Source organism: Nocardia sp. NPDC049737 (assembly GCF_040674755.1).
In the GTDB taxonomy this organism is placed as follows: Bacteria; Actinomycetota; Actinomycetes; order Mycobacteriales; family Mycobacteriaceae; genus Nocardia.
In genome coordinates this window covers 1-57,671 of sequence record NZ_JBFANH010000030.1, presented here as the reverse complement: position 1 = coordinate 57,671, position 57,671 = coordinate 1, and the positions used below count along the sequence as shown (strand labels likewise).

At 65.2% G+C, this 57,671-nt stretch carries 52 protein-coding genes, 2 tRNA genes and 1 pseudogene (1 of these 55 running past the window's edge); 39 read left to right on the top strand and 16 right to left on the bottom strand.

Annotated features, from left to right (window positions below):
• Positions 1-237: the beginning of a DUF899 family protein gene (locus tag AB0J47_RS32985; protein ID WP_364355139.1), read on the bottom strand. It extends 447 nt beyond the left edge of the window; only the first 237 of its 684 coding nucleotides appear in the window; it begins with the start codon at positions 235-237; its stop codon lies beyond the left edge, outside the window.
• Between the two features lie 272 nt (positions 238-509).
• On the opposite strand from AB0J47_RS32985, the gene AB0J47_RS32980 reads away from it, so the two are divergent.
• Together AB0J47_RS32980 and AB0J47_RS32975 are read left to right on the top strand one after the other, a co-directional pair.
• Positions 510-872, top strand: a complete 363-nt coding sequence (locus AB0J47_RS32980; protein WP_062982690.1) for a hypothetical protein — start codon at positions 510-512, stop codon at positions 870-872.
• Positions 873-942: 70 nt separating this feature from the next.
• Positions 943-1,662, top strand: coding sequence for an HNH endonuclease family protein (locus tag AB0J47_RS32975; protein ID WP_364355134.1), 720 nt, complete (start codon positions 943-945; stop codon positions 1,660-1,662).
• A gap of 6 nt (positions 1,663-1,668) precedes the next feature.
• Here AB0J47_RS32975 and AB0J47_RS32970 read toward each other — a convergent pair whose 3' ends face one another.
• Positions 1,669-2,475: a sulfurtransferase gene (locus AB0J47_RS32970; protein ID WP_364355342.1), complete on the bottom strand. Its 807-nt coding sequence runs from the start codon at positions 2,473-2,475 to the stop codon at positions 1,669-1,671.
• A gap of 260 nt (positions 2,476-2,735) precedes the next feature.
• Here AB0J47_RS32970 and AB0J47_RS32965 point away from each other — a divergent pair, with 260 nt between their 5' ends.
• Genes AB0J47_RS32965 through AB0J47_RS32945 form a run of 5 tightly spaced genes read left to right on the top strand, consistent with a single transcriptional unit; the run spans position 2,736 to position 8,827 of the window.
• On the top strand, positions 2,736-3,953 hold the full coding sequence (locus AB0J47_RS32965) for a benzoate/H(+) symporter BenE family transporter (RefSeq protein ID WP_364355131.1): 1,218 nt from the start codon (positions 2,736-2,738) through the stop codon (positions 3,951-3,953).
• 34 nt (positions 3,954-3,987) lie between these two features.
• Positions 3,988-4,395, top strand: coding sequence for a DUF3224 domain-containing protein (locus AB0J47_RS32960; RefSeq protein WP_364355128.1), 408 nt, complete (start codon positions 3,988-3,990; stop codon positions 4,393-4,395).
• A 56-nt stretch (positions 4,396-4,451) separates the two neighbouring features.
• The gene (locus AB0J47_RS32955) at positions 4,452-7,259 is read left to right on the top strand and encodes a DEAD/DEAH box helicase (RefSeq protein WP_364355125.1); all 2,808 of its coding nucleotides are present in this window, start codon (positions 4,452-4,454) and stop codon (positions 7,257-7,259) included.
• Complete coding sequence (locus tag AB0J47_RS32950) at positions 7,256-8,023, top strand: SWIM zinc finger family protein (protein WP_364355122.1); 768 nt, start codon at positions 7,256-7,258, stop codon at positions 8,021-8,023. Before AB0J47_RS32955 ends, AB0J47_RS32950 begins: the two co-directional genes overlap by 4 nt.
• Before the next feature lie 42 nt (positions 8,024-8,065).
• A complete protein-coding gene (locus AB0J47_RS32945) occupies positions 8,066-8,827 on the top strand; it encodes a helical backbone metal receptor (RefSeq protein ID WP_364355119.1) in 762 nt (253 codons plus the stop codon).
• 122 nt (positions 8,828-8,949) lie between these two features.
• On the opposite strand, the gene AB0J47_RS32940 is transcribed toward AB0J47_RS32945, so the two are convergent.
• Together AB0J47_RS32940 and AB0J47_RS32935 are read right to left on the bottom strand one after the other, a co-directional pair.
• Positions 8,950-10,023, bottom strand: a complete 1,074-nt coding sequence (locus AB0J47_RS32940) for an amidohydrolase family protein (RefSeq protein WP_364355116.1) — start codon at positions 10,021-10,023, stop codon at positions 8,950-8,952.
• A gap of 72 nt (positions 10,024-10,095) precedes the next feature.
• The gene (locus AB0J47_RS32935; RefSeq protein WP_364355113.1) at positions 10,096-10,725 is read right to left on the bottom strand and encodes a TetR/AcrR family transcriptional regulator; all 630 of its coding nucleotides are present in this window, start codon (positions 10,723-10,725) and stop codon (positions 10,096-10,098) included.
• Between the two features lie 101 nt (positions 10,726-10,826).
• On the opposite strand from AB0J47_RS32935, the gene AB0J47_RS32930 reads away from it, so the two are divergent.
• Complete coding sequence (locus tag AB0J47_RS32930) at positions 10,827-11,228, top strand: Dabb family protein (RefSeq protein WP_364355110.1); 402 nt, start codon at positions 10,827-10,829, stop codon at positions 11,226-11,228.
• 14 nt (positions 11,229-11,242) lie between these two features.
• Here AB0J47_RS32930 and icmF read toward each other — a convergent pair whose 3' ends face one another.
• On the bottom strand, positions 11,243-14,461 hold the full coding sequence (gene icmF / locus AB0J47_RS32925; protein WP_364355107.1) for a fused isobutyryl-CoA mutase/GTPase IcmF: 3,219 nt from the start codon (positions 14,459-14,461) through the stop codon (positions 11,243-11,245).
• A 245-nt stretch (positions 14,462-14,706) separates the two neighbouring features.
• On the opposite strand from icmF, the gene AB0J47_RS32920 reads away from it, so the two are divergent.
• The 5 genes from AB0J47_RS32920 to AB0J47_RS32900 are packed head-to-tail and all read left to right on the top strand — an operon-like array spanning position 14,707 to position 20,170.
• Positions 14,707-16,206: a CoA-acylating methylmalonate-semialdehyde dehydrogenase gene (locus tag AB0J47_RS32920; RefSeq protein WP_364355104.1), complete on the top strand. Its 1,500-nt coding sequence runs from the start codon at positions 14,707-14,709 to the stop codon at positions 16,204-16,206.
• Positions 16,207-16,234: 28 nt separating this feature from the next.
• Positions 16,235-17,374: an acyl-CoA dehydrogenase family protein gene (locus AB0J47_RS32915; protein ID WP_364355101.1), complete on the top strand. Its 1,140-nt coding sequence runs from the start codon at positions 16,235-16,237 to the stop codon at positions 17,372-17,374.
• Positions 17,371-18,447 (top strand): enoyl-CoA hydratase/isomerase family protein, encoded by a 1,077-nt coding sequence (locus AB0J47_RS32910; protein ID WP_364355098.1) that lies wholly within the window; start codon positions 17,371-17,373, stop codon positions 18,445-18,447. Before AB0J47_RS32915 ends, AB0J47_RS32910 begins: the two co-directional genes overlap by 4 nt.
• A complete protein-coding gene (gene mmsB, locus AB0J47_RS32905; RefSeq protein ID WP_364355095.1) occupies positions 18,444-19,340 on the top strand; it encodes a 3-hydroxyisobutyrate dehydrogenase in 897 nt (298 codons plus the stop codon). Before AB0J47_RS32910 ends, mmsB begins: the two co-directional genes overlap by 4 nt.
• Positions 19,341-19,342: 2 nt before the next feature.
• Positions 19,343-20,170 (top strand): enoyl-CoA hydratase, encoded by an 828-nt coding sequence (locus AB0J47_RS32900; RefSeq protein WP_364355092.1) that lies wholly within the window; start codon positions 19,343-19,345, stop codon positions 20,168-20,170.
• Positions 20,171-20,306: 136 nt separating this feature from the next.
• Here the strand turns inward: AB0J47_RS32900 and AB0J47_RS32895 are convergent, their stop codons facing one another.
• Together AB0J47_RS32895 and AB0J47_RS32890 are read right to left on the bottom strand one after the other, a co-directional pair.
• Entirely contained in the window at positions 20,307-21,374 is a 1,068-nt protein-coding gene (locus tag AB0J47_RS32895) for an Hsp70 family protein (RefSeq protein WP_364355089.1), read from the bottom strand.
• A 119-nt stretch (positions 21,375-21,493) separates the two neighbouring features.
• Positions 21,494-22,042 (bottom strand): MarR family transcriptional regulator, encoded by a 549-nt coding sequence (locus AB0J47_RS32890; protein WP_364355086.1) that lies wholly within the window; start codon positions 22,040-22,042, stop codon positions 21,494-21,496.
• A gap of 168 nt (positions 22,043-22,210) precedes the next feature.
• Here AB0J47_RS32890 and AB0J47_RS32885 point away from each other — a divergent pair.
• A tRNA-Cys gene (locus AB0J47_RS32885) sits at positions 22,211-22,285 on the top strand.
• 102 nt (positions 22,286-22,387) lie between these two features.
• Here AB0J47_RS32885 and AB0J47_RS32880 read toward each other — a convergent pair.
• From AB0J47_RS32880 to AB0J47_RS32855, 6 genes are all read right to left on the bottom strand, one after another.
• Positions 22,388-23,437, bottom strand: a complete 1,050-nt coding sequence (locus AB0J47_RS32880) for an ABC transporter ATP-binding protein (protein WP_364355083.1) — start codon at positions 23,435-23,437, stop codon at positions 22,388-22,390.
• Positions 23,434-24,987 carry an iron ABC transporter permease gene (locus tag AB0J47_RS32875; RefSeq protein WP_364355080.1) on the bottom strand — a complete coding sequence of 518 codons (1,554 nt, stop codon included), beginning with the start codon at positions 24,985-24,987 and terminating at the stop codon, positions 23,434-23,436. The genes AB0J47_RS32880 and AB0J47_RS32875 overlap by 4 nt, the downstream gene beginning before the upstream one ends.
• A gap of 2 nt (positions 24,988-24,989) precedes the next feature.
• Entirely contained in the window at positions 24,990-26,009 is a 1,020-nt protein-coding gene (locus tag AB0J47_RS32870) for an iron ABC transporter substrate-binding protein (protein ID WP_364355077.1), read from the bottom strand.
• Positions 26,010-26,122: 113 nt separating this feature from the next.
• Positions 26,123-27,523: a metallophosphoesterase gene (locus tag AB0J47_RS32865; protein ID WP_364355074.1), complete on the bottom strand. Its 1,401-nt coding sequence runs from the start codon at positions 27,521-27,523 to the stop codon at positions 26,123-26,125.
• 14 nt (positions 27,524-27,537) lie between these two features.
• Positions 27,538-28,233 (bottom strand): hypothetical protein, encoded by a 696-nt coding sequence (locus AB0J47_RS32860; RefSeq protein WP_364355071.1) that lies wholly within the window; start codon positions 28,231-28,233, stop codon positions 27,538-27,540.
• On the bottom strand, positions 28,230-28,532 hold the full coding sequence (locus AB0J47_RS32855) for an SDR family NAD(P)-dependent oxidoreductase (RefSeq protein ID WP_364355068.1): 303 nt from the start codon (positions 28,530-28,532) through the stop codon (positions 28,230-28,232). Before AB0J47_RS32855 ends, AB0J47_RS32860 begins: the two co-directional genes overlap by 4 nt.
• Before the next feature lie 223 nt (positions 28,533-28,755).
• Between AB0J47_RS32855 and AB0J47_RS32850 the strand changes: the two are divergent.
• Both AB0J47_RS32850 and AB0J47_RS32845 read left to right on the top strand, forming a co-directional pair.
• Positions 28,756-28,884, top strand: a pseudogene (locus AB0J47_RS32850) (transposase); the annotation flags it as partial.
• A 425-nt stretch (positions 28,885-29,309) separates the two neighbouring features.
• On the top strand, positions 29,310-29,837 hold the full coding sequence (locus AB0J47_RS32845) for a hypothetical protein (protein ID WP_364355065.1): 528 nt from the start codon (positions 29,310-29,312) through the stop codon (positions 29,835-29,837).
• Between the two features lie 483 nt (positions 29,838-30,320).
• Here AB0J47_RS32845 and AB0J47_RS32840 read toward each other — a convergent pair.
• The 3 genes from AB0J47_RS32840 to AB0J47_RS32830 all read right to left on the bottom strand — a co-directional run bounded on the left by AB0J47_RS32840 (position 30,321) and on the right by AB0J47_RS32830 (position 32,155).
• Positions 30,321-30,393: transfer RNA gene (locus AB0J47_RS32840), tRNA-Arg, on the bottom strand.
• 128 nt (positions 30,394-30,521) lie between these two features.
• A complete protein-coding gene (locus AB0J47_RS32835; RefSeq protein WP_364355062.1) occupies positions 30,522-31,247 on the bottom strand; it encodes a DUF305 domain-containing protein in 726 nt (241 codons plus the stop codon).
• Positions 31,247-32,155 (bottom strand): DUF3105 domain-containing protein, encoded by a 909-nt coding sequence (locus AB0J47_RS32830; protein WP_364355059.1) that lies wholly within the window; start codon positions 32,153-32,155, stop codon positions 31,247-31,249. Before AB0J47_RS32830 ends, AB0J47_RS32835 begins: the two co-directional genes overlap by 1 nt.
• Positions 32,156-32,267: 112 nt before the next feature.
• On the opposite strand from AB0J47_RS32830, the gene argS reads away from it, so the two are divergent.
• The 23 genes from argS to murA all read left to right on the top strand — a co-directional run bounded on the left by argS (position 32,268) and on the right by murA (position 57,282).
• Positions 32,268-33,926 (top strand): arginine--tRNA ligase, encoded by a 1,659-nt coding sequence (gene argS, locus AB0J47_RS32825; protein ID WP_364355056.1) that lies wholly within the window; start codon positions 32,268-32,270, stop codon positions 33,924-33,926.
• Positions 33,927-34,005: 79 nt separating this feature from the next.
• The gene (gene lysA, locus AB0J47_RS32820; RefSeq protein ID WP_364355053.1) at positions 34,006-35,424 is read left to right on the top strand and encodes a diaminopimelate decarboxylase; all 1,419 of its coding nucleotides are present in this window, start codon (positions 34,006-34,008) and stop codon (positions 35,422-35,424) included.
• The gene (locus AB0J47_RS32815; protein ID WP_364355050.1) at positions 35,421-36,830 is read left to right on the top strand and encodes a homoserine dehydrogenase; all 1,410 of its coding nucleotides are present in this window, start codon (positions 35,421-35,423) and stop codon (positions 36,828-36,830) included. Before lysA ends, AB0J47_RS32815 begins: the two co-directional genes overlap by 4 nt.
• A 71-nt stretch (positions 36,831-36,901) precedes the next feature.
• On the top strand, positions 36,902-37,963 hold the full coding sequence (thrC, locus tag AB0J47_RS32810) for a threonine synthase (RefSeq protein WP_364355339.1): 1,062 nt from the start codon (positions 36,902-36,904) through the stop codon (positions 37,961-37,963).
• Positions 37,964-37,988: 25 nt separating this feature from the next.
• Positions 37,989-38,933: a homoserine kinase gene (gene thrB / locus AB0J47_RS32805; RefSeq protein WP_364355047.1), complete on the top strand. Its 945-nt coding sequence runs from the start codon at positions 37,989-37,991 to the stop codon at positions 38,931-38,933.
• Between the two features lie 344 nt (positions 38,934-39,277).
• The gene (rho, locus tag AB0J47_RS32800; RefSeq protein WP_364355044.1) at positions 39,278-41,365 is read left to right on the top strand and encodes a transcription termination factor Rho; all 2,088 of its coding nucleotides are present in this window, start codon (positions 39,278-39,280) and stop codon (positions 41,363-41,365) included.
• 772 nt (positions 41,366-42,137) lie between these two features.
• On the top strand, positions 42,138-42,368 hold the full coding sequence (gene rpmE / locus AB0J47_RS32795) for a 50S ribosomal protein L31 (protein ID WP_364355041.1): 231 nt from the start codon (positions 42,138-42,140) through the stop codon (positions 42,366-42,368).
• Positions 42,369-42,452: 84 nt separating this feature from the next.
• Positions 42,453-43,523, top strand: a complete 1,071-nt coding sequence (gene prfA / locus AB0J47_RS32790; RefSeq protein ID WP_364355038.1) for a peptide chain release factor 1 — start codon at positions 42,453-42,455, stop codon at positions 43,521-43,523.
• Positions 43,524-43,684: 161 nt separating this feature from the next.
• The gene (prmC, locus tag AB0J47_RS32785) at positions 43,685-44,557 is read left to right on the top strand and encodes a peptide chain release factor N(5)-glutamine methyltransferase (protein WP_364355035.1); all 873 of its coding nucleotides are present in this window, start codon (positions 43,685-43,687) and stop codon (positions 44,555-44,557) included.
• 176 nt (positions 44,558-44,733) lie between these two features.
• Entirely contained in the window at positions 44,734-45,399 is a 666-nt protein-coding gene (locus AB0J47_RS32780) for an L-threonylcarbamoyladenylate synthase (RefSeq protein ID WP_364355032.1), read from the top strand.
• A gap of 40 nt (positions 45,400-45,439) precedes the next feature.
• Positions 45,440-46,582 (top strand): MraY family glycosyltransferase, encoded by a 1,143-nt coding sequence (locus tag AB0J47_RS32775; protein WP_364355029.1) that lies wholly within the window; start codon positions 45,440-45,442, stop codon positions 46,580-46,582.
• Positions 46,583-46,608: 26 nt separating this feature from the next.
• Positions 46,609-47,064 (top strand): hypothetical protein, encoded by a 456-nt coding sequence (locus AB0J47_RS32770; protein ID WP_364355026.1) that lies wholly within the window; start codon positions 46,609-46,611, stop codon positions 47,062-47,064.
• A gap of 245 nt (positions 47,065-47,309) precedes the next feature.
• Positions 47,310-48,158: a F0F1 ATP synthase subunit A gene (atpB, locus tag AB0J47_RS32765; protein WP_245567032.1), complete on the top strand. Its 849-nt coding sequence runs from the start codon at positions 47,310-47,312 to the stop codon at positions 48,156-48,158.
• Between the two features lie 71 nt (positions 48,159-48,229).
• Entirely contained in the window at positions 48,230-48,478 is a 249-nt protein-coding gene (locus AB0J47_RS32760) for an ATP synthase F0 subunit C (RefSeq protein ID WP_040687112.1), read from the top strand.
• A 7-nt stretch (positions 48,479-48,485) separates the two neighbouring features.
• Entirely contained in the window at positions 48,486-49,046 is a 561-nt protein-coding gene (locus AB0J47_RS32755; protein WP_040687114.1) for a F0F1 ATP synthase subunit B, read from the top strand.
• 19 nt (positions 49,047-49,065) lie between these two features.
• The gene (locus AB0J47_RS32750) at positions 49,066-49,872 is read left to right on the top strand and encodes a F0F1 ATP synthase subunit delta (protein WP_364355020.1); all 807 of its coding nucleotides are present in this window, start codon (positions 49,066-49,068) and stop codon (positions 49,870-49,872) included.
• Between the two features lie 49 nt (positions 49,873-49,921).
• On the top strand, positions 49,922-51,559 hold the full coding sequence (atpA, locus tag AB0J47_RS32745) for a F0F1 ATP synthase subunit alpha (RefSeq protein WP_364355017.1): 1,638 nt from the start codon (positions 49,922-49,924) through the stop codon (positions 51,557-51,559).
• A 131-nt stretch (positions 51,560-51,690) separates the two neighbouring features.
• On the top strand, positions 51,691-52,662 hold the full coding sequence (locus tag AB0J47_RS32740; RefSeq protein ID WP_062982627.1) for a F0F1 ATP synthase subunit gamma: 972 nt from the start codon (positions 51,691-51,693) through the stop codon (positions 52,660-52,662).
• A 96-nt stretch (positions 52,663-52,758) separates the two neighbouring features.
• On the top strand, positions 52,759-54,201 hold the full coding sequence (gene atpD / locus AB0J47_RS32735; protein ID WP_062982624.1) for a F0F1 ATP synthase subunit beta: 1,443 nt from the start codon (positions 52,759-52,761) through the stop codon (positions 54,199-54,201).
• A gap of 6 nt (positions 54,202-54,207) precedes the next feature.
• Entirely contained in the window at positions 54,208-54,582 is a 375-nt protein-coding gene (locus tag AB0J47_RS32730; RefSeq protein ID WP_364355012.1) for a F0F1 ATP synthase subunit epsilon, read from the top strand.
• A gap of 275 nt (positions 54,583-54,857) precedes the next feature.
• Complete coding sequence (locus AB0J47_RS32725) at positions 54,858-55,280, top strand: DUF2550 domain-containing protein (RefSeq protein ID WP_364355009.1); 423 nt, start codon at positions 54,858-54,860, stop codon at positions 55,278-55,280.
• A gap of 9 nt (positions 55,281-55,289) precedes the next feature.
• Positions 55,290-55,871 (top strand): cob(I)yrinic acid a,c-diamide adenosyltransferase, encoded by a 582-nt coding sequence (locus AB0J47_RS32720; RefSeq protein ID WP_364355006.1) that lies wholly within the window; start codon positions 55,290-55,292, stop codon positions 55,869-55,871.
• Between the two features lie 151 nt (positions 55,872-56,022).
• Positions 56,023-57,282 carry a UDP-N-acetylglucosamine 1-carboxyvinyltransferase gene (murA, locus tag AB0J47_RS32715; protein WP_364355003.1) on the top strand — a complete coding sequence of 420 codons (1,260 nt, stop codon included), beginning with the start codon at positions 56,023-56,025 and terminating at the stop codon, positions 57,280-57,282.
• Positions 57,283-57,671 lie beyond the last annotated feature (389 nt).

The following is a 57,671-nucleotide window of genomic DNA, read 5'->3' as shown; positions in this document are numbered from 1 at the left end:
CGGGAACCACATGTGGTTGTAGACGATCAGCTGTGGCTTACCGTCGAAGATCTCCGCCAGCCGGACCGGTCCCTGCTCGCCCACTAGGGTGTATTCAGGCATTTCGACCATCGGTAGGCGGCGCCGCTGGGCGGCGATGGCATCGAGTTCTCGGGTCGCTGCCTTCTCCCGGACGCGCAGCTCATCGAGTTGGTGCTGCCAGGTGTCGGCATCGACGACGGGCGGGAGGGCGTTCATGACTGCGCCTCGCTGTTGTTCGGTTCAGTCATGATCGCCCGAGGCGCTGTATTGATTCTGCGCTCGCTCATGTGGTCCTCCCTGATCGTTTCGGGTTTGCAGATATAGACGCGGCCCGGTCACCGAACTCATCGGGTCGCCAGAAAAATCCCTGAACTCGCCGAGATGGAGCCGTTACTACCCCTTGGCGCCATTTTCGGAACATACTGGTATATCCGCTGGTCATCGCATGAGCACCGTAGTTGGGCGTCAACGGAAGCGGAGGGCAAAGCATGACGATTCTGCTCCAGGTACTCGAGCAGAGCTTCACGCCGACCACGCCGTGGGAACGGCGCAAATTCACGTTTGTCAATGCCGACAAGATCGTCGGCATGCGACTGGACGGGCAGTCCGGCGTCTGGCTGGACCTGTCGCGTCCAGGTGAATCACAGCGCCTGGCCCGAACCCTGGACCCACGTGACGCCGTCACGTTCCTGCTCACCACCTTCGCGAAAATCGCCGAGTGCGAGGAGCGCGGTGGGTCGTGGCTGATCGGACACGACGGCGCGCACACCGAGTCCATCGTGGCCACCAGGTTCCCACCCCGGGCCAGTGAAGTCGCCAATGATGATCTGCTGGCTCGCGCCTGGCTCTGAGTCCTGATCGGCTCTGAGGCGCTCCGGCTGGGTTCTACGAATGTCGGTGCATACGGGTACATCTGGCACCGTGCGTGCCGACATCCGACTATGGCTGCCTGCTCTGATCGCGGCGGCGCTGTTCGCGCTGCCCGGGTGCGCCGAGGTGGGCGGTGAACCGGTCGCACCCGGCGGGGTGGGGGAGCTCAGCCCTACTCGGGTTCAGCTCGAACGTTTGCTCGCCTCGGTGCGGGTCGTTGCGGCGCGGGGTCATCCCGGCGGCTATGAGCGCGGTTGTAAGGAGGGGCAGCGGTGCGTATTCGGACCATTGTGGTCCGACAACTACGACGGCCCCGGCGGGCACGACGGCTGCGATACCCGCAACAATGTGCTGAGCGCACAGCTGACCGAGGTGAGCTTCCGGCCGGGCACCCACAACTGCGTGGTCACCGCGGGTACGCTCGACGACCCGTACACCGGCGGACGGATCACCTTCAGCAAGGCCGATGCGGGCGATATCCAGATCGACCATGTCTATCCGTTGGCCGCGGCCTGGGATATGGGTGCGGCGTCTTGGCCGGCCGAGCGGCGGGTGCGGTTCGCCAACGATATCGATGTGAATCTGCTGGCCACCGAAACGAGCGCCAACCAGGCCAAAGGCGACAGCACACCGTCCGAATGGCTGCCGCCCGCGCGCACGAACCATTGCTCCTATGCGGGCAAATACCTGACGGTCGCGGTCCGGTACGACCTACCGGTGACCGCCGCTGACAATGCCGTGCTGAACGACATCGCCCGTTCCTGCCCGTAGCGTCGCCTATGCCCCGGTGGCGACCGGGCGTTTCGGGTCGTTCGACCATTGCGACCACGAGCCGGGATACAGGGCCGCTTCGATGCCCGCGGCGGCGAGTGCGGCGACCTGGTGAGCCGCGGTCACACCCGATCCGCAATAAACCGCGACCGGCCCGGACGCGAATGCGGCGAAGCGGTCTCGCAAAGCGTCCACACTGCGGAACCGGCCGTCGGCGTCGAGGTTCTCCGCGGTCGGTGCGCTGATCGCGCCCGGAATGTGGCCCGCCTGCGGATCGACCGGCTCCACCTCGCCGCGGTAGCGCTCACCCGCGCGTGCGTCGAGCAGGACGCCGGACCATTTCGCCACTGCATCGGCATCGATCACCGGCAGCTGACCGGGATTCAGTTCGACATCGCCGAATTCGGGATCGGCCTCCGCCCCGCAGGCGATCGCACCGCCCGAACTGGTCCATGCGGGCAAGCCGCCGTCGAGAATCCGCACGTCCGCGATCCCGGCCCAGCGCAGCAGCCACCAGGCCCGTGCCGCCGCCATCCCGCCCGTCGCGTCATAGACGACCACCGGTTCGCCGGTCCGCAGACCCCAGCTGCGCGCGCATTTTTCGAGCTGTGCGGGATCGGGCAGTGGGTGCCGCCCGCGCGCGGGGGATGGTGGTGCGGCCAGTTCGGTTTCCAGATCCACGAAGACCGCGCCCGGAATATGTCCGTCCAGGTAGTGCTGCGGGCCGTCCGGATCACCGAGTGCCCACCGCACATCCAGTAGACGAACTGGCTTGTCCGCCAATACTTCCCGAAGTTCCTCCGCCGAGATCAGTACCGCGCTCAACAAAGCTCTGTTCCGCCTCTCCGAATATCCAGGCCGCACTGGTAAGAGCCACTATGCCTGGGTATAGGTCCTACGTCATGTGCCACATCAATTTTGGGCGTACCCGGTTACCCGTGTACTTATGGCGCGTCCGCGTTCGAAGTGGACGCGGGTTCGGCGTTTCACCCTAGCCGGATTCCGCGCAATTCAGTCCAGTTTCCAGCGACTGGCTGTGACAACTGGACTGATGACCGGGGAAGATTCCAGAAATGTCCAGGCTTTCCTCGTCGCTCGCCGATACCCCGACACCGGTTCCCCCTCAGGCGCGGCTCGCGCAGCCGGTCGGGGCCGGGGTTGTCACCGCGCTGGTCGGCTTCACCAGCTCATTCGCGGTGGTGCTGAGCGGTTTGACGGCAGTCGGGGCCACCTCGGCACAGGCGGCGTCGGGACTGCTCGCGCTGTGCCTCACCCAGGCCATCGGGATGATGCTGCTGAGTTATCGGTATCGATTGCCGATCACACTGGCCTGGTCGACACCCGGTGCGGCACTGCTCGCCAGCACCGGTGCGGTCGTCGGTGGCTGGGCGGCGGCAGTCGGGGCGTTCGCGATTACCGGTGGGCTGATCGTGATTACCGGACTGTGGCGGCGGCTCGGCAATCTCGTTGCCACGATTCCGGTGGAGATCGCGCAGGCCATGCTCGCCGGTGTGCTGCTGCCGCTGTGTCTGGCGCCGGTGAAGGCCGTGCAGGCCAGTCCGGCGGTGGTCGTGCCGGTGGTCGTGGTGTGGCTGGTGCTGCAGCGATTCGCCAAACGCTGGGCGGTGATCGCGGCCTTCGTGACCGCGGCGGTCGGGGCGGGGATCAGTATCGCCGTGCAGCACAAGCAACTCGACTTCGCGGCGATGCGACCGTCGCTCGAACTGACAGTGCCGCATTGGAGTTGGCAGGCCATGATCGGAATCGCCATTCCGCTCTACATCGTCACCATGGCATCGCAGAACATTCCGGGCACGGCCGTGATGAAGTCCTTCGATTACCAAATCCCTTGGCGTGCTTCGATGTCCGTCACCGGTATCGGTACCGTGCTGGGCGCACCGGCAGGTGGGCATGCCATCAATCTGGCCGCGATCAGTGCCGCGCTCTCGGCCGCCCCCGCCGCGCATCCGGATCCGAAGCGCCGCTGGATCGCGGCCTTCACCACGGGTGCCTCCTATCTAGTTCTGGCCTTGGGCTCGGCGGCGCTGGTCACGCTGATCGCGACCGCGCCCAAGGGCACGCTGGAAACCGTTGCGGGCCTTGCCCTGCTGGCGACTCTCGCGGCCGCCCTCGCCGGCGCTTTGAAATCCGAACAGCACCGCGAGGCGGGCATCGTCACCTTCCTGATCGCCGCATCCGGTGTCGGGTTCCTCGGCATCGGTGCGGCCTTCTGGGCACTGGTCGTGGGTCTTGTCGTCCGCAAGGTCCTCGCACACCGCCAAGACGCGTGAGAAGTTGTCGGTACTCGTCGTTACGCTGCGCCGCATGAAAGCAATCGGCACGTTCTCCGTCGCCTCCTTCACCCCGACCGATGTCGTGCCGGATCCGGCCATCACCACCGCGTTGCCGGTCGGCCTCGCACGGATCGAGAAGGAGTTCGCGGGCGAGATCACCGGTCGGTCCGCGACCCTGTTCACCGCCGCCTTCGACCAGGCGACGGGTGCGGGCACGTACGTGGCGATGGAGTCCTTCGATGGTGCGCTGAACGGTCGCGCGGGTAGCTTCAACTTCGCGCATTCGGCGACCACACTCGGCACCGACCGCACGGCCGAGTTCTTCGCCATTGTGCCGACCAGCGGCACCGGTGCGCTGGCAGGTATCACCGGCACCGGTGGTCTCACCGTCGACACCGACGGTGTGCACCACATCTGGTTCGATTACGAACTCGACTGAGCAGCGGGACGAGGATGGCCGCAGGGCCTGTCGGACCCGCCTGATTGGATGGGGTGATGCTGCACGGTCTGTGGTCGCCGGGATCGGGCTTGCTGCTCTGGCAGGAGGCCGCGGTCGCGCTACCCGAACCGTTGGGTGCGGTGCTGGCGGCGTCGAAGTTCCGGCACCGGGCGCAGGTGCTGATCAGCGGGTCGCAGGGAGCGACCGAGCAGGTCAAGGCGCATGCCATGGTGCCCGCGGCGGCCGCGGTCGCGCTGCGACAGCGGCTGCCGGCCGATGCGGTTTCGGGGGATCTGCGGTTTCTCGCGCATGTGGCGCACGGTGTCGAGCGATGGGTGCGGGCCGGGCGGGTGGCCGCCGAGCTGCGCCGCGACGACGGACAGTGGTGGGTGCGCTGGCGGTTGGTCGGCGGCGAGCGCCAGCGCGCCTGGCTGGCGGAGTTGGCGGTGGCGATGCCGCCCGCATTGCGCGTCGCGGGGAAGCCGGCGATGCTGCTCGAGGATATGGTCGCCGAACTCGCCGATCCGATCGTCCGGGAACTGCTGGATCCGCCGCCGTCGGCGCATCCGCTGGTGGCCGCACTCATCGATGACGTCGCCCTGGATGGCGGCAGCCATCAGCTGGCCGAGGTGCTGGAACGGTGGCGGGCGAGTCTGACCGGGGATGAGCCCGAGTTGGTGCTGCGGCTGCTGGAGCCCGAGGGCGATATCGCGCTCGGCGAGGCCGATACCGATGCCGATGATGTGGTGGCGCTGTGGCGACTGCAGGTCTGTCTGCGCACCGATGGTGAAGCGCCGAATCCGGTTCCGCTGCTGGGTGATCCGGTGCTGGTCCGCACGACGATCGAGAAGCTGGGAGAGGCGGCGCGGGCCTATCCGCGGCTGCGCGACCTGCCGAGCGATCCGCAGTCGATGGACCTGCTGTTGCCGACCGAGGTGGTCGCGGATCTGGTCGAACACGGCGCGCATGCGCTGCAGGCGACAGGTGTGCGGTTGTTGCTGCCGCGTGCATGGAATATCAGCGCCCCGACCATGCGGCTACGCGTGGAAAGCGCCGTCCCCGCCGCCGAGAGCACTGTGGGCATGCGCGGACTCGTCTCCTACCGTTGGGAACTCGCGCTCGGCGATGCCGTGCTGACCAAGGCCGAGATGGAACGGCTGGTCCGCTCGAAATCGGATCTGGTGCAGCTGCGCGGCGAATGGGTGCAGGCCGACCACAAGATGTTGGCCGCCGCCGCGCGCTATGTCGCAGCCCATCTCGACGACACCGAAATCACCTTCGCCGATCTGGTCGGTGAACTCGTCACCGGCCATGTCGAGAAGGTTCCGATCACCGAGGTCAGCGCAACCGGTTGGGCCGCAGACCTTTTGGACCAGACCCGCGAACCGGTACCGGTCACCGCGCCGGTCGGTTTGAAGGCGCAGTTGCGGCCCTATCAGGAGCGTGGCTTGGCCTGGCTGGCGACCATGAGCCGCTACGGTATCGGCGGAATACTGGCCGATGACATGGGTCTGGGTAAGACCGTGCAGGTCTTGGCCCTGCTCGTGCACGAGCGAGAGGGCACCGACGGCACTGGACCGACGCTGCTTGTGAGCCCGATGTCGGTCGTCGGCAACTGGCAGCGTGAGGCGCAGCGATTCGCCCCTGATCTGCGGATTTTGGTGCATCACGGTGTCGGCCGCAAGTCGGGCACGGAACTGGACGAGGCCATCGCGGACGCGGATCTGGTGATCACCACCTATTCGCTCTTGGCCAGGGATGCAGCCGAATTGGCGCGGCAGCAGTGGCATCGGGTGGTGCTCGACGAGGCGCAGCACATCAAGAACGCGGGAACCAGGCAGGCGAAGGCGGCGCGGGCGCTGCCTGCCCGACATCGGTTGGCACTCACCGGAACTCCCGTGGAGAATCGTCTTGAAGAATTACGCTCGATTCTGGACTTCACGATGCCGAAAGTGCTCGGCAGCGCACAAACCTTCCGTGCCCGGTTCGCCGTGCCGATCGAACGCGATCGAGACGAGAATGCCATCAGTCGACTGCGCACCGTCACCCAGCCGTTCGTGCTGCGCCGGGTGAAAACCGATCCCGCCGTCATCAGCGATCTGCCGGAGAAACTCGAGATGACGGTGCGCGCCAACCTGACCGTCGAGCAGGCGGCGCTGTATCAGGCGGTCGTCGACGACATGATGGCCAAGCTGAAGGATGCGAAGGGTATGGCGCGCAAGGGCGCGGTACTCGGTGCGCTGACCCGGCTCAAACAGGTCTGCAACCACCCCGCGCATTTCCTCGGCGACGCCTCCGGCGTGCTGCACCGCGGCAGCCACCGCTCCGGCAAGCTCGCCCTGGTGGAAGACGTTCTCGATGCGGTGCTGGCAGATGACGAGAAGGCCTTGCTGTTCACCCAGTTCCGCGAATTCGGCGATCTCATCGCGCCCTATCTGACCGAGCGCTTCGGTACGGCGATCCCGTTCCTGCATGGTGGCGTGCCGAAGAAGCAGCGCGACACCATGGTCGAGCGTTTCCAGGAACCGGCTGGACCGCCGCTGATGTTGTTGTCGCTCAAGGCCGGTGGCACCGGCTTGAACCTCACGGCGGCCAACCATGTTGTGCACCTGGATCGTTGGTGGAATCCGGCGGTCGAGAACCAGGCCACCGACCGCGCCTTCCGAATCGGTCAGCAGCGCAATGTGCAGGTACGCAAACTGATCTGCGTCGACACCATCGAGGAGAAGATCGACGAAATGATCAGCGGTAAGCGTCAACTCGCCGATCTGGCCATCGGTGCGGGCGAGAACTGGATCACCGAATTGAGCACGGACGAACTGCATCGGCTTTTCGCCCTCGGCGCGGAGGCGGTGGGCGATTGAGTCCCTTCGAGGACTACAGCAAGTACGGCAAGCGCCGACCGGTGCGTGGCGGCGTCGAAGCACGCAGCCGCCGTGGCGGATTCGGACGCACCTGGTGGGGCAAGGCGCTGATCGAGGCGGTCGAGCAGATGGCCGAACCCGGTCGGCTCGCCCGCGGCCGCACCTACGCCAGGGCCGGACAGGTCGTGAGCTATCGGATCGAACCCGGTGCGGTCACCGCGGAAGTACAAGGCAGTCAGCCGCGCCCGTTCACCTCGGTTTTCGCCATCCGGCAGCTGCGCGACGAGGAACTGGAACTGCTCATCGAGACCATCCGGACCACGCCGGGTGTACTGGCCGAAATCGTCTCCGGCGCGCTGCCGACGAGCCTCGGCGAGCATCTGCTTCCGACAACGGCCGCTGACCTCGACTTCTCCTGCACCTGCCCGGATCCCGGCTGGCCGTGCAAACATGTGGCCGCGGTCTGCTATCTGCTCGCCGAACGTCTGGATGAGCGTCCTCGCGAAATCCTCACCCTGCGTGGCCTCGACCTGGACACCCTCATCGTCGGCATCGAACGTGACACGACGCCAACGGTTTCCGATGACGTATACGGCGACCGTGCCCAACTGCCCGACCTGCCGAAGCTCGAATTCCGCCCCGCCATCGATGATCTGGATCCGACCCTGCTACGTCGGGCACTGCGCATGATCGCCGAGGACGAACCGACGGCCGCGGCCGGTCTGCGCGATCTCCGCGCACTCTACGAAGCCTTGGACCGCTGACATGTCCGAACAGCCGCGTGTCCTGTGCCGTCGGGTGCTGTCATGATCGACGATCTGGGTGCGGTCGTACGCATTGACCGCCCGGTGCGCCGAGTGGTGTCGCTGGTTCCGTCGCTGACCGAGGCCATCGCGGTCAGTCGCCCCGAAGTCCTTGTCGCGGCGACGGATTGGTGTACGCATCCCGCTGACCTGGACGTCGAGCGGGTTCGGGGCACCAAGAATCCGAATGTGCGCCGAATCATCGAGCTCGCACCGGATCTGGTGCTCTGCAATCAGGAAGAGAATCGCCGCATCGATGTGGAGCGACTGCGGGATGCGGGCATCCCGGTGTGGGTCACCAGAATCGAAACGCTGGACGCGAGTTTCGCCTCGCTGCGTCGACTTTTCACCGAAGCACTGGACGGGTCGGTGCCGGACTGGCTCATCGAGGCCGAAACTTCCTGGGCCGCGCCCCAGCCCGGGCCGCCGCGCAACACGGTCATCCCCATCTGGCGCAATCCCTGGATGGTGGTCGGCCACAACACCTTCACCGGCGACCTGGCAGCGCACCTCGGCCTGCGACTCGTGCACGCCGAGCGCGCGGAGCGCTATCCGCACGTCTCCGAGGACGAGCTGACCCGCGATGTCGAACTGGTCCTGCTTCCCGACGAGCCATACGTATTCACCAGATCCGATGGACCCGAAGCCTTTCCGGGCCTGGCTGTCGCCTTGGTCGAAGGCCGCAGCCTCACCTGGTACGGTCCATCGCTGGCCACCGCCCGCGCTGTCCTGACCCGCCAAATCGCGGATTCATTCATCGCCTGATCTCGCTATGCAGCGAATCCGGTAGTCAGGGAGGTCGAAATGCCCGGCCTCGACGCCGTCGAGCACCTCTGCGTGCTTTGATATCTATTCGATCGTTTGCCGTCCGCTCGATCCGCATCGCATCAGGATTCGATTCGGTAGGTCCGCTGGGCGTTGGTTCGGAAGATCTTTTCGAGCTCGTCGTGGCCGCCGCCGTGGTGGGTGATCGCGGCGGCGATTACCGCGGCGCTGTCGGCGATAGTCGTAATCGGTTTATCCACTGGGAAATTGGAGCCCCACAGCAGCCGGTCCGCGCCGAAGACATCGTAGGCGTGGGTGATGAGCGGGCTGATCCGGTCCAACAGCACCGGAACGGGTGTCGGCATTCCACGCGGTGGTACCCGGTGGCCGAGGATTGGCATCATCAAGCCGCTGACCTTCGCAACCACATTGGGCTTTTCGGCGAGAGCGGTGAGATCGTCGCGCCATCGGATGAATAGTTCCCGGCGCAGACTCGGATTCGTTCCGGTGCGTTTGCCGACCGGACCGAAAATCCCTGCGGGTGTGGCGAGATGGTCGAGCACTATCGGGACTTCAGGATAGCGTTCGGCAAGCGCCGTCACATCGGGGAGCGCGTGTGAATACACCCAGGCCTCGAAAGACAGCCCACGCTCGGCCAGTGCCGCGAAGCCGTCGAGGAATTCTTTGGTGGCGAGCGCGCCCTCGTGCTCGGCATAGGGCCGGACATTCGAATCCGGATGGTGTGCGACGTGCGCGCGAATGCCGCGCAGCAATGTCGATGCGGCCATATGGGCATCGAGCAGCAGCGCGAAATCCGGTGCCGCAGGGTCGGCGCTACCGATGATTGCGCCGAGGGCAGGATTGTCGCCGCCGAATGGCAGCCCGGCTACCCACTTCGTCTCATCAGCCCTGGCCAGCATCCCTTTTCCGGTCCACCCGACCTCGATATGCACGATCGATTCGACGGGCACGCCATCGGCATCCGCGCGGTAATTCGCGGGCAGATACGGATTCGCATAGGCGGTCGGATCTCCGACGAACTCCCGATCCCGGCGCGGCGCCACCTGCTTGGCCCAATCGATCGGAATGGGCAGCATCCGGAGCAACTTCGCCGTCCGGCTGAATTCGCGCGGCGTGCGGAACGGGTCCCATTGATGAATATGGCTATCGATAACGCGGATATCCGAGAGATCCATGTCCGCCGTCCCAATAAGCTGAAGACCCTGACCTCGCGATTGTCACACGCGCGTAGTCGGGCGCGTTCGGGATCAGCGGGAACCGTAAGCGGACAGGAACGTCCGCACCGCCGCATCGGCGATATCGCGCTGCTCGGCCTCGCTCACCTCGCGGGTGCCGAGCCGGGACCGCGCCTCCAGTGGCGCGGTGAGCAGCGCGAGTAGTTGTTCGGCCGCCTGCGCCGGGTCTTTGGTCTGCAGCCGACCCGAAAGAGCGAGTCGCGCGAGTCGATCGGCCAGCGCCTCGGCAATGCGCCGGGAGGTGCGCTCGAGCACGGTGTCGGCCAGGTCCGGAAAGGCGGCGAGCTGCGCGTAGGTCAGCGCGCGTAGCGAACGAGCGCGCTCGCCTGAGCATTCGGCGAGCAGTGCGCGCGCCGTCGCGGTGAGAGCGGCCGACAGATCCTCGCCCGGCTCGCGCAGGCTGTCGACGATCGCGAGGGTTTCGGTGGCAACGGCGTCGGCGGCGGCCAGCACGGCGTGTCGGAACAGGCTCTGCTTGTCATTGAGATGGTTGTAGACCGTCGGCTTGGCGACACCCGCCTCGTCCGCGATCTCCTGCACGCACGCCTTGTCGTAGCCGCGTCGCGCGAAGACGGTGAATGCGACGTTCAGGATCGCCTGCCGCTTATCGGTGCGCCCCCGCGCCGTTGTAGTACCCGTCACCCCTGCATATTAGCGTCAAATGAACTCAGTGGTTCACTCTTGTGTTCCTACCAGTCAGTTGTCTAGATTGAACTCGTTGGTTCAAAACGAGGAGGTAACCCATGATCGTTCATCTGTTGCGCTTCGGCTTCCGCGAAGAGACCACCGAGGCACAGAAAGTCGAGGTACTCGCGCTGATGAAGCGCACCGCATCGGTCGAATCGGTGTCCTTCGCAACCGTCGGTCAGAATCTCGGCGACGCGAGCGAAGGTCTGACGCACGCCTATTGCGTCGGCATAGAGGATCTGGACGCGCTGGAGCGGTATATGCACGATCCGGTCCATCTGGCCGGTGATCCGCAGATCATCCCGCACTTCCAGAGGATCGCCATCGGACCCGACGTATCGGATGAGCCGGACCCCGAGCTGCGCGACAAAATCATGGCGCTGCACAACGCCAAGCTGGCGAAGTACCCGGAGTGGGCACGTCAGATGGATGCGATTCCGGAGGTGCGAATCTTCTGACGGCCCAACCTATTTCACACGTTGCGGCGGTACTGTCCGCCGACGGTGAAGAAGGTGTCGGTGATCTGTTGCAGGGTGCAGACCCGGGCGGCGTCCATCAGGGCCTCGAAGATGTTGTCGTCGGTGCGGGCAACAGCGTCCAGGCGGGCGAGGGCGGCATGTGCGGCATCGCGGTGGTCGTGCTGGAATTGACGCACGCGCTGCAGCTGTGACTGCTTCTCCGCTTCGGTGCCGCGAGCCAATTCGATGACCCGGTGCGGTTCGCCGTGTGGATTGCGGAAGGTATTGACACCGATGATCGGCAGCGAACCATCGTGTTTGCGGTGCTCGTAGCGCATGGATTCGTCTTGGATCTTGCCCCGCTGATAGCCGGTCTCCATGGCCCCGAGGACTCCGCCGCGCTCGCTGATGCGATCGAATTCGGCGAGCACGGCCTCCTCGACGAGATCGGTGAGCTCATCGATGAGAAAGCTGCCCTGGAGCGGGTTTTCATTCATCGCGACTCCCCACTCGCGGTTGATGATGAGCTGAATGGCCAGTGCGCGGCGCACCGATTCCTCGGTGGGTGTGGTCACCGCCTCGTCATATGCGTTGGTGTGCAGGCTATTGCAGTTGTCGTAGATCGCGATGAGTGCCTGCAGGGTGGTCCGAATGTCGTTGAAGCTCATCTCCTGTGCGTGCAGCGACCGGCCCGAGGTCTGCACGTGGTACTTCAACTTCTGTGAACGCTCATTGGCGCCGTAGCGATCTCGCATCGCGATGGCCCAGATACGCCGTGCCACCCGGCCGATCACCGAATATTCCGGATCCATGCCGTTGGAGAAGAAGAACGACAGATTCGGCGCGAAGTCGTCGATCTGCATGCCGCGTGCGAGATATGCCTCGACATAGGTGAATCCGTTGGCGAGGGTGAAGGCCAGCTGACTGATCGGATTCGCACCGGCCTCGGCAATGTGATAGCCGGAAATGGAGACCGAGTAGAAGTTGCGAACACCGTTGCGCACGAACCATTCCTGGATATCGGCCATCATGCGCAGGCTGAACTCGGTGGAGAAGATACAGGTGTTCTGGCCCTGATCCTCCTTGAGGATGTCGGCCTGCACGGTGCCACGCACCGTCGCCAGGGTGCGCGCCTTGATATCCGCGGTCTCCTCGGCGGTGGGTTCGCGGCCCTCGGCGGCCGAGAAACGTTCCAACGCTTGGTCGATGGCGGTATTGAGGAAGTAGGCCAGGATGGTGGGGGCCGGGCCGTTGATGGTCATCGATACCGAGGTGGTCGGCGCGGTCAGGTCGAAACCGTCGTAGAGCGCCTTCATATCGTCGAGTGAGGCGATCGAGACGCCGGAGGTGCCGACCTTGCCGTAGATATCCGGGCGTTCGGCGGGATCGTGACCGTAGAGCGTCACCGAATCGAAGGCCGTGGAAAGCCTTGTCGCCTCGGCATGTTCGCTGAGCACCTTGAAGCGCCGGTTGGTCCGAAACGGATCGCCCTCACCGGCGAACATTCGCGCCGGATCCTCGTTATCGCGCTTGAACGGAAAGACGCCCGCGGTGAACGGGAACCGTCCGGGCAGATTCTCCGAGCGCAGGAACCGAAGCAGCTCACCGTGATCGGTGAAGCGCGGCAGTGCTACGCGCGGAATGGAATTGCCGGACAGCGTCTCCCGGCGCAGCGGGGTATGGATCTCGCGATCACGAACCCGCACCACTTGCTCATCGCCTCGATAGGATTCGGCCAGTGCGGGCCAACCCGCGAGCAGTTCGGCATTGTCGGCATGCAGCGCGTCACGCGCTTTTTCGGCGAGCTCGGCCACCGCGATGTCGTCGGGCAGCTCGGCCGCCACCTGCTCGAGCCGCTGCAGGCGTTGTGCCGCAACGATTTGCGTGGCGGTATCGGCGTGGTAGTCGCGGACGGTATCGGCGATCTCAGCGAGGTAGCGCACCCGGGCGGGCGAAATGATCTGCGCGAACCTGGTGGAGGACCGGGTATTCACCTTCGGAAGTACGCCGGGCTGCATTTGCAGACCGCGCTCGGCGAGCAACGCGGCGAGGTGCTGGTAGAGCGCGGTCACGCCATCATCGTTGAAAGTGGCTGCGCTGGTTCCGAATACCGGCATCTCCTCGGGAGTCTTGCTGAACTCCTCGCGATTGCGAATCAACTGGCGCGAGACATCACGCAGCGCATCCTCGGCGCCGCGGCGCTCGAACTTATTGATGGCCACCACATCCGCGAAATCCAGCATATCGATCTTCTCCAGCTGGGAGGCGGCGCCGAATTCCGGTGTCATCACATACATCGATACGTCGACGTGGTCGGTGATCGCGGCATCCCCCTGGCCGATGCCCGGGGTTTCCAGAATCACCAGGTCGTATCCCGCTGCCTTGCAGGCGGCCACGATGGCGTCGATATTCTGCGGCAGTTCGTGGCCGCCGCGGGTGGCAAGGGAGCGGAAGAAGGTGTGATCGCTGTCGAGGGCGTTCATCCGGATACGGTCGCCGAGCAGCGCACCACCCCCGCGTCGTCGGGTTGGATCCACCGCGAGAATCGCGACGCGTAACTTGTCCTGCTGATCCGAACGCAGGCGCCGCACCAATTCATCGGTGAGCGAGGACTTTCCGGAACCGCCGGTGCCGGTGATGCCGAGCACCGGCACCGTGCGCGCGGCGGCGGCCGACGCCAAGGTCTGCCGATCGGACTCCGAGAGCGTGTCCTGCTGCAGGCAGGTGATCGCGCGGGCGAGCGCGGCCCGCTCACCGGCGAGTACCGCGTCCAGCACCGGCGGCTCGGCGGCGAGATCGAAATCGCAGGTGCGGATCAGCTGATTGATCATGCCGGGCAGGCCCAGCCGCTGACCGTCCTCGGGGGAGAAGATGGTCACCCCGGATTCGGCCAGCCGCGCGATCTCCTCGTCGACGATCACCCCGCCGCCACCGCCGAAGATCCGAACATGGTCGGCCCCGGCCTTCTTCAGCGCGTCGGCGAGATATTCGAAGTACTCGACATGTCCACCCTGATACGAACTCACCGCGACGCCCTGGGCATCCTCGGTGAGCACCGCGTCCACGACCTCGCTGACCGCGCGATTGTGCCCGAGGTGAATGACCTCGGCGCCCTGCGCCTGCAGGATCCGCCGCATGATGTTGATCGCCGCATCGTGCCCGTCGAATAGCGCGGCCGAAGTCACGAATCGGACGGGATGGGTGGGCGTGTGGAGCGCGGTGCTGTCGGCCACGGGGTCCTCCGAGGGAGATCCTATTTTGGCGCCCGATACTAGGACGTCAAACTAATCCTACGGTGGCGACAGTCACAGCGCTAGGTGAAACCGGTTTCGGTGGCCAGCGCGGGTCGGGTTGCTCGGCAGTTGCCAGTGGGATGGGTCACAGTCTGCTTGCAGGTCTATATTTAGTTGGACATCCAACTATAGGATGACCGTAAATCGCGCGATGCGCGGCGTCCACCCACGAGAACAGGACTGGCATGGTTCGCGAACTCACTCATTACATCGGCGGACAGCATGTCGCCGGGACCTCGGGCAACTTCGCCGATGTCTTCGATCCGAATACCGGCCAGGTGCAGGCGCGGGTGCCGCTCGCGAGTAAGGCCGAGGTCGATGCCGTTATCGCGAATGCGGCAGAGGCGCAGCAGGTGTGGGCCGCGTTCAACCCGCAGAAGCGCGCGCGGGTGCTGATGAAGTTCCTGACGCTCGTGCAGGACGAGATGGATTCCCTTGCGGCGCTGCTGTCTGCCGAACACGGCAAGACGATCCCCGATGCCAAGGGTGATATCCAGCGCGGTATCGAGGTCATCGAATTCGCGGCGGGCATTCCCCATCTGCTCAAGGGCGAGTACACCGAGAGTGCGGGCACCGGCATCGACGTCTACTCCATGCGTCAGCCGCTCGGTGTGGTCGCAGGCATTACCCCCTTCAACTTCCCGGCCATGATCCCGCTGTGGAAGGCCGGACCGGCGCTGGCGTGCGGAAATGCCTTCGTACTCAAGCCATCCGAACGCGATCCTTCGGTGCCGCTGCGCCTGGCGGAGTTGTTCCTGGAGGCGGGTCTGCCCGCGGGCGTATTCAATGTGGTCAATGGTGATAAGGAAGCGGTCGACGCGATCCTGCATTCGCCGACCGTCAAGGCTGTCGGTTTCGTCGGTTCCACCCCTATCGCGCAGTACATCTACGAGACCGCGACCGCGAATGGCAAACGTGCACAGTGCTTCGGCGGCGCCAAGAACCACGCGATCGTGATGCCGGACGCCGACCTCGACGATGTCGCCGACCAGCTCATCGGCGCGGGCTACGGCTCGGCGGGTGAACGCTGTATGGCCATCTCGGTCGCCGTGCCGGTCGGTCAGGAAACCGCGGATCGCCTGCGCGAGAAGCTGATCGAGCGGATTGCCAAGCTGAATGTCGGACGCTCCGACGATGCCGGTGCCGATTTCGGCCCGCTGGTGACCAAGGACGCACTCGGTCGGGTCGAGAATTACGTCCAGATCGGCGTCGATGAGGGGGCCGAGCTGGTTATCGACGGCCGTGGGCTCGCGGTCGATGGCGGCGAAGGCGGGTACTTCACCGGTGCAACGCTTTTCGACAATGTCACGCCGGAAATGCGGATCTACAAGGAAGAGATCTTCGGCCCGGTGCTTGCGATCGTGCGGGCCAAGGATTACGACGAAGCGCTGGCCCTGCCCAACGAGCACGAGTACGGCAACGGTGTCGCGATCTTCACCCGCGACGGCGATACCGCACGGGATTTCGCCGCCCGCGTACAGGTCGGCATGGTCGGCATCAATGTGCCGATTCCGGTGCCGATCGCCTACCACACCTTCGGCGGTTGGAAGCGCTCCGGATTCGGCGATCTGAACCAGCACGGTCCGGATTCGATTCGCTTCTACACCAAGACCAAGACCGTTACCCAGCGCTGGCCATCCGGGCTGAAGGACAGCAACCACTTCGTCATTCCGACGATGGACTGAACAGCCCACGGACGGGAGGTCGACGATCGTGTTCGCACTGAATGACGACGAGCGCGCCATTACCGAAATGGCGCGCGACTTCGCCGACGAATACCTCGCCCCGAACGCCCTGGAATGGGATGAGCAGAAGCACTTTCCAGTGGATGTGCTGCGCAAGGCGGGTTCGCTCGGCATGGGTGGCATCTATATAGGCGAGGATGTCGGGGGCTCCGGACTGCGCAGGCTCGATGCCGTGCGCATCTTCGAACAACTGGCCACCGGGTGCCCGGCCATCGCGGCGTATATCTCCATCCACAACATGGTTTCGTGGATGATCGACAACTACGGCAATGCCGAGCAGCGCAACCGCTGGCTGCCCCGGCTGACCTCGATGGAATGGCTCGGCAGCTACGCGCTCACCGAACCGGGTGTCGGATCGGATGCTGCGGCCTTGAGCACCAAGGCCGTTCGCGACGGTGACGACTACTTGCTCACCGGTGTGAAGCAATTCATCTCGGGTGCGGGTAGCACCGATGTGTACGTCATCATGGCGCGCACCGGCGATGCGGGTGCTCGTGGGATTTCGGCGTTCATCGTTCCGGCCGATACCCCGGGAATTTCCTTCGGCGCCAACGAGAAGAAGATGGGTTGGAATGCCCAGCCCACTCGTCAGGTGATTCTCGACAACGCCAGGGTTCCCGCCGCCAATATGCTCGGCGTCGAGGGCAACGGCTTCCGCATTGCCATGAACGGACTCAACGGCGGTCGACTCAATATCGCCGCCTGCTCACTGGGCGGCGGCCAGGCGGCGCTCGAAAAATCCGTCGCGTACCTGGCCCAGCGCAAGGCATTCAACACCCGACTGCTGGACAACCCGGCATTGCAATTTCAGCTCGCGGATATGCGTACCGCACTGGAGGCGGCGCGGACCCTGCTGTGGCGGGCTGCGGCGGCACTGGATGCGGATGCCGATGACAAGGTCGAATTGTGCGCCATGGCAAAGCGCTTCACGACCGACGCCGGATTCGAGGTCGCGAATACGGCGCTGCAGATGCATGGCGGGTACGGATACCTGGCCGAATACGGCGTGGAAAAGATCGTCCGCGACCTGCGGGTGCACCAGATCCTGGAGGGCACCAACGAAATCATGCGGGTGGTCGTCGCCCGCTCGGTGGTAGGAGCAGCATGACCGAATCCGAAGTTCTCATCGATAAGCGCGACGGACTCGGTCTGATCACGCTGAACCGGCCCAAGGCCATCAATGCCCTGAATCATCCGATGGCCCTCGCCATTTCCGCCGCCCTGCAGGTGTGGGCCGATGACGACGAGGTGCGCACCGTCGTCGTCACCGGCGCGGGGGAGCGCGGGCTCTGCGCGGGCGGCGATATTGTCGCCATCCACCGTGACGCAGCCGCATTGGATGAGCACTCTGCCGGTGCCGCCAACGCGGATTCGGCCACCGGCCTCTTCTGGCGCGACGAGTACATCCTCAACGCCCTGATCGGCCGCTACCCGAAGCCGTATGTGGTGGTCATGGACGGCATCGTGATGGGCGGCGGCGTCGGTCTTTCCGGCCACGGCAGCCACCGGATCGTCACCGAGCGCTCCAAGATCGGTATGCCGGAGGTCGGCATCGGCTTCATTCCGGATGTCGGTGGCACCTACCTGCTCGCCCGCACGCCGGGTGAAATCGGCACGCACGTCGCACTGACCACCGCGCGGATGAGCGCCGGTGACGCCATCGCCGCGGGTTTCGCCGATTACTACGTGGCCTCGGAACATATTCCGGCACTGCTGGAAACGCTGCGGACCGAGACCGCCGAGATCGCCATCGCCAAATTCGCGACGGACGCACCGGAATCCGACCTGGCGGCCCAGCAGGACTGGATCGATGCCTGCTACAGCGCCGACACCGTCGAGGAGGTCGTCGATCGACTGCGGACGCACGGCTCGCCGGAGGCCGCCAAGGCCGCGACCGAACTGCTCGCGAAATCACCTGTAGCACTGAAGGTGACGTTGCGTTCGCTGCGCGCCGCCCGTGCCGCGAAGAGCCTAGAGGCGGTGCTGGACGAGGAGTACCGGGTGTCCATCGCCGCGTTGGCCTCGCACGATCTGGTCGAAGGCATCCGTGCGCAGGTGATCGATAAGGACCGTAACCCGCGATGGTCACCGGCGACGCTCGCCGATGTCACCGCCGAACAGGTCGAGGCGTACTTCGTCGAATTGGGCGATAAGGAACTGGGTTTGGAGGTAGGCAAGTGACGAAGAAGATCGGTTTCCTCGGCCTCGGCCATATGGGCGGGCCGATGGCCGCGAATCTGGTCGCGGCCGGATATGACGTGCTCGCCTTCGATCCGGTCCCCGCCGCACAGGAGCAGGCACGCAAAGACGGTGCCACCGTTGTGGATTCGGCTGCTGCGGCCGCAGCGAATCGCGATGTCGTGATCACCATGCTGCCCAATGGCAAGCTCGTCCTCGACGTCTACGCCGACCTGCTTCCCGCCGCGAATCCGGGCACCCTGTTCATCGACTGCTCCACCATCGATGTCGCCGACGCCAAGGCGGCCGCGGTTCGTGCCGTCGACGCGGGCCATCGAGCATTGGACGCTCCGGTCTCCGGTGGTGTCGCGGGTGCCGCCGCGGGCACGCTGACCTTCATGGTCGGCGGCACCGAGGCCGACTTCGCCGATGCGCTCGACGTGCTCCAGGTAATGGGCGGCAAGGTTGTGCACTGCGGCGGCTCCGGCGTCGGTCAAGCCGCGAAGATCTGCAACAACATGCTGCTCGGCCTTTCGATGATCGGCCTGTCCGAGGCGCTGGTGCTCGGCGAGAAACTGGGTTTGAGCCACCAATCGTTCTTCGATGTGGTGTCCACCGCATCCGGCCAGAGTTGGGCGCTGACCAGCTACTGTCCGGTCCCCGGTCCGGTCCCGACCAGTCCGGCCAACAACGACTACCAGCCCGGTTTCGCCACGGCATTGATGACCAAGGACCTCGGCCTGGCCGCGAACGCCCTGCGCGATAACGACGTCGACGGCAAACTCGGCCTGCTCGCCGCCGAGATCTACACCCGGTTCAACCAGTCGCAGGCGGGGAAGGACTTCTCCGCTATCGTCACCGATATCCGTAACCGTTCCGATCGAGAAGGTGCCTAAGGATGGATGCATCGCGCAGCGATTCCGTGGGGGGTGGTGGTCGGGCTACGGGAGGGCCCGACTTCGAGACGATTCTGCTGGAGCGCAAGGGCCGGGTCGGATGGATCACGCTGAACCGTCCGAAGGCGCTGAACGCACTGAACGCGCAGGTCCTCGACGATGTCATTGCCGCGCTCGGCGAACTCGAGCACGATGACGCGATCGGCGCCATTGTCATCACCGGTTCGGAGCGGGCCTTCGCGGCCGGCGCCGATATCAAGGAGATGCAGCCCAAGTCGTACATGGACATGTTCATGAACGACTACTTCGCCCGCTGGGACCGGCTGGCGCAGTTCCGCAAGCCCACCATTGCCGCCGTCGCCGGTTACGCCCTGGGGGGTGGTTGTGAGCTGGCGATGATCTGCGACATCCTGCTCGCCGCCGATAACGCGAAATTCGGTCAGCCGGAGATCAAGCTCGGCGTCATTCCGGGCATCGGCGGCTCGCAGCGCCTGACCCGCGCCGTCGGCAAGGCCAAGGCCATGGATCTGGTGCTCACCGGCCGCAATATGGATGCCGAGGAGGCCGAGCGCGCCGGTCTCGTGTCCCGCATCGTGCCCGCCGCCGAACTGCTCGACACCGCACTCGAGGTCGCCGAGACCATCGCCTCGATGTCGCTGCCGGTCACCATGATCGCCAAGGAAGCCGTGGACCGCTCCTTCGAAACCACCCTCGCCGAGGGCCTGCGCTTCGAACGCCGAGTCTTCCACTCGCTCTTCGCAATCGACGATCAGAAGGAAGGTATGAGCGCCTTCGTCGAGAAGCGTCCGGCGAAGTTCACCAACAGCTAGCGCTGCCAGCGCTGACCTACAGCACTGTGCCCGGCCGAGTGAACCTCGGGCGGGCACAGGTGTATTCGATCAGCGGCAGCCACGTCACCGGAACGATTGCGACAGAGGCGGTTCTCCAGCGCGCTCGCAACCAGGTTCAGTTGAAGGACGTCGCCGGGATTCCCGCGACTTCGATGGGGGTCGGCGCGTTGACACCACCGGGTGGTTGAGCGGCACTGTGGTCTATGGCGAGCAGTCCTGCGATGGTCGCACCCAATGCGAGCGTAACCGCAACGGCGGCAATGAGTTTGCGGCGACCGGTGGTGGTCGGCACCAATGAAGCGGTGAGGTCTCCGCTGCGTAATCGCGCCATGCGTACATCGCCGGTGGGACGTTCCGCGGCGAGCAATACCGCTCCGCGGGCCGAAACGTATTCGGGCTCCTCGTCGTAGATGACCGGGAGTTCGATCATTTCGGACAATTCTTCGCGGATATCGGGATTGCGGGTGCAGCCGCCGAGCAGGACCAGGGCCTCCGGTTGGACGCCGGTTTCCTCGATGAGTTGACGGACGAACGAGGCGGAGTGGTGGATGCCCGCGGCGCACAGTTCGGCGAGGTCGCTGCGGGTGACCACGGCACGCCCGCCGGAGTTGGCGTCCATGGCGGTGATTACCCGGGCGCTGCTGAGTTCTTCGCGGTGCCTGCGGCTGGTCAGTTTGTCGGTGAGTACGCCGCCGCGGGTCAATTGCCAGCGCAGCAGTGCGTCGTAGCCGTCGCCGCCGAGGACGGTGCTGCGTTTGCTGGACAGGATGGTGTCGGTGCGGCAGTCGGCGTGGGTGATGGTCAGGCCCGAGCTGCCGAGGTCGTAGAGGATGACCGAGCCGGTGGTGGGCAGACGGCCGGTGAAGCGCAGGTAGCGCAGCTGAGCCAGCGGTTCGTCGACGATGGCGAGCGGGGTGCGGCCCGCGGTTGTGCGGATGGCGTCGGCGTGCAGCGGGCAGCGGCAGGTCACGGCGGTTCCGGTGATCAGCTCGTCGCGCCGGTCGGCGGCCGCGCGCATCTGGCAGATCGCCTCGAAGACCGGTTCCTCGACCCCACCACCCGCCCGACGCGGTATCTGGCATCGATCAATCGGGGGGAGATGCGGCTGATCGGAATGCGTCAGCATCGCGCGGGCGCCACCAGCGCCCGCCGATACCCCCAAGACCAGCACCATGGAATCCATGGTGGACCCTTTCGCCTCCGCTGCCAAGACAACGGGGCGGAGAATTCGCTAGTTGGATGCCAGACCGTTACCGCGCGGTGGTGCGGGCCGTGTAAAGACCGACCGGTTCGGGTGTTTGGTTACTGCTCGTGTGCCGACCATCGGGCCGGTTCTTCGCCGGTGGCGAAGTCGCCTGCGGCATGGCGAAATTCCGCGAGCAACTGCAGCAGAGTATGCAGCCGATCCGGCGGAAGACCGGGAATCGCGAAGACTTTCGCGTTGAGTTCCTCGGTTGCCTCAGCAACCAATTCCCTTCCGGCAGGGGTGATTTCGATCAGGGTAGCCCGCCGATCGCTGGGGTGCGGAACCCGCTCGACCAGCTCGGCGGCCTCGAGTCGATCGACGGTATTCGTCACGCTGGTCGGGTGCACCTGGAGCCGCGCACTGGCCTTCGCCATGGGCAGTGCACCCGTCTTACTGAAAGCAAGCAGCATGAGAAGTTCATATCGAGAGAACGTCAGACCGGTCGGTTTCAAAGCCTCGTCCACCCGAGCCATCATGATTTGCTGGGCGCGAACCAGCGAGGTCACCGTCGCCATTCCGTCGGCGAAATCGCCCCAGCCGTGGCCGACCCATTGACGATGGGCCTCCTCGATCGGATCAATCGGAAGTGGACGTGGCCGCGACATGGTCTTGATCATTCCACGTTCGGCCGCCGCTGCGGATCTTCTCCCGGCCGGTGAGCGCGGCAGTGGTCGCATCCGGACGGGTGGTCGAGATTCGGGCATCATCGGTTCGGATCACACTGAGTGCAACCGTGGGCATTTCGATGCGGCCCCGGCAATATTCATGGCGAGGCGGGCGTGGCTGAGTGGTTGAGGCAACGGTCTGCAAAGCCGTTTACGCGGGTTCAATTCCCGCCGCTCGCTCCAAATGAGGGTGCCTTCGCCGGCGACTGCTCGCAGGTCGCTCGAATGGCCAGCCATGGGTGCCCGGCCCGGTGACACGCCACCGCCGGGCCGGGTGTCCGTGGTTCAGGCCGCTTCGAAGGCCACGGCGTTTCCGAGCACTTCAAGGCGGACACGCTCGCCCGCGGTCGGCGCCGCAACGCTGGCACGGCGCACCCGCACCGGATCGATATCGCCGTCCAGCGCGATCGTCAGCATCACATCGGCCCCGCGGAACTCGACATCCCGCACCATTCCGCTACTCGGTTCGTTGCCCGAAACCACCTGCGCCACAAGCTGTTCCGGACGGAACATAATGGTCGCCGACCCGGTCGGCGCGGACTTCTGCACCGGTACCCGGCCGAGCGCACATTTGGCCACATTGCCGTCGACCACCGCATCGAGTAGCACACAATCACCGAGGAATTTGGCGGTGAACAGATCAGTGGGCGCGGCGTAGACCTCTTCCGGCGCGCCGACCTGGGTGAATACCCCCTCGCGCATGACCGCGACCTGTTCGGCGAAGCAGAGCGCCTCCTCCTGGTCGTGGGTGACCAAGATGCTCGTCATGCCCGCCGCACGCAGCGTCTCGGCAACGGCCTGCCTGGTGGTGGCCCGCAACCCGGCATCGAGTGCGCTGAACGGCTCGTCCAGCAGCATCACATTGGGTTTGCGGGCGAGCGCGCGTGCGAGCGCGACGCGCTGCTGCTGGCCGCCGGAGAGCTGATGGGGGCGGCGGTCGGCGTAGGACGGATCGAGCGAGACCATCTCCAGCAGTTCGTTCACCCGATTCCGACCGCGTCGTAGCCCGCAGAATCCGCTGCGCAGGCCGTAGGCGATGTTCTGGCCGACGGTCAAATGTGGGAACAGCGCACCGTCCTGTGCGACGTAACCGACATTGCGCCGCTGCGGCGGCACCGAAAACCGGTCGCGGGTCACGGTTTCCGTGCCGATGGCGACCGAACCCGTGTCCGGAGCCTCGAAGCCGGCGATCACCCGCAATAGTGTGGTCTTTCCGCATCCGGATGAGCCGACCACTGCGGTCGAACTGCCGTTCGGCACTTCGAGATTGATCCCGCCGAGTACCCGGTGGTAGCCGAACGTCTTCGAAACATCCGCCACGACAAGCCGACTCATAACCCGGCCGCCTTCCTGGATTGGGTGAACAGCAGATACGTCACCGGCACCGCCGCGACGATCATGATGAGTGCATAGGGTGCCGCCGCCGCATAGTCCAGTTCGCCCGACAGCGACCAGAATCGCATTGCCAGTGTGCGAGTTCCGCTGGGCGCCAACAGCAATGTCGCGGTCAATTCGGTCGCGACCGCAACGAATACCAGTGCACCGGCGGAGGCCGCGGCGGGGGCGGTCAACCGCAGCGTGACGCGCAGAAAGGTGACCGGCCCCGACTGACCGAGCGAGCGCGATACCTCCTCCAGTCCGACCGGCACCTGCGCCAGCCCGGCCCGCACGCTGACCAGCGCCCGCGGCAGAAACATCAACACATATGCGGCCACGACCATGGTCACCGTCTGATACAGCGGTGGCGCCCACCGAATCGTGACCGTCACCATGGCCAGCGCGATCACAATGCCGGGCAGGGAACTCGTAATGTAGTTGGCGCCCTCCACCATTCGGGCGAATGCCGAGGTCGAGCGCACCGCGATCCAAGCCACCGGGAACGCGCACAGCGTGGTGAGCAGTGCGGCCATCGCCGCAAGCGCGATGGTCTGCCCGAGGGCCGTACCGATTTCGGTGAAATCCCAGACCTGCGCACCGCCGATGCGCAGCCAGCGCACGATGGTCCACAGCGGCACTCCGATCGAGCCCACGACCACCGCGGTCAATGCGAGCAGAACCGGAACCGTGCTGGGCCCCAACGCAACCCGGGCAGCGGCCCGAGGTGCACCGCTGCCGATCCTGGCGTAACGCCCCTTACCGCGCGCCCCCGCCTCGGCCGCGAGTAACACCAGACAGCACAGCACCAGCACACCGGCCAACATGCTGCCCGCCGGACCGGCGAAGCTGGATTGGTACTGCTCGAAGATCGCGGTCGTGAACGTATCGAACCGGATCATCACGAACGCGCCGTATTCGGCGAGCAGATGCAGCGAAATGAGCAGTCCGCCGCCGAGAATCGCCAATCGCAACTGCGGCAAGACGATTCGGGTGAATACCGCGACCGGACCGGAACCCAGCGCCCGCGCCGATTCCTCCACTGCCGGATCGAGGCGGCGCAGTGTGGCCGACGCCGGCAGATACACCAGCGGGAAATACGACATTGTGGAGATCACCACTCCCGCCCACAGCCCGTGCATGGTCGGGAAAACGCTGACCCAGCCGTAGCTGTTCACGAACGCCGGCACCGCGAGTGGCGCCGCGAATACCGGCCCCCACCACGCCGCGCCCGGCACATTCGTACGCTCCACCACCCAGGCCAGTCCGACCCCGAGCACCACGCAGATCGGGACGGTGACGATCACCAGGCCGACCGTGTTGCGCAGCAGGTCACCGACTCTCGGCCGGAACACCAGTTCGGCAGCCTCGTGCAGGCCGGTGGAGAAGACAGTGGACACGATGTAGCCGAGCGGCACGAACGTCGCAGCCACCAATAGCAGCGCGACGGTCGTGACGAGTAGCCCGGGTCTTCCAACCCGGGGTGCGGCGACAGCGGTCCGGAGGGCCATGACTAGAGCAGACCCGCCTCGGTCATCAGCGCCGTCACCTTCTTGGCATCGAGCTTGCTCGGGTCGACGGCCGGCGCCTGCAGTGAGGCCAGCGACGGCAGCGCCGGATTGGCCGCGACATCACTGGCGACCGGGTACTCCAACGAGGTGCCGTCGCGCAGGATCTCCTGCCCGGCCTTGGAGGTGATGAACGCCAGGAACTTCTGCGCCGACTCCTGCTTCTTGCTCGACTTCAGCACACCGCCACCGGACACCGAGACGAAAGCGCCCGGATCCTGCTTCTTGAAGTAGTGCAGCCCGGTGTGGCTGCTGCTGTCCTTGGTATTGGCCTGATCGCGGTACCAGTAGTAGTGGTAGATCACCCCGCCGTCGGGCTGACCGGAGTCGACCGCCTTCATGGTGGCGACATTGTTCGGGAATGCGGTGGCGTTGTCCTTCATGCCCTTGAGCCACGCCTTCGTGGCGTCCTCGCCCTCGAGCGTCAGCAGGGCCGCCACGATGGCCTGGAAGTCCGCCCCGGAAACGCCCGCGCCCCAGCGTCCCTTCCACTGCGGCTGCGCCAGATCGAGCAGTGATGCGGGCAGCTGATCGGCCGCGATCTTGTCCTTGTTATAGACGAAAACCGTTGAGCGGGCGGCGATTCCGGTCCACTTGCCGGTGGAGGGACGGAATTGCGCGGGTACCTGGTCCAGCGTCGCCTTATCGACATCGGCGAAGAGTCCGGCGTTCTCGACAAGCGCCATGGCGGGGGAGTTCTCGGTGAGGAAGACATCCGCGGGGGAGGCCGCGCCCTCGGCGACCAGCTGATTGCCCAGAGCGGTGTCACCGCCCTGGCGCAGGGTGACCTTGATGCCGGTCTCTTTGGTGAACGCGTCCACCCATTCCTTGGTCAGGGATTCGTGCTGGGCGTTGTAGACGGTGATCTCGTTCTTGTCGTCCGAGGAATTCGAACAGGCGGTCACGCCGAGCGCCGCGACAGCGACGGCCAGCGCTGCGGAAATCGCTTTCCATCTGATCGACATGTTCGAGTCCTTCCGACGTGCAAGGTTCCACTTCATATGATGAGGCTTACCTAAGCAAGATACCGCGTCCGAACTGCGGCGATGGTATCGGTACGGCTGCGACGGCGGGCCGGTCAGGACAGGCCCGAGAAGTCCCGCAGCACAACGTGATTGCGGTCGGTGCAGGTGCCGAGCGTGTAATCCGGCAGCAGGCCGAAGTATTCGCCTCGGGTGGTCGCACTCCAGCGACGCGCGGCCGCGGTGCGGGTCTTGTAGAAGTTGATCATGTACCCGCCCTCGTATAGGCGCAGCAGGCTGTAGCCGCCCGGATACTCCTTGACCGCCGCAACTTCCAGGAATTCCACCGCGGCACCGGTGTCGGGACGTGTGCGGCGGTTGCGGTGGGTATGGCCGCTGTGCTGCAGGAATACCCCGGGTGCGCGCTCGTAGAGCGTCTGGAGTTCGATGCTGTCGGGGCGATTGAGGACGAAACCTGGTCCAGCTGTATTGGTCAGTCCGGCTTCGACCGTCACCGGGTGATGTCCGAAGACCAGCGTCGGACGATCCGGATCTTCGCGAAGCAGTTCACCGAGCCGGTCGAATTGCGGGCGTTCGATGCTGCCGCCCGAACCATCGAGTTCACTGGTATCCAGGCCGAGCAGCCGCAGGCCGCCCAACTCGTGCTCGATCAACTGCTGGCGCGGATCGAATTCCTCGGCCCAGCAATCGTAATGATCCGCGGGTGCCGGAATGCAGCCCTGGTATTCCGAGCCGACATGCGGACGGTCGTGGTTGCCGCGCACAGCGAGGTAGTCGCTGCCCTGCGCGCCCCAGGAGTCCAGGCGTCTGCGAACCGAGCGCGTCTGCTCCGGCTTCGCCTCGGCGGTCAGATCACCCGCGATGAGCAGGATGTCGGCCTCGCGGTCGGGGCGGCGCAGATCATCGAGCAGGGCCGCCAGCATCACCTCCGGATAGGACGGCAGACCCGGCTCCTGCCGGAAACCCGGCGGCATGTCGGCGACGACGAGGCCGCTGACCTCTTCGCCGTAGTGCACGTCATTGGCGAGGGCGAGGGTGCGCAGCGGGCGGCCGGGCGGCGGTGTCAGGGTGGTGAATTCGCCGGTGGATTCCGGACTTCCGGGGGATCGGGTGGTCAGTGATAGTGCGGGCACGGCTCGGGCACCGTTCGACCATGCCTCGAATCGGTAGGCACAGCCCGGTTCGAGACCATCGATCTCCGCATAGTGGAACGGGGTGCGCTCGTCATCGGCATGGACAATGGCCAGCGCTGAATCGGCCGGACCGAGCCGCACTTCGGCGTCCGTGTCGACCGGCAGCAATCGACCGCTCGGATCCGGGGTCACCGTCGTCCAGGTGAGAATCACTGAACGATCGGTGACCGTGACGACCTCCAGATCGGTCGCGAAGAGCGGATCCGCTTGGGCGCGAACCGAACCCGGATCCGCGAGACTCGCGAGCGCGGCCAACCCGATGGCGCTGAGGAAGGTCCGACGCGACGGTCCGCAGCAGCTCATCCGACGAGGTTACGTCAGTTCTTACCCGACTCCGCCGAGCAGACCTTCCACTTTCCGTCTTCCTTGCGCAGGTGCTCGGTGGTGCCCGTATCGGTATCCGGGGTCTCTCCCGGGACGGTCAGCGTGAGTTTGCCGGTGATCCGGGCCGTCGCACGGTCACCGGTGACGACGATGTCATCGATCTTGTCGATGTTGACCTCGATTTTGGCAGTATCGAATTCCTTCTTCTGCTCATCGGTCAGCGTATCGAATTCGGCACGGTCGGCCGCGCATGCCTTGTCCGCCGCGGCGGCGAAACCGTGCGACTCGAGCGTGTCGTAAAAGTCGTGGATGGCCACCTGGATCTTCTTATCGTCCGAAGCCAGCGGCGTCTTACCCTGCACGGTCAGCACCACGCCCGCGGCGACCGCACCCGCAATGACGAGTACCAGCACCAACAGGCCGATGATCAGCCCGGTCCTGCGCTTCTTCGGCGGCGGATACCCCGGCTGTTGATAACCACCAGGCGGCGGATACCCCTGCTGCGGTCCATACCCTTGACCACCCGGCTGCGGATAACCCCCGTGCTGCGGTCCATACCCCTGACCACCCGGCGGATAACCCCCTTGCTGCGGATACCCCGGCCCACCCTGCTGCGGATAGCCATACGGCTGCTGCGGCTGCCCCCGCTGCTCCCCGAACGGCGGTTGCCCACCCGGCGGATATGTCATGTCCCGTCCTCCCACTCACCCCATCTGTGTGTGAGATTACGGCAACTCGCCCCACCCGACCGGACACCGATCGCGACAGCCCAACACCGATCGACGGAGGTGGCGGGAGCGGTCCGGTTCTGGACATCTGCCGCGTAACCAACTGCCGGGATGCGGTCGTCGGCCAGTTCGGCGGCGAGGCGGTCGAGCTTGTCCTGGGAGCGGGCGATCAACGCGACGGAGAATCCTTCGCGTCCGAATCGGCGGCCGATGGCCATGCCGAGTCCCGAGCCTGCGCCGACGATCGCGATCGTTGTCATCGTGGTCCTAAGTTTGTAGGTGTCTGGGGTTGGTGCCCTGGATGCCCAGGGCGGTGGGGTGTGGCTGATGTTTGCTTGCAGCTGTTGTGGCTCCGAAGGAATGGCCGCCCCACCGTGCTGGACGCTCCGGCCACTGATTGAGATCTGATGCGGTTCGTCGCTGGTTAGGGACCTGATGGCCGGGTTGTCCACGGGCTACGGTCGCGGGAACGGGAGTGTGGGAGTGGCGCTGCGCCAACGGATTTGGGTGGGTATCGATGTCGGCAAGGCCACTCATCACGTGTGCGTGATGGATGAGTCCGGCAAGGTGTGCTGGTCGGGCAAACTCGCCAACGATCAACGGGCGATCGAGGCGCAGCATCGGGCATGGGGAGATGGTCTCGATGTCGTTGAAGGGGTAGAAGTTGAGGAACTCGACGTTGCTCGACAGCGTCAATGTCCGACGAAGAGGTCGACCTCTTCACTGGGGCATTTGCTCTGGCCAGATCGAAATCCCACACTTCGCGGCATATGCCTGGTGTGACGACGAAGAGGTGTTGTTAACCAACCTGTCGCCGCGCGGTGAATCGGTCCAGGCGCTCTAATGTCCGTGGCATGGTGCAGACGACCCCGTGGAGCGCGCGGAAGATACCGGACCGGTTGCCTGGTCGCGTGTCCGGTCGGGGGGAAGCGGCAGGCAAGCGAATCCGCCGCGGTATTCGCGTCTCGGTAGCTTCGGGCCGCGACAACGCGGGCTATTTGTGCGCTGCGATAGGCAGTACGGCCACACTGGCGCTTTTGTTCGATCCGTGGCTGGTGGCAAACGGCCCAGACGGTACGACCCGCACCAATGCTTTCGGTCGGATTTCGGCAACTAGCTCGATGGCGGGGCTCTGGTCGTCGACGCCCCCTTCCATCGTGTCGGTCAGTGGATTGTGGGGCCTGCTGGCTAGCGCCGCAGCCGTCGTGACCGTGTCTGCCATCGCAATCAACTTCCGCCGCCGCAACCGCGCGCTGGGATATCTCGCGGTCGCCGCATCGGTCGCGACCGCAGCATTCGTCCTGGTCTGCCTGATCTATCTCCACGGGCAAGGGCCAGCGCTGCGCTCCATGGCCGGTGCGGGGCCGCCGCGCGATCCTGGCACCCAGATCGGCTTGATCATCCGCGCGGCCGCGGGTAACGGCGCGTACCCAGTTCCCGGGCTCCGCGCAGTTTCCTACAGCACAGCGAACTTCACAACACAGGCGCTTCTCGCCGGGGCAATCTCGGTCGTTTCAGCCGTCGCGGCCGTCGCGCAATGGCGCCGTGACACCGATACAGCATGAAATCTATCGCATTTGAATACCGTTGGGAGCCTGGCGTTTCGCTGCACAATACGCACACCACTGGCTGCTGACTCTGGCCGCCGCGCAGCGCACCGCCCGTGCTGCGATCATTCGCACACAACAGCAACGCCGTGAACGTGGGATCGCTGCCGGCGTTCCATGTTCTACGGGCCCTCGGCGGGCGTGTCGAACATGGGATCGGGAACGACCTGCGGCGGCGAGCGAATCGCCGATATCATGGCGACGCTGGCCCGCACCGCTGGAACTCGACCCCCGTGACACCGCTGGAACTCGACCCCCGTGACTACGATTCGTGGTCTTGGTTCCTGGTGTTCCCGAATCCCGTTGTCGCGGATACCGGATATCCGCTTGACGTGCGCGCATGGGCGAAATCGCAGCTGAACGGTGAAATGGTGCCCTCGAGGAATCGAACCTGCGACGCTTAAAACCATCCTGGCCTGCGGAAACGCAGTCGAATGTCGGTGCCCTCGGCAGGATTCGAACCTGCGGCCTTCTGCTCCGGAGGCAGACGCTCTATCCCCTGAGCTACGAGGGCGGGATAGGTTTCGAACAGTGCCGGTGGAGGCGGCCGTTCGGGCGGGGCCAAGCGTATCGCATTGCGGGGCGTCCGCCAAAAAATATGTCGGACCGGGGAGTTTCGGTTCCGCGGCCCGACACGATGGATCAGTTCTGCGGCAGTGGTTTCGCGTTGCGGGCGGTCAGCATGGTGGTGATGAGTTGTGCTTCGCCCTGCTGGGTGGTCGCCATGGCGGACGCGAGTGTGCGCACCGCGGTGGTTTCGGCGTGCTGGGCGGCGTATTGGGTCATCGAGAGTCCGCCCTGATGGTGGCGCAGCATCAGTTGCAGGAACATCGTGTCCAGCGTGGTACCGGTGGCCTGGCGCAGCGCGGTTACCTCCGCGGTAGTCGCCATGCCCGGCATGGAAGCCGATGGGCCGGACATTGCGTGGTCGGCGGTAGCGCCGGAATGCGAATGGCCTGACTGTTCGGTCATCCAGCCCATATAGCCGTCCACATTCTGGTTCGGTTTACCCCACATCTGCAGCCAGCCCTGCATTCGGCCGATCTGTTCCTGCTGGGTGGTCAGAATGTCGTAGGCCAGCCTGCGCACATCGTTGTCGGTAGAAGCGATGAGCGCGATACCCGCCATTTCGACGGCCTGCGCGTGGTGTGCCGACATGTCCTGGCTGAATCCGATATCGACCGCGCCGGGATCGGGTTCGCTATTACTGTCCAGCGGTAGCCGGGCCAGTACGCCGACCGCGAAGCCGATCAGCAGGATGCCGATCGCACCGAGCACCAGTAGCGGAGTGCGCTGCCGCCGCGCCTGCGCACCCAAACCCGTGGAATCGTCGGCCACGTCCGGCTCGATTTCGGTATCCACGGGCATTACTGACCTTCCGTCGGCTGGGTCGGAATTCCGTTGGGCACGCCGGGGATATTCGGTACTCCCGGAATGCTCGGCATACCGGGCAGACCACCCGCGGCACCGCCGAGTTCGGTCTGGTCCTGGGACAGGCCCTTACCGTCCATCGGCACCGCATCCGGTCCGGGCGGCGTCGGGTCGTACGGCGTCGGGTTGTTCGCGTCGAACGCGGGGTTCGAGCAGCTCGCGCCCACCTCGGGGTAGGCGTATTGGTTCGCGCGCAAGGCGGTGATGAACTGGTTGACCCGCTTGTCGTCGGCGCTGTCCAGCTTCAGCTGATGTCCCCAGGACTGCAGCGATATCGCCGAGGCCAGTCCGGGGAACGGCGACATCAACGTGAACGGCTTGCCTTCGACCTTCTGCTTCAGCGTGTCGATGCCCGCCGCGTCGACCTTGTCGGGGTTGTAGGCGATCCAGACCGCACCGTGCTCGAGCGAGTGCACCGCGTTCTCGACTCGGACCGGCTTGCTATAGACCACGCCCATGCAGTTCGCCCAGACCTGATCGTGCGGACCGCCGAACGGCGGGGTCTGGTCGTACGCGACGCGCTGCGTACCCGCGACGTGCAGTCCCGCCGGGTAGTCCTTCTTGGTCACCCCGGCGATCTGATCCGACGGATCCTTCTTCTGCGCACTCGGCGTGAATTTCTCGAGTTCGGCCTTGTCCCGATACTTCGGCACCAGGCTGAACGCGAGCGCACCGATCAACGCGATGATCACCACGGCGGCTCCGATGACCAACCAGGGGATCTGGCGCTTTTTCAACGGGCCCTTGCCCATCGGAACCTTGCCGCCGCCTTTTTTCCGCGACGGTGCGACCTTCCCTGCGGCCCGGACGGCCTTGGCCGATTTGGCGCTCGTGCTGCTCGGCATAGCTCGCTGTGCTCTTTCCACGTATTGATCCACGGTGCTGGGTGGTTGCGGAGGGCTCCGCCGAGGTGCCCACTCGAGGCGTACACCTGCCCAGACCATAGGATAGAGACTCGTGACTCCAGCTGACCTTGCAGATCTCCTTCGCGCGACCGCGGCGAAGGTGCTTGTCGAACGTGGACTGGACCCAACGGTCCTGCCCGACGAGGTCAACGTGGAGCGCCCCCGTAATCCGGAACATGGCGACTATGCCACGAATGTGGCCATGCAGGTAGGTAAGAAGGCCGGAACGAATCCGCGCGCGTTGGCGACCTGGTTGGCCGAGGCGCTGGCCACCACGGACGCCATCGACACCGCCGAGGTCGCCGGTCCCGGTTTCCTCAATATCCGGCTCGCCGCCTCCGCACAGGGCGCGATCCTGCAACAGGTATTGACCGCAGGCGCGGCCTACGGCACCTCGGACACCCTGAAGGGCACCCGGATCAATCTGGAGTTCGTGTCGGCCAATCCGACTGGTCCGGTACATCTCGGCGGTACCCGCTGGGCCTCCGTCGGTGATGCGCTCGGCCGCATTCTGGCCGCGCAGGGCGCCGACGTGACCCGCGAGTACTACTTCAACGACCACGGCGCGCAGATCGACCGCTTCGCCAAATCTCTGGCCGCAGCCGCTACCGGCGCGCCGACCCCGGAAAACGGCTACGCGGGCGAATACATCGGCGAGATCGCCGCCAAGATCGTGGCCGCGCGCCCCGAGGCACCGACCCTGCCGGAAAAGGAGCAACTCGAACTTTTCCGTGCCGCGGGCGTCGAATTGATGTTCGCCCATATCAGGGAATCGCTGCACGAATTCGGCACCGATTTCGATGTGTATTTCAACGAGAGTTCGCTCTTCGAATCCGGTGCGGTCGAAGCGGCGGTCACCAAACTCAAGGATTCCGGTGACCTCTACGAAAAGGACGGGGCCTGGTGGATTGCCAGCTCCGAATACGGCGACGATCAGGACCGCGTCGTTCTCAAGAGCGACGGCAATGCCGCCTATATCGCCGGTGATATCGCCTATTTCCAGAACAAGCGCTCGCGCGGCTTCGATCTGTGCATCTACATGCTCGGCGCGGACCATCACGGCTATATCGGCCGGTTGAAGGCCGCCGCGGCCGCCTTCGGTGACGATCCGGCCACCGTCGAGGTACTCATCGGACAGATGGTGAATCTCGTCAAGGACGGTGTGGCCGTACGGATGTCGAAGCGGGCGGGCACCGTGGTGACCCTCGACGATCTGGTCGAGGCGATCGGTGTCGATGCCTCCCGTTACTCGCTGGTGCGCAGCTCGGTGAACTCGAGCATCGATATCGATCTGAACCTGTGGACCAGCCAGAGCAATGAAAACCCGGTCTACTATGTGCAATACGCACATGCCAGGACCGCGTCCATCGCGCGCAATGCCGCCGAATTCGAATACGACACGGTGACACCGGATTTCGGTCTGCTCACTGCCGATGAAGAGGGTGAACTCATCCGCACCATCGGCGAATACCCGCGCGCCGTCGCCAGTGCCGCGAGCCTGCGCGAACCGCACCGCGTCGCACGGTATCTGGAGGAGCTGGCCGGTGCCTACCACCGGTTCCAGACCAATAAGAACCTGCGGGTACTGCCCCTCGGCGACGAACCCGTCACGCCGACCAATGCCGCCAGGCTGGCCCTGGCCAATGCCACCCGTCAGGTGCTGAGCAACGGCCTCGGGCTGCTCGGCGTGAGTGCACCGGAGCGAATGTAATGAGCGAGCGCAGCGAGCGAACCATGGACATAGCGCCTCGGGCGGTCACGGCGGAGCCGAGCGTCAGCGAGGTGGAGTCGTGAGTGCTCACCCTGCCGGTCCTCGGCATGCAGAGATCCCGCACGCACCCAGCCTCGCGGAGCGCCCGAGCGGTCCCGAGCAGATGATCGATCTGCCCGCGAATGTCTGGCCGCGCAACGCTTCTCGCGATGCGGAAGGTGTCGTGCACCTCGCCGGTGTGCCGGTGCACGAGCTGGCCGAGCAGTTCAGCACCCCACTGTTCGTGGTCGACGAGGACGACTTCCGTTCCCGTTGCCGCGATATGGTTGCCGCCTTCGGCCCGGACGCCCGAGTTCACTATGCCTCCAAGGCATTCCTGTGCGGTGAGATCGCCCGTTGGATCCGCGACGAGGGTCTTTCCCTCGATGTCTGCTCCGGCGGCGAACTTGCCGTCGCACTGCACGCGGGGTTCCCGGCGAACCGAATCGCATTGCACGGCAACAACAAATCGGTCGCCGAGTTGGCTGCTGCGGTCGAGGCGGGCGTCGGTCATGTGGTGGTCGATTCGCTGATCGAGATCGAGCGCCTCGAGGCCATCGCGGGCCGCGCCGGAGTCGTTCAGGATGTGCTCGTCCGCGTCACCGTGGGTGTGGAAGCCCATACCCACGAATACATTTCGACCGCGCACGAGGATCAGAAGTTCGGTTTCTCGATCGCTGGCGGTGATGCGATGGAGGCGCTGGCTCGGGTCTTCGAGGCCGATAATCTCCGACTCGTCGGTCTGCACAGTCATATCGGTTCGCAGATTTTCGAAATCGACGGTTTCGAGATCGCCGCACGTCGCATGCTCGGCCTGCTGCGCGAGGCCATCGACAAGTTCGGCATCGAGCGCACCGCGCAGATCGCCACGCTGGATCTCGGTGGCGGACTTGGTATTTCGTATCTGCCCAATGACGATCCGCCGCCGCTGGACGACTTCGCGGCCAGCCTGCGCAAGCTGGTCGCCACCGAGGCGAGCCGCGCCGGACTGCCCGAGCCGAAGATCGCCGTCGAACCCGGCCGCGCCATAGCGGGACCGGGCACCGTCACCCTCTATGAGGTCGGCACCATCAAGGATGTCTCGCTCGACGGCGGACTGCGCAGGCGTTATGTCAGCGTCGACGGCGGCATGAGCGACAACATCCGTCCCGCGCTGTACCAGGCCGACTATGACTGCCGCTTGGTTTCGCGCTCCTCCGACGCCGCGCCCGTGGTCGCTCGGGTCGTCGGAAAGCATTGTGAGAGTGGGGATATCGTCATCCGCGATACCTGGATGCCCGCCGATGTCGGCCCCGGCGATCTGGTCGCCGTCGCCGCGACCGGCGCCTACTGCTACTCGATGTCCAGCCGGTACAACCAGCTGACTCGTCCGGCGGTTGTCGCGGTGCGCGGCGGCGTGCCGCGACTCATTCTGCGCCGGGAAACGGTGACGGATCTGCTCAGCCTGGAGGTGCAATGAACTCAGTATCGCGTAGCGATTCCATCGAGGGCGGCGGTCGGGCGACGGGTGAGCCCGACGCTGCGAAGTTCGGCGTATGGGGAACCGACCGTCCGATCGGAGTCGCGGTCCTCGGGATGGGCAATGTCGGCACCGAAGTGGTGCGCATTCTGCGCGACCACGTCGATGACCTGCGCGCGCGTGTCGGCGCGCCGGTGGTGCTGCGCGGTGTCGCCGTGCGCAACTCGGATGCCGACCGCGGCATCCCGGCCGAACTGCTGACCACCGACGCGGATGCGCTGGTCGCCCGCGACGATGTCGATCTGGTGGTCGAGGTCATCGGTGGCATCGATCCGGCTCGCCGCCTCATCCTGGCCGCGCTCAACGCGGGCAAATCCGTGGTGACCGCCAATAAGGCCCTGCTGGCCGACTACACCGGCGAACTCGCCGCCGCCGCCGAACGCAACCGCGCCGACCTGTATTTCGAGGCCGCCGTCGCGGGCGCGATCCCGGTGGTGCGTCCGCTGATCCAGTCGCTGTCCGGTGACCGGGTGAACAAGGTCGTCGGCATCGTCAACGGCACCACCAACTTCATCCTCTCGGCGATGGACGAGACCGGCGCGGACTACGACATCACCCTCCAGGAGGCCACCCGCCTCGGCTACGCGGAGGCCGATCCGACCGCCGACGTCGAGGGCTACGACGCCGCCGCCAAGGCCGCGATCCTGGCCTCGCTGGCCTTCCACACCCGCGTGACCGCGGCCGATGTGTATCGCGAGGGTATTTCCAAGATCACCGCCGAGGATCTGGAGACCGCCTCCGCAGTGGACTGCACGGTCAAACTGCTCGCCATCTGCGAGCGGGTCGCTGCCGGTCCGGGCGAACCGGGCCCGGCGGAGGGGGGTAAGGAGCGCGTCTCGGTGCGCGTCTACCCGGCCCTCATTCCACGCAAGCACCCTTTGGCCGCGGTCACCGGCGCGTTCAACGCGGTGGTCGTCGAGGCGGAAAACGCCGGTCGACTGATGTTCTACGGCCAGGGCGCGGGCGGTGCCCCGACCGCCTCCGCGGTACTCGGTGATCTGGTGATGGCGGCGCGCAACAAGTTCTTCGGTGGCCGCGCTCCGGGTGAGTCGGTTTATGCTGAGCTACCGATCGCGCCGATGGGCGATACGCCCACGCGTTACCACGTGAACCTGCAGGTCGCGGATCGACCCGGGGTGCTGGCCAAGGTGGCGGGCGAATTCGCCAACCATGAGGTGAGCATCTCCACGGTCCGCCAAGAAGGGCACGGCGAGGGTGCGCGCTTGGTCGTGGTCACCCACCACGCTTCGGAGTCGGCGCTCGCGGACACCGTCGCCGCCCTGGCGGAAATGGAATCCGTCACATCCGTGACCAGCGTTCTGAGATTGGAAGGCACCAACGAATGAGTACGACCAGGGGACGGCATACGGCGGAGCCGGCGGGGTTGGTGAGTACAGCCGTTGCGCCACAGGCAGGAGTGCACTCGCGGTGGCCCGGCTTGATCGCCGCCTATCGCGATCGCCTGGCCGGCGCCGCCGACTGGGAGCCGGTCACCTTGTACGAGGGCGGCACCCCGCTGGTGCCCGCGCCGCATCTGTCCGAGCTGACCGGATGTGATGTGTATCTCAAGGTCGAGGGTCTGAATCCGACCGGGTCCTTCAAGGATCGCGGCATGACGATGGCCATCACCGATGCGAAGTACCGCGGGCAGAAGGCGGTGTTGTGCGCGTCCACCGGCAACACCTCGGCATCGGCCGCCGCCTATGCGACCCGGGCCGGGATGAGCTGTGCGGTACTGATTCCGCAGGGCAAGATCGCCATGGGCAAGCTGGCCCAGGCCGTCATGCTCGGCGCGAAGATCATTCAGGTCGACGGCAATTTCGACGACTGCCTCGAGCTGGCGCGCAAGGTCACCGCGGAATTCCCGACCGTGGGTCTGGTGAATTCGGTGAATCCGGCCCGCATCGAGGGCCAGAAGACCGCCTCGTTCGAGATCTGCGATGTGCTCGGCAAGGCACCCGACGTGCACGCCCTTCCCGTGGGCAACGCGGGCAATATCACCGCCTACTGGCGCGGTTACCGCGAGTACTACGCCGACGGCATCACCACCGGCCTGCCGCGCATGCTCGGTGTGCAGGCCGCGGGTGCCGCGCCGCTGGTCAACGGTGCCCCGGTCAAGGAGCCGGAGACCATCGCCACCGCCATCCGGATCGGGGCGCCGGCGTCCTGGAACGGCGCGATGGAGGCCAAGGAGCAGTCCGGTGGCGCCTTCCGTGCCGCCACCGACGAGGAGATCCTGGAGGCGTACCGACTGGTCGCCGCGACCGAGGGTGTTTTCGTCGAGCCCGCGTCGGCGGCCAGCATCGCCGGCCTGCTCGCCGCGCGCAAGGAGGGTTGGCTGGATTCCGGGCTCACCGTGGTGTGCACGGTGACCGGCAACGGTCTCAAGGATCCGGATAACGCGCTCGCGGGAATGCCACAGGTGCAGGCGATTCAGGTTGACCCGATCGCGGTCGCCCACGAACTCGAGCTGGCCTGAGTTGAATTCGCGCGAAAGCCAACTGATGACAAGGACGCTGCCCGCTGGTCTGTCAGTGACCGCGCGGGTGCCCGCGTCCAGTGCCAATCTCGGTCCCGGATTCGATTCGCTCGGTATGGCTTTGGGCATCTACGACGAGATCGAGGTGCGCACTACCGATTCCGGTCTTGCCATCCGAGTCGAGGGTGAAGGCGCCGACGATGTGCCATGGGGCCCTTCGCATCTCGTGGTGCGCGCGATCGAGCGTGGCCTGGAGGCGGCGGGCGTCTGGGCCGACGGTCTCGATGTGGTGTGCCGCAACGTGATTCCGCATTCGCGCGGCCTCGGTTCGTCGGCCTCGGCGGTGGTCGGCGGGCTCGCCGCGGGCTGCGGTCTCGCCGCGAAATTGGATCCGGCATTGGCCATCGGCAGTGACCAATTGGTCCAGCTCGCATCGGAATTCGAAGGTCATCCGGACAATGCCGCGGCCAGTGTGCTCGGTGGAATTGTGGTGTCCTGGACCGAAACCGCCACCGACGGTGCCGCGGCGCCCGATCACGGCCGGGTCTACCGTGCGGTGCGTCTGGATCCGCATCCGACGCTGCGCCCGGTGGTGCTGATTCCGGAAGAGCGCTCATCGACCGCGCATACTCGCGGCCTGTTACCCGAGGTCGTGGCGCATGGCGATGCCGCGTTCAATGTCAGCCGCGCCGCGCTCGCGGTGGTCGCCCTGACCCAACGCACCGACTTACTGCTGCCCGCGACGGCCGATCGGCTGCATCAGACCCAGCGCGCGCCCGCGCTGCCGCTGACCACCGAATGGATCGCCCGGCTGCGCGCGGCCGGTATCGCGGCCACGGTATCCGGTGCGGGACCGACCGTACTGGCCTTGGGTACCAGCGAATTCCCCGCCGAACTCCGTGCACTCGCGACCATCGACGGGCTCCGTGTGGTCGAGCCGGGGCTCGCGCAAGGCGTCCAGGTCGACTGACGGCGCGTCTGCCTTGCCGATGTTCCGGGTTGCCAGCTATCCTGAGCACGTCCGTACATCGTGCGCATCAGACGCCGGTGCTTCATCAGGGCAATCGCTCCAGCAGGCTCCAGGCTCGAGCCTCCAGGCCATGGGGGTGCTGCGTAGCTGCGCAACTGGAATGATCTCTCCCACCTTTCGGGAACTGGTGGCGAAGCCGCCGGTCCGGCGGGGCAGGTGATACGGCAAAAGCGCCGGTCCGAGCTGTGTGTTCGGCCCTCGCATCCGAGTCCGGCAGAACGCCCGGACTGCGGGACGAAACCCTCGAAACAGCACACGGCAATCGAGGGAAGGAAAGGATTTCCGTGACAGATACGGACCTGCTCGCGACACCCGGGGTGGATTCCAACCCGACAGGGGACCGCGAAAGTGACTCCGGACAGATTTCGAAGATGAGCGAACAAACCGACGTCGCACGATCGGGGCTGACTGGAATGCTGTTGCCGCAATTGCGCGCGCTCGCGGGGGAGCTCGGTATCCGAGGCACCTCTGGAATGCGCAAGGGCGATTTGATCGCCGCCATCAAGGAAAATCAAGCCGGAAAGTCGGCGAAGGCGGAAAAGGCCGCGCGTGGCGAGGTGAAGTCCGATGCGGACGCCGCCAAGGCGGCGTCGGCGAAGGCCGAGCAGGGCACCCTCGACGTGGCGCCCGCCGCTTCCGCCCCGGCGAAGCAGGCTCCCGCCGCGAAGGACGCCCAGACCAAGGACGCCCAGACCAAGGACGCCCAGACCAAGGACGCCCAGACCAAGGACGATCCGGCGAAACAGGCTGTCGCGAAGGGGGCCGTCGCCGATTCCGCAGCGCCGAAGGCCGCCGAGAAATCGGCCGATTCGAAGTCCGATCCGGCGCAGGCCGAGACTGCCGCCCCGACGGAGAGCGCCGAGGATTCCGGGCGCGACGGCGGTCAGCGCGGTCGCGGCAGGCAGCGTCGGGGTCGCGACCAGGCACGCGCCGGTGGTGAGACCGCAGGTGGCGAGGAGCCCAAGCAGGATCAGGAGCAGGGCGAACGCCGCCGCGAGCGCAACCAAGGCGAGCGCAATCAGGGCGAGCGCAATCAGGGCGAGCGCAACGGCAATGCCGGCCGCGGGGGCGAAGGCGGCGGCCGCAGCGATGCCAGCCGCGGCGGTGACGAGGACGAGGGCGGTCGCGGACGGCGGGGACGTCGGTTCCGGGAACGTCGTCGTGGTCGCGACCGCGAGGGTGGCGCCGGTACCGGTGAGGCCCGCGAGCTCGAGATCCGCGAGGACGATGTCCTGCAGCCGGTCGCGGGCATCCTCGACGTGCTGGACAACTATGCCTTCGTGCGCACCTCCGGCTACCTGGCCGGACCGAACGACGTCTACGTCTCGATGAACCTGGTCCGCAAGAACGGCCTGCGCCGCGGTGACGCGATCACCGGTGCGGTGCGCGCCCCGCGCGATGGTGAGCAGAGCAACCAGCGCCAGAAGTTCGATCCGCTGGTGCGCCTGGACACGGTCAACGGCGGTGAGGTCGACGCGGCCAAGCGGCGTCCCGAATTCGCCAAGCTCACCCCGCTGTACCCGAACCAGCGTCTGCGCTTGGAAACCCAGCCGAACAAGCTGACCACCCGCGTCATCGACCTGATCATGCCGATCGGTAAGGGCCAGCGCGCCCTGATCGTCTCGCCGCCCAAGGCCGGTAAGACGACGATCATGCAGGACATCGCGAACGCCATCGCCATCAACAACCCCGAGGTCTACCTCATGGTTGTGCTGGTCGACGAGCGTCCGGAAGAGGTCACCGATATGCAGCGTTCGGTGAAGGGCGAGGTCATCGCCTCGACCTTCGACCGTCCGCCGTCAGATCACACCTCGGTCGCCGAACTGGCCATCGAGCGTGCCAAGCGTCTGGTGGAAATGGGCAAGGACGTTGTGGTGCTGCTCGACTCGATCACCCGATTGGGCCGCGCGTACAACAACTCCTCGCCGGCCTCGGGCCGCATCCTCTCCGGTGGTGTCGACTCGACCGCGCTGTACCCGCCCAAGCGCTTCCTCGGCGCGGCGCGCAATATCGAGAACGGCGGCTCGCTCACCATCATCGCGACCGCCATGGTCGAGACCGGTTCCACCGGTGACACGGTGATCTTCGAGGAGTTCAAGGGCACCGGTAACGCCGAGCTCAAGCTGGACCGCAAGATCGCGGAACGGCGCGTGTTCCCGGCAGTCGACGTCAACCCCTCCGGCACTCGTAAGGACGAGCTACTGCTCAGCCCCGACGAGGCGGCGGTGCTGCACAAACTGCGCCGCGTACTGTCCGGCCTGGACTCGCACCAGGCGATCGACCTGCTGATCGACCGCCTGAAGAAGTCCAAGAACAACCTCGAGTTCCTGATGCAGGTCAGCAAGACCGCGCCGGGTGCGCTCGACGAGTGAATGAACGGGGGCTCCGCTCAGGCGGAGTCCCCGTACTTTTTGCGCATACGTCACGACTGATTTCGTGCGCACATGGGTAACTCGTCGGGTACGCCCGGAACCGGAGTCCACTGCCTGCCGCCGGCCCGCAATGGTGGTCTTCACGCGCATGACGTTCGGCAAGAGGTGCGGGGCGGCGGGGGAGTGCCCTTTCGGCGTAGGTGGGCTGAAGAACGCGAGTCCGATGCCTGCCGCGCCGACGATCATGAACGCGAGAATGATCGCCGTGGTCGCCGGGCTTGCGGCGCTCACGGCGTTGTTGGCCGAATCATACTGTGCGGCAGTGGGTTTCGTGTACGCGTAGGTGTCCGGGCGATCCGGAGTGGTAAACCAGCCGACCGCGACAGCGAGAATCAGCGAAACGAAGACCGCCAGTGCAACGCGGCTGTTCACAGTGTTCTCCCTTCTGTCTCGGCACGCCGATGTGCATCAGGCCTAAAACTCTATGAACATTGGTGTTCGTATCCACGAGTAGCGGACTACCTGTATTAAGGGTTCCGTAAGAACACGATCAACGCGTGCCAGTAGTTCAATTGGCAATAAGGCTTGGGGACTACCTAGGGGTGGGAACAAACCGGGGGGCTGGGGCGTTTTGGGAGCGTAACCACCGTTCTGGCATACTGAACGGTCGTTGCGTCTGCTCCGCTGAGCAGGCCTCCCGCCTAAGTCGGCTCCGGTTCACGTCCTCGCGATCTGCGCGGGCGACCCGGCGGCCAATATCGAGAGGACACCCATGAAGGCAGGAATTCATCCGGCGTATGTCGAGACCACGGTCGTCTGTGGTTGCGGCAATACCTTCCAGACTCGCAGCACCAAGGAGTCGGGACACATCACCGTCGAGGTCTGCTCGCAGTGCCATCCGTTCTACACCGGCAAGCAGAAGATCCTCGACACCGGTGGTCGCGTGGCCCGCTTCGAGGCTCGCTACGGCAAGCGTGCCGGCAAGACGGCCGACGCAAAGTAGCTTCCCCGCCGACGCCCGGTCCTGCACTGCAGGCCGGGCGTCGGCGCTTTTGTGTGGCCAGTACGGAAAAAGAGAGGAAGCACCGTGACGCAACCGTCCGCGATCGATGACATCCTGGCCGAGCACGCGGGCCTGGAGACGCAGCTCGCCGATCCGGCGCTGCACAACGATCCGGGCGCCGCGCGCCGGGTCGGCAAGCGGTTCGCCGAGCTGGCCCCGATCATGGCCACCTACAACAAGCTGAAGTCCGCCCGCGATGATCTCGCCGCCGCACAGGAACTCGCGGCCGACGACGCGTCCTTCGCCGCGGAGGTGCCGGACCTGGAACAACAGGTCGTCGAGCTGGAGCAGACCCTCGCGGATCTGCTCGCTCCGCGTGACCCGCACGACGGCGACGATGTGGTGCTCGAGGTGAAATCCGGTGAGGGCGGTGAGGAATCGGCGCTGTTCGCCTCGGATTTGGCCCGCATGTACGTCCGCTATGCCGAGCGGCATGGCTGGAAGGTCGAGATTCTCGATGTGAACATCTCCGACCTGGGCGGCTACAAGGACGCGACCATCTCCATCAAGAGCCGCGACGCTGCGCGCGACGGTGTCTGGTCCCGCTTCAAATTCGAGGGCGGCGTGCACCGCGTCCAGCGAGTTCCGGTGACCGAATCGCAGGGCCGAATCCACACCTCGGCGGCCGGTGTGCTGATCTATCCGGAGCCCGACGAGGTCGAAGAGGTGCAGATCGACGAATCGGATCTGCGCATCGACGTCTACCGCTCCTCCGGCAAGGGCGGCCAGGGCGTCAACACCACCGACTCCGCGGTCCGCATCACCCATCTGCCCTCGGGCATCGTGGTGACCTGCCAGAACGAGCGCTCCCAGTTGCAGAACAAGGCCCGCGCCATGCAGGTGCTCGCGGCTCGACTGCAGGCGCTCGCCGAGGATCAGGCCGATCAGGAAGCCGCGGCCGGTCGGGCCAGCCAGATCCGCACCGTGGACCGCTCCGAGCGCATCCGCACCTACAACTTCCCGGAGAACCGCATTACCGACCACCGTATCGGCTTCAAGGCGCACAACCTGGATACCGTGCTCGACGGTGATATGGACGCACTCCTGGATGCCCTGGGCAAGGCGGATCGCGAAGCCAGAATGGCCGCGGAGTAAATCGCGGCTCGGCGCGATGCCGGTCGGGTCAACTGATTTGGTATGAACATGGGTAACTCACCGGGTACGCCCAGAATTCGACCCGGTAAACAACCGCCGGCCCACGACGCCATTCCGCAGGCACCTACGACCGGCAAAGACGCGGAGAGGCGGACAAGTCCATGACGCGTGTGGTGTTGCGCCCCGCGATCAACCAGGCGGTCGAAACTTTGCGGGCGGCGGGGGTGCACAGTCCACAAGCCGACGCCGAATATTTGGCCGCCCATCTGCTCGGCGTCGATCGGACCCGGTTAGCGCTGACGCCACTGGTCGCGCCGGAGCTGATCGAGGAGTATCGAGCCTTAGTGGATCGGCGCGCGCAGCGAATTCCGCTGCAGCACCTGACCGGCACCGCGGCAATCGGGGAGATCGAACTCGCGGTCGGACCCGGCGTCTTCGTGCCGCGTCCCGAGACCGAATTACTGTTCGCCTGGGCATTGGCGCAATTGGAGGCGCTGCCGCACGATCACACGCCGGTCGTCGTCGATCTGTGCACTGGCTCCGGCGCGCTGGCACTCGCCATTGCCCGGGCCCGCCCGGATGCGGAGGTGCACGCGATCGAAATCGATCCCGCGGCCCTGCAATGGGCACGTCGCAATGCCGATCTGCGTATTGCCGAGGGTGACACCCCGATCACCCTGTACGCCGACGATGTCGCCGACTCCAATCTGCTTACCGAACTGAACGGCAAGGTAGATCTCGTCGTCGCCAATCCGCCCTACATCCCCGAAGGCGCCGAACTCGATCCAGAGGTCGCCGATCACGATCCGCATCTGGCCCTCTTCGGCGGTCCGGACGGACTGGACGTCATTCGCCGGATGATTCCCACCATCACCCGCCTGCTGCGTCCCGGTGGTTCCTGCGGCATCGAACACGACGACACCAACGGCTCCGCTCTCGCCGCTCTGCTGGCCCAGCAGGGTGACTTCACCCACATCGTCGAACACCCCGACCTCGCAGGTAAACCCCGCTTCGTCACTGCCACCCGCCCCTAACCCCTGCCCTCGGTCACCCTGGCGCCCCGAAGGTCGCCGACGAGGAGTCGAATGGTGGTTCTGAAGCCCGGGAGGAGCGACCATTCAACTCCCGCCAGGGGGTGGTTCGAGGGTGGCGGGAGTTAGGGCACCCCGGGATGGTGGCATCGAGTGGCACGCGTGACAGGATGGTGGCCGTGAGTACCGTCTACGACTGCGCGGATCCCGACTCGCGCGCCGCCGGACTGACCGCGGCCACCAGCGCCCTGAAATCCGGTCGGCTGGTCGTACTGCCGACCGATACCCTGTACGGCCTGGCCGCCGACGCGTTCGATTCCACCGCGGTGAGCGATCTGCTCGCCGCCAAGCGGCGTGGTCGCGATATGCCGGTACCGGTGCTGGTCGGCTCCTGGCACACCATCGACGGTCTGGTGTTCTCGGTGCGCCCGCAGGCCCGCGAGCTGATCCGGGCATTCTGGCCCGGTGGACTGAGTCTTGTTGTGCAGCAGGCGCCTTCGCTGGCCTGGGACCTCGGTGACACTCGTGGCACGGTCATGCTGCGGATGCCGCTGCACCCGGTCGCGCTGGAACTGCTGCGCGAGGTCGGCCCGCTGGCGGTCTCGAGCGCCAATGTCTCCGGGCAGCCGCCCGCCAAGACCGCCGCCGAGGCGCGCGATCAGCTCGGCGATCTGGTCGGCGTCTATCTCGACGGCGGCCCGGCCGAACATGCGGTCGCGTCCACCATCGTCGACCTCACCGCGGATCAGCCGCGGATCCTGCGCGCCGGCGCGGTACCGGTCGGCGATATCGCCGATGTGCTCGGGATGTCGCCGGAGGCGCTGACCAGCGTCGCGACGCGGTGATCTCGGGACGCAGTGATCGTATGGCGGATCAGATAAACGGATGATCGGTTCGGGTGCGGTAGTTCCTTTGCGCGAGCTGCTGCTCGTGCTTCTCATCTCGGGCACGGTGACGTTCCTGGCCACCGGTGGAATTCGGGTGCTCGCCATCGCCTTCGGCGCGGTGGCGGTGCCGCGCGAGCGTGATGTGCACGTCAAGCCGATTCCGCGAATGGGCGGGGTCGGCATGTACGTCGGGGTGGTCGCGGCCGTGCTGTTCGCGCACCAATTGCCCGCGTTGCGAAGGGGTTTCGATTACGCGCCGGATATTCCGGCGGTGTTGGTCGCGGCCACGCTCATCGTGCTCGTCGGCATCGTCGACGACCGCTGGGGCCTGGACGCGCTGACCAAATTCGCCGGTCAGGTCACCTCCGCCGGTGTGATGGCGGTGATGGGCCTGAGCTGGTACGTCATCTACAACCCGTTCAACGACACAACGGTGGTGCTGGACGCGCTGCAGGGCGGACTGGTCACGGTCGGCATCACGGTGACCCTGGTCAATGCGATGAATTTCGTCGACGGACTCGACGGTCTCGCGGCCGGATTGGGCCTGATCTGCGCGGGCGCGGTCTTCGTATTCACCGTAGGCCTGCTTTACAGCCAGGGCGGTTCGGTCGACACCTATCCGCCCGCCCTGCTGGCCGCCGCGCTCGCGGGCGCCTGTTTGGGATTTCTGCCACACAATTTTTCCCCCGCCCGGATATTCATGGGCGATTCCGGTTCGATGTTGATCGGGCTCATGTTGGCCGCGGTGTCGACGGGCGCCTCGGGCCGAATCAATTTGGCGGGCTATGGGCCGCGCGACATCGTCGGTCTGCTTTCACCGCTGCTGCTCGTCGGTGCGGTGATGTTCATTCCGGTATTGGATCTGCTGTTGGCCATCGTGCGCCGGGTCCGTGCGGGTGTGAGTTTCTCGACACCGGACAAAATGCACCTGCATCACCGGTTGTTGCAGATCGGGCATTCGCACCGTCGCGTGGTGCTGGTGATCTATTTGTGGGTTGGCGTGCTCGCCTTCGGAGCCGTCGGCACTTCGCTGATCCATGACCGCCGGATTGTGGTGTTGATGATGGCGGGCGGCCTGGTTTTCGCGCTTGTGGTGACCGCCATACCGGGCCTGCGGCGCAAGGAGCCCACGGATTCGTAAAGCAAGGCCCAGGTAAAGTTCGAGTCGTGAGTCTCACTAACCCCGTGCCCGGTCCCGACGCACCGCTGAAGGCGGCGCTGCGCTACGGCGTGATCGGTTTGGCCGTGTTGGTAGTGGTTTCGGTGGCCATCGCCGCGGCCGTCGCGGGCCTGTCCGGACTCTGGGGGGCACTGATCGGCGCGGCCATCGGCGGCGGCTTCATTCTCACCACCGCGGCCGTGGTGCTGTTCGGCGCGAAGCTGCCGCCGAGCACCGCGGGCCTGGTCATGCTGGTGAGTTGGGTAGGCAAGCTGCTGGTCGCGATGATCGTGATCGCGGTGCTGCAGCGGTTCGACTTCTACGATCGGATGGCGCTGTTCCTGACCGTGGTCGGCTCCTTGCTCATCGTGCTCGGCGCGGAGACGTATGGTGTTCTGCGGCAGAAGGTCCCGTATGTAAACGTACCGACCGGTGAGTCCGATTTGCCCTCTGTACAGCAATAATCGCCCCCACCTACACGCTGTCGTAGATAACTTGGTAAAGTGTTGGTAAGCAAGCGACCAAGCGAGGGGGGATCACCAAGATCCCGCTGCGTGGCAGCTATGCTTACTGCCGTACCGGGCTCCGAGGGGTTCCGGTTCTGCATGTCGACGAATGTCGCCGACACTACGTACAGACGCCCATGCGGATTGCCGCACAGCTGCTGACGAATTTTCGAGCCGACCTGAGTCGACCCAATTGATCGTCAATGTCCGATCGAACCGCGGGAATGACCGTACCCGCGGCCCGAACACGGGAGAGAACGCTGAGCGTCACCACTTTGGCGGGCGAGTTCCACGCGCCATCGCTGTCCGACTTCTTCCCTCCAGCAGTGCTGTTCGAGGGTACGCCGTTCGAACTCGACCGTTTGATGCTGATCCGGCTGTTGATGACCGCCGTGCTGGTGCTCGTCATGGTGCTGGCATTCCGCAATCCTCGCATCGTCCCGCGTGGTCTGCAGAACATCGCCGAAACCGGTTTGGTCTTCGTCAAGGATCAGATTGCCGAAGAGGTGCTCGGTAAAGAATCCGGTCGCAAGTACCTCCCGTTGATCGCGACGATCTTCTTCACGGTTCTCTTTCTCAACTTCTCCGGCATCATTCCGGGGCTGAATATTTCGTCGAACGCCCGAATCGGCATGCCGCTGGTGCTGGCCCTCATCGCGTACCTCGCGTTCAACTTCGTGGGTATCAAGAAGTACGGGTTCGTCACCTACATGCGCAGCAGCATCGTCGTTCCGAATGTTCCGCCCGCATTGCACGTGTTGCTGATTCCGATCGAGTTCGTCTCGACATTCATCCTGCGTCCGTTCACGCTGACCGTCCGACTCATGGCGAATATGCTGGCCGGCCACATCATGCTGGTGCTGTTCTTCAGCGCCACCTGGTTCTTCCTGTTCGACGCCGCCGCCTGGATGAAGGTGTTCTCGCCGTTCTCGCTGCTGGCCGGACTCGGGTTCACGCTGTTCGAAATGCTGGTCATCTTCCTGCAGGCCTACGTTTTCGCCCTGCTGACCGCCGTTTACATCGGACTCGCGCAACACGCTGATTCGCACTGACCACCAACTACCGGATATCTGCTGCACCACGCCGTCCGGCGGGTGAGCAAAAGAAAGGGAATGGAAGACTCATGAGCCTCGCGTACCTGGCCCAGGAAGCCGCGACCACGTCGGAGAAGTTCAAGGGCTTCGGCGCCATCGGCTACGGCCTGGCCGCTATCGGCCCGGGCATCGGCGTAGGCATCGTCGTCGGTAAGGCCATCGAGGGTATTGCCCGTCAGCCCGAGCTGCAGGGCACCATCCGCACAAACATGTTCCTCGGTATCGCGTTCACCGAGGCCCTCGCCCTGATCGGCCTTGTGGCCGGCTTCATCTTCTGAGATTGCTATGAGCACGCTTTCATTGCTCGCGGCGGAAACGGGGGAGGACATCAATCCCCTCATCCCCGAGACCTACGACATCGTCTGGTCGGTGGTCTGCATTGCGATCATCGGCGTCATTTTCTACAAGTACGTCATCCCGCGCCTCATCAAGGTGTTGGATGAACGTGCGGACAAGATCGAGGGTGGAATCCAGCGGGCCGAGGCCGCGCAGGAAGAAGCCCAGCTGACGCTGCAGCAGTACCAACAGCAGTTGGCAGACGCCCGGCTCGAGGCCGCGCGCATCCGTGAGGACGCACGCACCCAGGGCCAGCAGATCCTCGCGCAGATGCGCGCGGAAGCACAGGCCGAAAGCGACCGCATCGTCGCCGCCGGTCACAGCCAGCTGGAAGCTCAGCGCCAGCAGATCTTGACCGAGCTGCGCGCCGAAGTCGGCAAAACTGCCGTCGATTTGGCCGAAAAGATTATCGGACAGTCGGTTTCGGACGAAGCTAAGCAAGCGGCATCGATCGACCGGTTCCTGTCCGAACTCGATCAGTCGGATGCCGGCATCGGGGTCGGAAGGTAGCGACGCGAAAGTGAGAAGCATGTACGCAGCGAGCCGCGAGGCAAGCTCCCGGGCACGGGAGGCACTTCGGGCCGCTCTGACCGGAAGCGACAGTGTTGCGGCCACGACGGGGTCGGAACTGTTCGCCGTTGTCGCCGTGCTGGATGACCAGCGTTCGCTGCGTGTTGCGCTCGCGGACGTGTCGGTGCCCGGCTCGGTGCGCGCCGAACTCAGCGAGCGGGTCTTCAGCGGCAAGGTCAGCCCCGCCACCCTGGCGGTGCTGACCACCGCGGTGGCCCAGAACTGGTCGCGCACCGCCGATTTGGTCGACACCCTGGTGTTGCTCGGCCAGGAGGCGTTGCTGGAGTCCGCCGCCGACAGCGGACGACTCGGGGCGGTCGAGGACGAATTGTTCCGACTCGGCCGGATCGTCGGCGACAATCCCGAACTGGAGCAGGCACTTTCGGATCGTGCGAAGCCCGCCGCGGCCAAGCGCGAACTGATCGACCGGCTGCTCGCGGGCAAGACCGAGACCATCACCCAGACCCTGGCGGATCAGGTGGTCACCCGGTCGACGAATATCGGCGGCGCGTTCGGCGAGCTGTCCGATCTCGCGGCCGCGCGGCGCGATCAGATCGTCGCGCATGTGCGTGCCGCGGTCGCGCTGACCGACCAGCAGCGTGACCATCTCGGGGCGTCGTTGCAGCGCATCTACGGCAAGCCGGTCACGGTGCACGTGCAGGTCGATCCGAGTCTGCTGACCGGCGTCGTGGTGCGGGTCGGCGACGACCTGATCGACGGCAGCGCCACCGGCCGCTTGGAACGGCTGCGTCGGGCTCTGGCCTGACGATCCACCTCCCCCGACATCCAGACCAGACAGCGAGAGCAGGAAGACTATGGCGGAGCTGACGATCTCCACCGATGAGATCCGTAGCGCGATCGAGAGCTACACCCAGAGCTACACCCCGGAAACCTCCATCGAGGAAGTCGGTGTTGTCACCGACTGCAGCGACGGCATCGCGCACGTCAGTGGCCTGCCCTCGGCGATGGCCAATGAATTGCTCGAGTTCCCGGGTGGTGTGCTCGGCGTCGCGCTGAACCTCGAGGACCGCGAGATCGGTGCGGTTATCCTCGGCGAGTTCGCGGAAATCGAAGAGGGCCAGCAGGTGCGCCGCACCGGCGACGTGCTCTCGGTTCCCGTCGGTGACAAGTTCCTCGGCCGCGTGGTCAACCCGCTCGGCCAGCCGATCGACGGCCTCGGCGAGATCGAGGCCGAAGAGCAGCGCGTGCTGGAGCTGCAGGCCGCGACCGTGCTGCAGCGTCAGCCGGTCGAGGAGCCGCTGGCCACCGGCATCACCGCCATCGACGCCCTGACCGCCATCGGTCGTGGTCAGCGTCAGCTGATCATCGGCGACCGCAAGACCGGTAAGACCGCGGTCTGCATCGACGCGATCCTGGCGCAGAAGGCCAACTGGGAGACCGGCGACCCGAAGAAGCAGGTCCGCTGCATCTACGTCGCGATCGGCCAGAAGGGTTCCACCATCGCGGGTGTGAAGACCGCGCTGGAATCGCACGGTGCGATGGAGTACACCACCATCGTCGCGGCCCCCGCTTCCGACTCGGCCGGCTTCAAATGGCTTGCGCCCTACACCGGTTCGGCCATCGGCCAGCACTGGATGTACCAGGGCAAGCACGTCCTGATCGTGTTCGACGACCTGACCAAGCAGGCCGAGGCCTACCGCGCCATCTCGCTGCTGCTGCGTCGTCCGCCGGGCCGTGAGGCGTACCCGGGTGACGTCTTCTACCTGCACTCGCGTCTGCTGGAGCGTTGCGCGAAGCTGTCCGACGAGATGGGCGCCGGCTCGATGACTGGTCTGCCGATCATCGAGACCAAGGCCAACGACATCTCGGCGTTCATCCCGACCAACGTCATCTCCATCACCGACGGCCAGGTCTTCCTCGAGTCCGACCTGTTCAACAAGGGTGTCCGTCCGGCGATCAACGTCGGTACCTCGGTCTCCCGTGTCGGTGGTGCCGCCCAGACCAAGGGCATGAAGAAGGTCGCCGGTTCGCTGCGTCTGGAAATGGCGCAGTACCGCGAGCTGGAGGCGTTCTCCGCCTTCGCCTCCGACCTCGACGCCGCCTCGCTCGCCCAGCTGGAGCGCGGTGCCCGCTGGGTCGAGCTGCTCAAGCAGGACCAGTACTCGCCGGTTCCGGTGGAGGACCAGATCGTCTCGATCTTCCTGGTCGACGCCGGCTACTTCGACTCGGTTCCGGTTGCCGACGTTCGTCGCTTCAATGTCGAACTGCTCGAGGATCTGCACCGCAGCGCGGCCGACGCCTTCAAGTCGATCGAGGGCGGCAAGGTCCTCGACAACGAGAACGGCGATGCCATCAAGGCGGCCACCGACAAGTTCAAGCAGGGCTTCCTCGCTTCCGACGGTTCGCGCGTCGTGAACGAGGCCGCCGCCGGTGAGCTCGACCACGAAGAGGTCGAATCGCTGTCGGTGACCCGCAAGCACGTCGAGAAGTAATCGAGCCCGCTGATGCGCTATTCGATCCGCAGCATGAGCGACGGGCACGGACGCGGTAGCTTGCGTGTCCACGCAGTGCCCCGCGAATGCTGCAATCCGGTACAGGCGAATGAAGGGAGTGTGAACCGCTGATGGCAAGCTTGCGTGAATTGCGCTCCCGCATTCGTGGTGTGAGTTCGATCAAGAAGATCACCAAGGCCCAGGAGCTGATCGCGACCTCGCGAATCTCCAAGGCCCAGGCCAGGGTTGCGGCCGCGAAGCCGTTCGCCGAGGAGATCACCAAGGTCCTCGGCGAACTGGCGAGTGCGTCGACGAGTCTGTCGCACCCACTGCTGACCGAGCGGGCCAATCCGCGCCGCGCCGCGGTCCTGGTGATCACCAGTGACAGCGGCATGTGCGGTGGCTACAACTCCAACGTGCTCAAGCGCGCCGAGGAGCTCATGGTCACCCTGCGTGGCGAGGGCAAGGAGCCGGTGCTGTACGTGATGGGCAATAAGGGCCTCACGTACTACACCTTCCGCAACCGACCGGTGGTCAGCGCGTGGACCGGATTCTCCCAGCAGCCGAAGTACAACGATGCCACGGCCGCGTGCCACCACCTGGTGGACGCGTTCATGGCGGGCTCCGAGGCTGAGATTCCGGCCCCGAACGGGGTGGGCAATATCGAGGGCGTCGACGAGTTGCACATCGTGTACACCCGTTTCGTCTCGATGCTGACCCAGACCCCCGAGGTTCGTCGTCTGGCGCCGATCCAGGTCAGCTATGTCGACGAAGACTACGACATGGGTGAGGACAGCTTCACCGACTCGCCGACCGCGGAACTCACCGCGCAGTACGAGTTCGAGCCCGATGCCGATGTGCTGTTGGCGGCGCTGCTGCCCAAGTACATCAACACCCGCATCTACTCATCGTTGCTCGAGGCAGCGGCATCCGAGTCCGCGGCTCGGCGCACCGCAATGAAGGCAGCCACCGACAACGCCAACGAACTGGCCAATGTGCTTACCCGGCAGGCGAATTCGGTGCGGCAGGCCCAGATCACGCAGGAAATCAGCGAAATCGTCGGCGGCGTGAACGCGCTGGCTTCGAGCTCGGACCGCGACTAAAGGCTGCCCGCGGCCTGAGATCAGGGGCCGGAGGCGGAAGCGCAGCGTAACCACGGAGGGCCTCCGAAGGCCGCGAATAGGACACGGAAGAGAAAAATGACCGCAGCAGTCACACAAGAGAGCCGGACCGGCGCGAAAACAGGTCGCGTCGTCCGCGTCATCGGCCCCGTCGTGGACGTCGAGTTCCCGCGGGGTTCCATCCCTGAGCTGTTCAACGCTCTGCACGCCGAGATCACCCTGACCTCGGTGGCCAAGACCCTGACCCTCGAGGTCGCCCAGCACCTCGGTGACAACATCGTGCGCACCATCTCGATGCAGCCCACCGACGGTCTGGTCCGTGGCGCCACCGTCACCGACAGTGGCAAGCCGATTTCGGTGCCCGTCGGTGACGTCGTCAAGGGCCACGTCTTCAACGCCCTCGGCGACTGCCTCGACGCGCCGGGTACCGGTCGCGACGGCGAGCAGTGGGGCATCCACCGCAAGCCTCCGTCATTCGACCAGCTCGAGGGTAAGACCGAGATCCTGGAGACGGGCATCAAGGTCATCGACCTGCTGACCCCGTACGTGAAGGGCGGCAAGATCGGTCTGTTCGGTGGTGCCGGTGTCGGCAAGACCGTGCTCATCCAGGAGATGATCACCCGTATCGCGCGCGAGTTCTCCGGCACCTCGGTGTTCGCGGGCGTCGGTGAGCGCACCCGCGAGGGCACCGACCTGCACCTGGAAATGGAAGAGATGGGCGTCCTCCAGGACACCGCCCTCGTCTTCGGGCAGATGGACGAGCCGCCGGGCACCCGTATGCGCGTCGCCCTCTCGGCCCTGACCATGGCCGAGTACTTCCGTGACGTGCAGCACCAGGACGTGCTGCTGTTCATCGACAACATCTTCCGGTTCACCCAGGCCGGTTCCGAGGTGTCGACCCTGCTCGGCCGCATGCCCTCGGCCGTCGGTTACCAGCCGACGCTGGCCGACGAGATGGGTGAGCTGCAGGAGCGCATCACCTCGACCCGTGGTCGGTCCATCACCTCGCTGCAGGCCATCTACGTGCCCGCGGACGACTACACCGACCCGGCCCCGGCGACCACCTTCGCCCACCTCGATGCGACGACCGAGCTCTCCCGCCCGATCTCGCAGAAGGGCATCTACCCGGCCGTCGACCCGCTGACCTCGACCTCCCGCATCCTGGAGGCCTCGATCGTCGGCGCGGAGCACTTCCGGGTCGCCAACGAGGTCAAGCGGATCCTGCAGAAGTACAAGGAACTACAGGACATCATCGCCATCCTCGGCATGGACGAGCTCTCCGAAGAGGACAAGGTTCTCGTCGGCCGGGCCCGCCGTCTGGAGAAGTTCCTCGGCCAGAACTTCATCGTGGCCGAGAAGTTCACCGGCCAGCCGGGTTCGGTGGTGCCGCTGACCGACACCATCGAGGCGTTCGACCGCGTCTGCAAGGGCGAGTTCGACCACTTCCCGGAGCAGGCGTTCAACTCCTGCGGTGGTCTCGACGACGTCGAGGCGGCCGCGAAGAAGATCGCCGGAAAGTAGTCACCCATGGCGGAGATGTCAGTTGATCTGGTCGCCGTCGAACGTTTGCTCTGGTCCGGCCAGGCGACGTTCGTCAGCGCGCAGACCACCGAGGGTCAGATCGGCATCATGGCGGGTCACGAGCCGCTGCTCGGTCAGTTGGCCGAGGGCGGCATCGTGAGCATCGTGCCCACCGAGGGCGAGCGGATCACCGCTGCGGTGCACGGCGGGTTCTTCTCGGTGACCGCGACCTCGGTCCGGGTGCTGGCCGAATCCGCGGAGTTCGCCGATGAGATCGACGTCGAGGCGGCCCGTCGAGTGTTGGCCGACGCCGATGCCTCAGAGGAAGCCAAGATCGCGGCCCAAGGCCAGGTGCGCGCGGTCGAAGAGGCGAAGGCGTAGTACCGCACCAGGATTGGGTACGACCCGATAGCACGGCGCTGTCGGCGGCGAACGTATTCGCCGCCGACAGTGCCGTTTCCGGCTTCGAACGTTCAAAGGCAAGGCCCCGCCATTTGTAAACTCGGGGCCGTGGTTGAATTGCCGCACGCGGTGTGAGCATCAGGCCCGCAGGCGTCAGCCTGCGTGACCATGGAGGGTCTGCGAACACCGCCGATCGCATGCCGTGTCGTCGACACGGCGGCTGAACGAAGGGACGAACGGCATTGCAGACCGGGATGGTTCTCCTGATCATTCTGGTGCTCACGCTCGTTCTCTTGGCGTTGGCCTCCACCTACCGGCTGATCATGTTGCGCCGCGGCGGCACCGCCGCGATTCTCCGGGTGCTGCCCGCGCGCGGCGGCCAGGGGTGGCGGCACGGCCTGATTCGATATGACGAGGATCGCCTCGTCTTCTACAAACTCTCCAGTCTGAAACTTGGTCCCGATTCCACCATTCGACGCCAGGGCATCGAGATCGGTGATCGGCGCGGCCCGCGTGGTGACGAATACGACATCATGACCGACGAGATCGCGGTAACCGCGGTTTCCGATAACAACGGCAATTACGAATTGGCCTTGGACCGCGGCTCACTGGCAGCCTTCCTCTCCTGGGTCGAATCCCGCCCCTCGGATCGCACCCGTCGGCTGCCCGGACTCTAGGCTGAACTCGTGAATGTGCACCTGACGCGGATCTACACGCGGACCGGCGACGATGGGACGACCGGTCTCAGCGATTTCTCGCGGGTGGCCAAAACCGATCCGAGGCTGGTCGCCTATGCGGACTGTGACGAAACGAATGCCGCCATCGGTGTGGCCGTCGCGCTCGGTGATCCTGCCCCGGAGTTGCTGAAGGTATTGCGCCAGGTGCAGAACGATCTGTTCGATGCGGGCGCGGATCTTTCTACCCCGGTGGTCGCGGAGCCGAAGTACCCGCCGCTGCGAATCACACAGCCGTATATCGAACGCCTCGAAGCCTGGTGCGATGAGTTCAATGCCGAACTGCCCGCGCTGAATTCGTTCATTCTGCCCGGTGGCACGCCGCTGGCCGCCCTGCTGCACACCGCCCGAACGGTGGCGCGCCGAGCGGAGCGTTCGGCATGGTCGGCGGTGCAGGCGCATCCGGACGATACGAATATCCTTCCGGCGAAGTACCTGAACCGCCTCTCCGACCTGCTGTTCATCCTCAGCCGTGTCGCCAACCCGGGCGGTGATGTGTTGTGGAAGCCTGGTGGCGAACAAGGTGGTTCGTGAATCGTCCGATCCGCACCGACACACGCAAAAAGTTGCTGGACACCCCGCAAGCCGTCCCAGCTACCTGGATATAACCCCGGCACTGCTACCACCGGCCCGCAACGCAACTATCCTTTGCACCAACAGTGCGCCGAATACGCGGAGAGGCGGCATGGAACGGTTTTTGGTTACTGGCGGGAATCGACTCGTCGGTGAGGTCGCGGTCGGGGGTGCGAAGAACAGCGTCCTCAAGTTGATGGCGGCTGCATTGCTGGCCGAAGGCACGACCACCATTACGAATTGCCCGGACATCCTCGATGTGCCGTTGATGGGTGATGTGCTGCGCGGCCTCGGCTGCGACGTCACGATCGACGGGTCGGTCGTCACGATCAACACGCCCGCCGAGCCCAAGTACCACGCGGATTTTCCGGCGGTGACCCAGTTCCGCGCTTCGGTCTGTGTGCTCGGTCCGCTGATGGCGCGGTGCAAGCGAGCCGTGGTCGCACTGCCCGGCGGTGACGCGATCGGCTCGCGACCGTTGGATATGCATCAGGCGGGTCTGCGTCTGCTCGGCGCGACCAGCGAAATCGAGCACGGTTGTGTGGTTGCCCGCGCGGACGAACTGCAGGGTGCTCGGATCCGGCTGGATTTTCCTTCGGTGGGTGCGACCGAGAACATCCTCATGGCGGCCGTGCTGGCCGAGGGGGAGACGGTCATCGACAACGCGGCCCGTGAACCCGACATCGTCGATCTGTGCAACATGCTCGTTCGGATGGGTGCGCGGATCAGTGGGGCGGGCACGTCGGTGCTCACCATTCAGGGGGTCGAGCGCCTCGCACCGACTACGCACCAGGTGATCGGTGACCGGATCGTCGCCGCGACCTGGGCGATCGCCGCGGTGATGACCATGGGAGATGTCCGGGTCGCCGGCGTCAACCCCAAGCACCTGTCCCTCGTGCTGGACAAGCTGCGCTCGGCCGGTGCGCGCATCTCGTTCGAACCGGACGGTTTCCGGGTGATCCAGGCCGACCGGCCGCGCGCGGTGAATTTCTCGACGCTACCTTTCCCGGGATTCCCGACCGATCTGCAGCCGATGGCCATCGGTCTGGCGGCGATTGCGGATGGCACCTCGATGATCACCGAGAACATCTTCGAGGCGCGCTTCCGTTTCGTGGAGGAGATGATCCGGCTGGGCGCCGACGCTCGGACCGATGGGCATCATGCGGTGGTGCGCGGAATTCCGCGGCTGTCGAGTGCGCCGGTGTGGTCGTCGGATATTCGGGCGGGCGCCGGGTTGGTACTTGCCGGTCTGGTTGCCGATGGCACCACCGAGGTGCACGACGTCTTCCATATCGACCGCGGCTACCCGAATTTCGTCGAACAGCTGCAGGCGTTGGGCGGTCAGGTGGAGCGAGTCGGCGCTGCGGATTGATCATGTGAACGGCAGGCGACGATTCCCTCGCGCCGAAAAGCGTTCCTGACCAGGCGATTTGACATCGTGCACACCGACACGTAACTTTATTCGAGTCAGAGCGACACGGACACCGACCCGGGGCCCACGCGCTGAGCCGAAAGGCTGAGCGAAGGACCAGGGAAACGAGGTAGGACGTTGAGCGCCTGGCGATCACACTAGCTCGAACGAGACCTCGATTTTGAATCGGGTTCACAGGTGAGCTAAGCTGGATAAGTTGCCTCACCGATCGACCGGGGTCAAACCCGTGAGATGGTGTGTGCGTGTGTTCTTTGAGAACTCAATAGTGTGTCGATGAATGTCAGTGCCAAATGTTTTATTTGGTTCCGGCTCCTCATACCCCCGTGTGG

Bases quoted from the DNA above. Each gene is read 5' to 3' on its own strand.
- AB0J47_RS32865 (WP_364355074.1), bottom strand. From the start codon at position 27,523: ATGAGCTGCTGCGGACCGTCGCGTCGGACCTTCCTCAGCGCCATCGGG.
- AB0J47_RS32815 (WP_364355050.1), top strand. From the start codon at position 35,421: ATGAACTCAGTATCGCGTAGCGATTCCATCGAGGGCGGCGGTCGGGCG.
- AB0J47_RS32870 (WP_364355077.1), bottom strand. From the start codon at position 26,009: ATGTCGATCAGATGGAAAGCGATTTCCGCAGCGCTGGCCGTCGCTGTC.
- AB0J47_RS32945 (WP_364355119.1), top strand. From the start codon at position 8,066: ATGATCGACGATCTGGGTGCGGTCGTACGCATTGACCGCCCGGTGCGC.
- AB0J47_RS32980 (WP_062982690.1), top strand. From the start codon at position 510: ATGACGATTCTGCTCCAGGTACTCGAGCAGAGCTTCACGCCGACCACG.
- AB0J47_RS32830 (WP_364355059.1), bottom strand. From the start codon at position 32,155: ATGCCGAGCAGCACGAGCGCCAAATCGGCCAAGGCCGTCCGGGCCGCA.
- AB0J47_RS32755 (WP_040687114.1), top strand. From the start codon at position 48,486: ATGAGCACGCTTTCATTGCTCGCGGCGGAAACGGGGGAGGACATCAAT.
- AB0J47_RS32875 (WP_364355080.1), bottom strand. From the start codon at position 24,987: ATGGCCCTCCGGACCGCTGTCGCCGCACCCCGGGTTGGAAGACCCGGG.
- AB0J47_RS32920 (WP_364355104.1), top strand. From the start codon at position 14,707: ATGGTTCGCGAACTCACTCATTACATCGGCGGACAGCATGTCGCCGGG.
- AB0J47_RS32760 (WP_040687112.1), top strand. From the start codon at position 48,230: ATGAGCCTCGCGTACCTGGCCCAGGAAGCCGCGACCACGTCGGAGAAG.
- atpB (WP_245567032.1), top strand. From the start codon at position 47,310: ATGTCCGATCGAACCGCGGGAATGACCGTACCCGCGGCCCGAACACGG.
- AB0J47_RS32960 (WP_364355128.1), top strand. From the start codon at position 3,988: ATGAAAGCAATCGGCACGTTCTCCGTCGCCTCCTTCACCCCGACCGAT.
- AB0J47_RS32955 (WP_364355125.1), top strand. From the start codon at position 4,452: ATGCTGCACGGTCTGTGGTCGCCGGGATCGGGCTTGCTGCTCTGGCAG.
- AB0J47_RS32890 (WP_364355086.1), bottom strand. From the start codon at position 22,042: ATGTCGCGGCCACGTCCACTTCCGATTGATCCGATCGAGGAGGCCCAT.
- murA (WP_364355003.1), top strand. From the start codon at position 56,023: ATGGAACGGTTTTTGGTTACTGGCGGGAATCGACTCGTCGGTGAGGTC.
- AB0J47_RS32835 (WP_364355062.1), bottom strand. From the start codon at position 31,247: ATGCCCGTGGATACCGAAATCGAGCCGGACGTGGCCGACGATTCCACG.
- AB0J47_RS32930 (WP_364355110.1), top strand. From the start codon at position 10,827: ATGATCGTTCATCTGTTGCGCTTCGGCTTCCGCGAAGAGACCACCGAG.
- atpD (WP_062982624.1), top strand. From the start codon at position 52,759: ATGACCGCAGCAGTCACACAAGAGAGCCGGACCGGCGCGAAAACAGGT.
- AB0J47_RS32965 (WP_364355131.1), top strand. From the start codon at position 2,736: ATGTCCAGGCTTTCCTCGTCGCTCGCCGATACCCCGACACCGGTTCCC.
- AB0J47_RS32730 (WP_364355012.1), top strand. From the start codon at position 54,208: ATGGCGGAGATGTCAGTTGATCTGGTCGCCGTCGAACGTTTGCTCTGG.
- thrB (WP_364355047.1), top strand. From the start codon at position 37,989: ATGACAAGGACGCTGCCCGCTGGTCTGTCAGTGACCGCGCGGGTGCCC.
- prmC (WP_364355035.1), top strand. From the start codon at position 43,685: ATGACGCGTGTGGTGTTGCGCCCCGCGATCAACCAGGCGGTCGAAACT.
- AB0J47_RS32750 (WP_364355020.1), top strand. From the start codon at position 49,066: ATGTACGCAGCGAGCCGCGAGGCAAGCTCCCGGGCACGGGAGGCACTT.
- AB0J47_RS32725 (WP_364355009.1), top strand. From the start codon at position 54,858: ATGGTTCTCCTGATCATTCTGGTGCTCACGCTCGTTCTCTTGGCGTTG.
- AB0J47_RS32860 (WP_364355071.1), bottom strand. From the start codon at position 28,233: ATGACATATCCGCCGGGTGGGCAACCGCCGTTCGGGGAGCAGCGGGGG.
- AB0J47_RS32900 (WP_364355092.1), top strand. From the start codon at position 19,343: ATGGATGCATCGCGCAGCGATTCCGTGGGGGGTGGTGGTCGGGCTACG.
- rpmE (WP_364355041.1), top strand. From the start codon at position 42,138: ATGAAGGCAGGAATTCATCCGGCGTATGTCGAGACCACGGTCGTCTGT.
- atpA (WP_364355017.1), top strand. From the start codon at position 49,922: ATGGCGGAGCTGACGATCTCCACCGATGAGATCCGTAGCGCGATCGAG.
- AB0J47_RS32855 (WP_364355068.1), bottom strand. From the start codon at position 28,532: ATGACAACGATCGCGATCGTCGGCGCAGGCTCGGGACTCGGCATGGCC.
- AB0J47_RS32775 (WP_364355029.1), top strand. From the start codon at position 45,440: ATGATCGGTTCGGGTGCGGTAGTTCCTTTGCGCGAGCTGCTGCTCGTG.
- AB0J47_RS32895 (WP_364355089.1), bottom strand. From the start codon at position 21,374: ATGGATTCCATGGTGCTGGTCTTGGGGGTATCGGCGGGCGCTGGTGGC.
- AB0J47_RS32910 (WP_364355098.1), top strand. From the start codon at position 17,371: ATGACCGAATCCGAAGTTCTCATCGATAAGCGCGACGGACTCGGTCTG.
- AB0J47_RS32880 (WP_364355083.1), bottom strand. From the start codon at position 23,437: ATGAGTCGGCTTGTCGTGGCGGATGTTTCGAAGACGTTCGGCTACCAC.
- AB0J47_RS32940 (WP_364355116.1), bottom strand. From the start codon at position 10,023: ATGGATCTCTCGGATATCCGCGTTATCGATAGCCATATTCATCAATGG.
- AB0J47_RS32740 (WP_062982627.1), top strand. From the start codon at position 51,691: ATGGCAAGCTTGCGTGAATTGCGCTCCCGCATTCGTGGTGTGAGTTCG.